Here is a 57,671-nt window from a genome sequence, read left to right as displayed (position 1 = left end):
CCAGACAGGGCAGGGAAAAGTGGTAGACCCGAAAATCTTCATGGGCCTCTATTTCCTGTCCCGCTCTGTAAATGGCGTGGGACTGGAGGAATAAGGACGCCCTGCGCCGTAAACGTCCGGACGCATGGAGCGGCTTTGGCCGCAGGCCGTATGAAACGATTGGGGAGAAAGAACGATTCATCATCAATGATTTTTCTGGATGGAAAAGCGGGCTGCCGTCATAAAATGCTCCGGACCCATAAAAAAATCTGGACATTCTTTCCGATCCGGGCTAAATATCTCCCCGCTTTCCAGCACCAACCACTTAACGGCAGGGTAGCTCAGTGGTAGAGCAGAGGACTCATAAGCCTTTGGTCGGGTGTTCAAATCACCTCCCTGCTACCATTTTCATAAACCCCTTAAATCATTAGATTTAAGGGGTTTATTAATTTGGAAAATATACTTGCATATGTTTAGACAAACACCAAGATTAGTGGGAAAGGTGATTTTGAAGAGATATTTCATCGATTAAACCCTCCACATTCCACCAGAACTCTAAAGCTTTGGAGGGGAGCCAGTACTGGCTGCAAGGACTTCTAAAAAGGGGTTGTTATGAGGATGGCGAAATTGTAAGAAAAGGCGGGATGAGACATAGAAAATGATAATACTGTATTAGATGGATATTTTGCTTTTTTGAATAAAACTTGCCGGAGAATTATATGCGATTATGTATCTGTCTTTATGGCACGAGAACTGCTTTCCCATCCTCTGGTTGATGATATTCTCCATTTAATTCTTTCCGACGTACTCAAGTCATTACCGCAGTCAATGTTGCGATGATTTCCACTTACTCGGTGATCGGGCGAAGAACTGGGAATGAAAAGTTCTAGAGTCAGGAAGGAGACTATCCTACAGTAGGATGAATGCTATGTTCCGACAACGACAAGACTGTAATGAAAGGGAGTATGCTAAAAGAGAATAAACAAATTTCGGCTTCTAAGTATTACATTTATCTACTAGCACAGGAAGATAAGGCCCTGCTATTGGGTACTTAAGAGCTATAAATAGTAACATCGGTTCATTATTCAATAATAGATAAAATTTTTAACTAATGAAAATATAATTCAATTGTTATATGGAAATCATTTATCATTACCCACCAGAGTTGAATGCACTCGTCATTGAAGTTATACCGAAACTTTGCAAAAGCAAAAAAGATTTATTGACTTTTTTTCGAGGAGCAGGTGTGCCTTCTCGATTTTTAGAAATTTATCAAAGTCAGTTGATTATAGATAAAGATAGTTTTAATAAATATCATGTTGCACGTGAGGTTGTTGAGATGCTGAACAAAGCCGGAGAGGCATGTTTGAGGGAACGCCGTGAAATTTTAAAAAGAATTACGGAATTTGATGATTTTTCAGTTTGTTGGGAAAGTGATCAGCAGGCGGCTTATGGGCTGGTCGCACGTATACGGGACTTGATTAATCGCAAGGACTCTTTTACTCGCATAAATATTGAAAGGGAGCGAGAACGTGAAGCAAGATTACGTGAAGAACAGCGAAAAATAGAAGAAAAGAAGAAGAAATCAAAAGAGTTGCAAAAGATTCAACAAAAATTTAAGGCTCTTTTTCTTGAAAAAAATCCATGGAAAAGAGGAAAAGAATTAGAAAGTGTTCTGAATAGTTTTTTTGAATATAATGATATTCTTCTTTCTGAGGCAATTACTATCAAAGGAGACGAACAACAAGGAATCATTGAACAAATAGATGGTGTTATTGAATATAAAGGAAAAGTATATCTTGTAGAAGCGAAGTGGGAGAGTGAAACCTTAGGTAGAGAAAAAATAGCTTCTCATTTAGTTCGTGGTTACAATAGAGGGGGATGTGAAGGTGGAATATTTATTTCGTATTCTTCTTATTCTCCTGCTGCTATTGCTGATTGTAAGAATGCATTAGGAACAAAAGTTTTTGTTCTTTTTTCTTTAGAAGAAATATTTAAATGCATACAAAGAGATGGGAATTTTATTCCGATTCTTGATGAAAAAATAAATAGAGCTATTATATATAAACAACCTATTTAATTTAACTTATGTTATTCGCACAAAGTTTGTCCATAGCCCCGGCCTTCATGGCGGTACTGAATGTATAGGCATTCCACATCAACGTTGTACTGCCATCTGAATCCTTTGCATTAACATCGGCTTCTTTCTCTATGATAACCTTGACCGCGGAGCAGGGGTGTTTCTTTACTGCTTCGAAAAGATTGCGAATGCGTGTGCATACTGGGGTATACGGCGATTTTCCTTATTGAGGGCATGTCTGACCTGTGGGTGGAGGAGCGGTGCCCAAGCCATGCTCTTCTGAACCATCGCCATGATGTCCGGACAGACGTGCGCTTTGTTCATGCAAATTCGGAATAGCCTGGGTACAGGGTAACATTTCTTGCGGTGCGTTCTCAGGGAATCCCAATCTTGTGAGGGCGAGAGCTGTGAGGATAAGGTAGGGGCTGTTCATGATGAGGTGTTTGATGAAGATTAAGAGTCATGGTTTCCCGTTCAGCCCGATGAAGTAGGGCGGAGCGGGCGTATTAAGGTCTCCAATCAGCCAGATAAAGGGTCGGTCGAAGTGAATTTCCTTGATTTCTTCCAGGGGTATACAGCGCTCCTCTACAATAGCACTGGTTACTGCTGCTGCGATGGTTTCCTTTTCGTTCGTGATGACGCGGCAGCGTTGTACAACAGCGCTCACCATAAGCGGCTTGTCTGAAAATCGTCTGAAATCGGCCCGGTCAGAAAACATCGTTGACAGCCCCAGTTTTTTGAGTGGAGCCTTCAGGGACACAATGCCGCTGTCGAGATCCATCTTGGGCAGGAAGACGAGCACTTTTTGGTGTTTGGCTTGGGCGAGGGCCTGTCGAATGGCATTGTACTTCTGCACCGTGAGCGTTTGGGTAAAATCATGGGCGGAGGCCTTGGGCAGGATGCCGATGAAGAACCCCGCTTCCCCCTTGCGTCCCTGCGCATCGTAGCCGAAAGCGACCGCTTGCCAATCTTCACCCTCGGCATAGCGAAATTCGGTTTGCTGGAGCATCATCGGTACGGTGCAGGTCGTACCATCAGCACAGTGGAAGGGTGCTTTTTGTGTTACGTTGGGTTCAAAGGGACAGAGCCACTTTTCGCGCAGATAGATGGCGTTGAGTGCTACGAGGCGTGTATTGGTCGTGATGCTCTTATCTGTAACAATGCCCGGAATCATTCCATGCGTTTTCTTGCTTGCCCAGTCGTTAATGGCCTTTACCGCTTGGCCCGGCGATTGAGCAAAGGAAACGTGGTGGACGGGAACAGAGACTGGCTTGAGGGAGAACCCTTGATCAACAAAGAGCGCATCGGCAGACTGCACCTGAATGGCACTGGGAACTCCTTGTTTTCCTAAAAGAAGCTTATCCAGGGAGGAGTGCGTGTCTCCTGCGGCACCTTCGCGCAGCAGGAGCAAGAGGCGTTCCAGCGAAGCGGGGGACAAGGTGACGTTGCCCTGCTGCGTGCTTGCCATTTCGCGGAAGAGGTCAAAGGCAAAGACATCTCCGTGCTTTGAGGAGAGGGATACTTGCAGGAGGGGTGCAGGTGTGGAGGGCTCTTCAATGGCAGATGACGATGGATAACTGGCGAGGGCAATGGAAGCGAGGATGAGGGATAGGACTTTCATCATGATAGTATTGCTGTGACAGGCTCAAGGTCAGCGTTATGGAGGAAAACATGCCTCATGGCTCACTGCAAGACATGCGTTCCACCATCCTGTTTTTATCTAACAAAACGCGTCTTCCTGTAAAACCATTTCTACAATAAGGAATTAAACGATGATGCTTGCAGCCTCAAAGAGAGTTTTCAGCATTAACCCCGTGGAGGAGGTTTGAGCATGGGCATTCCCGGGCACAAGAATACCTGCGTGCTTTCAACGAGGAACGCCTGAAAAGCTCGGGGGAGAATAAAGGGAATTTTCTTTCCTCAAAATGCTTTTACGGAGACGAAATCGCCTCAGAACATACCCCAATCTTCCTCACGCAAGACAAGCCTCTCCATTCCTCCTTGAGTGCGTCAGAAGGGGAAGTTGATCTTCCATCATACTCGTATTCCGGAGAAAGGTGGCTCAAAACCTGAGTATGGGAGATAACAAGAGAGCCCGGTTGGACTATCTATTTTATTATTTCAGCCTGAGGCCGAAGACTCCGGATTTGCGTCCGCTGAGTTCCAGGGCGCGCAGGCGTTCCGGAGGGAGGCAGTCACGGGAGAATTCCGCGTAGTGCATGCGGTCCCGGAAGTAGTGAACGGCGCTCTGGGAAAGGGCGAAGATGAATTCCATGCCCATTTCCTCCGCTTTTCTTCTGGCGAATTCGCATAGCGTCCGGCCATAGCCGCGGCCTTCATGGCGGTGCTTGATGTACAGGCAGCCCAGTTCCGCGCTGCGGTGTTTCGGGTAGGGATAGACGGCAACGCAGCCCACGATGCTGTCGTCCAGGGTCAGCACGTAGTAGTCATCCATTCTGGCGGCGATGTCTTCATAGTTCCGGTTGACCAGCTTGGAATCCACCACGGAGCGGGCGATCATGGAGAGGAGCTCCGGAATGTCCTCCTCCTTTAAGGGGCGTATTTCCCGGTAGGAGTCCGTGTGGACCATGGTGCCTACGCCTTCTTCCGAGAAGAGTTCCTCCACCAGTACGCCTCGCATTTTTCCGTCCAGCAGGTGTACCCGGGGGATTCCCGTCCGGCAGGCCTCAGCCGCCTGGTCCAGTAGTTCCCGGTGGGTTATTTCTCCTTCCAATCCCGCCACTTCCGATTCCAGAATGGCGGCAATGGGGCGTCCGTCACGGGAGGGAACCTTATGGTCGTTGAGCAGGGCGATGTACTTGGAGGCCCCCAGGCTGAATGCCATACGGACGGATTCCGGGTCAAAGGAGCCGGAACGGCCGGAGGCCACCACAGGGATCTGATGCCTCCCCAGGATTTCCCGGACTCTTTCCCGGACAAGCTGACCGCCTTTCAACGGCACTTCCACCAGGGCGGAGCGCATTTCACAAACGCGCGTGTGTTCGTACAGCGCGGAGGCGTCCGTTCCTTCCACTATCAGCACTGGCCTGACGCCTATTTCCTGAAGAGCGTCCAGGTCCAGCAATGCGTCCACCAGCTCTTCGGAATCCACCAGGGGGCGTTCCACATGCACGGCAAAGATTTTGTCCCTGAAGTACGGGACGTACTCCAGCACGGAACGGACGTTGGTGGATTTGTTGGGAGGGAGCGTGGTCAAGGGCGGCCCGGAAGCTTGAAGACGGAGGGAACGGCTGTACCCGTTTCCTCCGTCCTGTAAGTGATGCGTAGTGTTTTAGAACGTGCGGGTATCGGCGGAATCCCGGTTGTCCATGGTTTCCGCGAAGTCCTGGGAGTCAAGAGTGACGGCGATTTCTTCTTCCTCACCGGCGGCAGGCGTTTCCGCCGGCGCCTGGGCGGCTCCCTCCTTGCGGAGCACGACGCTGACCTTGCGCCTGGGCATGACCAGCTTGGGTTCCGCCACAGCGGGCTGGTAGCCTTCCCCAATGGTGGTGGCGTCGGAAATGACGGCTGGAGCTTCTTCCTGTTCCGGCTGTTGTGCGGACTGGTGTTCCCGTGCACGGGAGACTTGTTCCCGCAGGGCGGAGAGCAGGTCGCTGGGCATGCCGTCAAAACCTATTTCCGGCAGGTTGGCGCCGTCTTCCTGATTTTCATCGGAAGAATCAAACTGGGGCAGGCTGGCCAGGAAGTCTTCAAACGCATCCAGGTTGGTGGTGCTCTTGAAGAGGTTGCCAATGGCTTCCCCCTTGATGCTTTCCATCAGGGTAACGAACAGGTCGTAGGCTTCAGACTTGTATTCCACCAGGGGATCCTTCTGGCCCTGGGCGCGGAGGCGAACGCCTTCCCGCAGAGAGTCCATGTTGTACAGGTGCTCCTGCCACATTTTGTCAATAGCCCCCAGGATGATCTGGCGTTCCATGTGGTCCAGGTATTCCGGACGTTCGCGGGAAGCCTTGTCTTCATAAGTGGCCTTGACCTTGTCAATGAGGAAGGCGATGGTGTCATCCATCTGGCGTTCTTCCAGCTTGGCGGCGTCCGCTGTCAGTCCCAGTGGGAAGGAGGAGTTCATCCAGGCGAGCAGTTCGTCCGGATGAGTCAGGCCTTCCGAGTCCGGATCCAGGAATTCATGGGCGCGGGTGGCGATTACTTCTTCCAGGATGTCGTAAATCATTTCCCGCGGGTTTTCCGTGGAAAGCACTTCATTCCGGTAGCCGTAAACGATTTCACGCTGCTTGTTCATGACGTCGTCATAGTCCAGCACGTGCTTGCGCCACATGTAGTTGCGCTGTTCCACGCGTTTTTGGGCGGATTCCACGGATTTGTTCAGGAAGCTGTGTTCCAGGGCTTCGCCGTCGGCTACGCCCAGGCGTTCCATCATCTTCGTCATGCGTTCCGCCGCGCCGAAGTTGCGCATCAGGTCGTCTTCAAAGGAGATGAAGAACTGGGAGGCGCCGGGGTCTCCCTGGCGGGAGCAGCGGCCGCGCAGCTGGCGGTCAATGCGGCGGGATTCATGGCGTTCCGTACCCAGGACGAAGAGGCCGCCGAGGTCGGCCACGCCTTCGCCAAGCTTGATGTCCGTACCGCGGCCCGCCATGTTGGTGGAGACGGTGACGGCTCCGCGCTTGCCGGCCAGCGCCACGATTTCCGCTTCGCGCTGGTGGTTTTTAGCATTCAGCACTTCATGGGGGATTTTGGCCCTCTTGAGCATGCGGGAGAGCGTTTCAGAGGCGTCCACGCTGGCCGTGCCAATCAGGATGGGCTGGCCTTTATCATGGAGTTCCTGAATTTTGTTGATCACCGCGTTGAATTTTTCACGGCGGGATTTGAAGATGAGGTCGTTCTGGTCCTTGCGGATGCAGGGGCGGTTGGTCGGGATGGGGAGGACGTCCAGCTTGTAAATGTCATGGAATTCCGCAGCTTCCGTTTCCGCCGTGCCGGTCATGCCCGCCAGTTTTTTGTACAGGCGGAAGTAGTTCTGGATAGTGATGGTCGCGTAGGTCTGGTTTTCACGCTCCACTTCCACGCCTTCCTTGGCTTCCACGGCCTGGTGCAGTCCGTCGCTCCAGCGGCGCCCCGGCATTTCGCGGCCCGTGTTCTGGTCAATGATGATAACCTTGCCTTCCTTGACGACGTATTCCACGTCTTTTTCGTAAATGCAGTAGGCTTTCAGCAACTGGGAGGTGGTGTGCAGGCGTGCTCCCGTTTCATCAAGCTGCTTGGTCAGTTCATTCTTGCGGCGTAGCTTGTCCTTTTCCGTCATGCGGGGGTCTTCATCCATTTCCGCAAAGGCGGTTCCCAGGTCCGGCAGCACGAAGTCCTCCGGGTGGCCGGGGGAGATGACTTCACGGCCTTTTTCCATCAGGTCGGCGTCGTGGGTCTTTTCATCCACGGTGAAGAACATTTCCTCCTTCAGCTTGTAGAGTTCCTTTTTGCGCGTATCCTGGTAAAGGGTCAGTTCATATTTTTCCACGATGCGGCGCAGCTCGGGATCCTGCATGGCGCGCAGGAAGGCGCGGTGGCGGGGCTGGCCTGTCTTCACCTTGAACAGGCAGCGGCCCACTTCTTCCGTGCGGCCTTCTTCCTGGGCTTTCAGGGCCTGCGACATGAGCTCGTTGCAAAGGTCCGTCTGCGCTTTCACCACGCGTTCAATGGCGGGGCGCAGGGTATCGTACTGCTGTTCCCGGGTGACGACCGCGGGACCGGAAATGATGAGAGGCGTACGGGCTTCGTCGATAAGGATGGAGTCCACTTCGTCCACAATGGAGAAGTAGTGCCCGCGCTGCACCTGCTCGGATTTGGAGGTCGCCATGCCGTTGTCGCGCAGGTAGTCGAAGCCGAATTCGGCGTTGGTGCCGTAAGTGATGTCGCAGGCGTATTGCTCCCGGCGAAGCTGGGAGGGCATCATGCTCTGGATGCAGCCGACCGTCAGCCCCAGGAACTGGAAGAGCATCCCCATCCATTCGGAGTCGCGGCGCGCCAGGTAGTCGTTCACGGTCACCACGTGCACGCCCATGCCGGTCAGCGCGTTCAGGTATACGGGAAGGGTGGCGACAAGCGTTTTGCCTTCCCCCGTGGCCATTTCCGCAATGTAGCCGCGGTGCAGGGCGATGCCGCCCAGCAGCTGCACGTCAAAGTGGACCATGTCCCACAGTTGTCTTTGTCCGCAGATATCGCGTTCTTCCCCGCAGAGCAGCCGGGCGCCGTGTTTGACGGCGGCAAAGGCTTCCGGCAGGATCTGGTTCAGGTAGCGTTCGCGCAGCTTGTCAAACTGGGGGGTGATGTTATTCCAGGCGGCCTTCCCCTCTTCAATGGAGGCGGGAGTGGCTTCCACCGTGGGGAGGGCGGCAAATTCGTCTTTCAGGGATTCAAAGCGTGCGTTCAGCTTGGCGGCTATTTCCTCCAGCTCTTCCCTGGGAGCGGCTTCCACAATGCGCACGGGGGGAAGCTCCATGGGGAGGAAGCGGTGAAGATAGCCCTGCCATTCCTTCGTTTTTTCAAGCAGGAAATCCTGACCCTTGCCGTTCCATGATTCTTCAATGGAGACGATTTGTTCCACAATGGGGCGCAGACGGCGCACTTCACGCTGGTTTTTGGTACCGACAATCTTGGTTAGAATCCACTTAATCATCTTTGTCTTGTTGAAAATTGACGAGGTAGAGTCGCTTTCAGCGGTCTAAGAATCGAAAAATACTAGCGGCTGCCGGAAGAATTGCAAGCACGGCCCTCCATTTGCTTTGATGATGACGTAATAGGTTGGATTTGGGCGGCATCATTCTGTCTTCCTTCCGTTTTTCCTTGCCTCTCCCTTTTCCCTGTAGGAGTGTATAGGGGAAAGGAGAGAATGAGCATGTACGGAGTATTCCATTCCGCCGGGCTGGCCCTTTTTCTGCCGGCTGTTTGCATGATGGCCGGTTGCCAGGAAAATGGCGCCGTAAAACAGCAGGAAGTGAATTTGCTGTCCGAGGGGATTGATGAGGACGGCAACCTTTTCATGCATTTTGAACTTGATTCCCATTACCACGGGGATTTGTATGCGGAAGTTTCCATGAAGGGGAATGAAATGCGCATTGCTCTGTATACTCATTCCACTCCCGGAGCTTCCCGGAAGGTGCCTTATGCGGACGGTTACAGGCTTGTTGTCCCATGGCCCGAGGGAACGGATTCCGTGGATATTACCCTGTGCGGAATAAATTTGGGAGGGTGGGAGAAACATAAATAGTAATGGAGGGAGGTTCCGTTCAGAGACGTTTTTGTTATCTGAATGTTAACGGAAATTCCTGTGTGGAGGCGCTTGTTTGTGGTATGAAGGCGGAATGAAGCCTCTTTTGGGGATGGGATGTGCGGTGCTGGCCGTTTGCGCCGTCGGCTTTTCAGCGTACCGCATCCTGATGGAGAAGATGCCCGATGAAATTCGGGGAACGCGCCTGGTGATGGAACATGACGCTTCTTACCTGCCGAAGGCGGGCATGGTGCGGCTGGAAAATGCCGGATTTTCCAGCATGGTTCACGGGTTGGAGAACGGGGGGAAGTTTTTCTCACTGGCGGAGTGCATCGTGGAGGCGCGGCAAAAGGATATTCTGGATGATATGCTGGATAGGGTAGATCCGCAGCGTTCTTTGCGTTTCCATGTGATTTGCAACGCTTCCGGCGCGATGAAGGAAACATGGCTGGACGATGGAGGGAACGGGGAAAACGCCGTCCTCATCAACCGATGCATGGCCGTTCTGGGAGCCTATTGGCTCTTGCGCCGTTATTGTGATGATGAACAGCTGTTTTTCAAATGGATGAGGCTTTCGTTGAGGAACAGGAAAACGGCGTTTCTGGATGATTCCGTGGAATACCTGTTTCCCTGGCTCAGGCCGGACCGGGAACAATATGTTCATGGAAAGTGGATTTCGGATATCGAATCCGTCACCTATTATTGTTATCCTTTGGAAGAAAGGGGAAAGAGTTCTCTTCCTTCCCCATTCATGTACGCGGTTACGAGCCGGAAAAGGTTTTCTTCCGTCTCCTTGGAGATTCGATGCTCCGCGTTGAAAGGAGCATTGATAGACGTGGAGATCAAACAGGACAGCCAGATGATTCGTGCCGGAAGGGCCGTGCTCATCCGGATTGATGGGAACGATCATGGCCGGTCTTATTCATGGAACAGGCGCCCCGGAAAAATGTTGCCCGTGCGGCTGCCTTCCATGGAGATTCCGGAAGGCGGTCCTCCGGCCATGATACTTCCGGTTCCGGAAGACTTCCGTTCCTGTCCGGAGGAGGAAATTTTGCCTGCATTAATTGAAGAATGCCCGTGCATGAGCATGTAAGCCGGCGCTTGAGCACTAGGCATGAAACGGGAGGCGCATGCCATTGCATTCCGGCTGCGTCATACATGGAAAGAGGCAGACGATCAGTTGGGAAAGAGGATAAACGTAAACTTTTTTTTGGCCGGTTTTGTTGTGGAACCGTGTGATGGCCCATGGTTCATGACAGGTACTTCTCTTGGAATGATTCCAAATTGATGATATAATTACCCTATGAGTCATTGTGAGGATGGGCGCATCCGCATCCGCGGCGCCCGTGAGCATAATTTGCAGAATGTGGATGTGGACATTCCCCTGGGGCGGCTGACAGTGGTGACGGGACCTTCCGGATCGGGGAAAACGAGTCTGGCCATGCACACGCTGTATGCGGAAGGGCAGAGGCGTTATATGGAAACCTTTTCCCCGTACGTGCGCCAGTTCATGGACCGTATGGACAAGCCGGACGTGGATGCCGTGGAGAACATTCTTCCGGCCATCGCCCTGCATCAGCGCAACTCCGTCAGGACGTCCCGCTCCACGGTGGGAACCATGACAGGGCTGAACGATTACTGGAAATTCGTTTTCGCCCGTCTGGCCGTGGGGATAGATCCGGAAACCGGACGGGAAATCAAGCCGGAAACACCCGGCTCCATTGATGAAAAGCTGCATGAGGAATTTCCTTCCGGAACGGAGGTGATGGTTTGCCTGGAAGTGGCGCGGCCCGAATCCGTGGACCTGCCCACGCTGAAAAGGAACCTGGTGGCGCAGGGGTATTTGCGCGCCTTTGCGCATGGAGAGGCCCTCCGGCTGGAGGACGAGGAATGGACCCTGGAAGACGGGGCTCCTTTGCTGGTGATTCAAGACCGCGTGAGGCTGGCGGAAGACCAGCGGGAGCGCAGGCTGGAAGCGCTGGAAACGGCCATGCGCCTGGGTGGCGGCGTGGCCCATGTGATTCCCCGCGTGGACGGCATCTGGCTGCCCGCCATGAAATTCCGCGGGGACTGGCATCCGCTGATGGAGCCGCGGCCCGGATTGTTTTCCTTCAATTCCCCCCTGGGGGCATGCCCGGAGTGCCGCGGCTATGGCCGCGTGATCACCATTGACTACAACCGGTGCATCAAGCCGGAGCTCAGCGTCAATGACGGGGCCATCCATATTTTTGAAGGGGAAAGCAAGGTGTTTTCCGAATGCAAGAAGGACCTGATGCGCGGCTGGCGCAAAAATGCCCGCAAAGTTCGTCTGGATGTACCGTGGAAGGATTTGAAACAGTGGGAACGGGACTGGCTGCTGTACGGGGACGGAGAGGATCCGGATGAAATGTATGAACAAGGCCTGTGGTACGGCATTGCGGGCTTTTTCAGGTACCTGGAAAGCCGCACGCATAAAATGCATGTGCGGGTGTACCTGAGCCGTTTCCGCACCTATCAGGAATGCCCCTCCTGCCATGGCTTGCGCCTGAGGCCGGAAGCCCTGCAATTCAAGGTGGGCGGCAGAAGCATGCCGGAACTCTCCGGGATGCCCATGGACGAACTCCTGGCCTGGGTGGATCAATACGTCACGCCGCGCGCGGATGAAGACCCCGGCTTGAAGCATGCCGTGGCGGAACTCAGAAGCCGCCTGGAATATCTGAATGAAGTGGGTCTCGGCTACTTGACGTCCGACCGTCCCACGCGCTCCCTTTCCGGCGGGGAGATTGAACGCGTGAGCTTGACGACCTGCCTGGGCGCTTCCCTGACGGATACTCTGTTTGTGCTGGATGAACCCACCGTAGGGCTCCACCCCCGCGACACTTCCCGTTTGATTTCCGCCATGAACCGGCTTAAAAAGCGCGGGAATACGCTGGTGGTAGTGGAGCATGAGGAAACGGTGATGCGTGCCGCGGACAGCCTGGTGGACATGGGGCCCGGCTCTGGCCGGGAGGGGGGAAAACTGGTTTATTCCGGAGAACCTGCCCGGATTGGGGAAGTTGCGGACTCCCTGACGGGGGCGTTCCTTTCCGGCAGGCGGCGCATCGCGGTGCCTAAAAAGAGGCGCAAGCCGCGTCAATTTCTGACCGTATCCGGCGCCACGCGCCACAACCTGCACAAGCTGGACGTGAAAGTGCCTCTGGGCGTCTTCACCTGCCTGACCGGCGTCAGCGGGTCTGGAAAAAGCACCCTGGCGCACGACGTGCTGTACCTGAACGCTCTGGTGGAAAAAGGGGCCGTATGCGAGGATGAACCCGCCCATGTCAAATCCATCAAGGGCTGGGAACAACTGGATGAAGTGGTGATGGTGGACCAGAGCCCCATCGTCCGGACCCCGCGCTCCACTCCTGCCGTTTATGCCGGGGTCTTTGAAGAAATACGTTCCCTCTTCTCGGAGACGGAAACGGCCCGTGCGCGCGGCATGAAGCCCGGTTTCTTCTCCTTCAACAGCGGCGACGGCCGCTGTCCGCGCTGCATGGGCATGGGGAGTGAAAAGGTGGAAATGCAATTTCTTTCAGATATCTTCGTGCAGTGCCCGCTGTGCCACGGCTCCCGGTACGGAAGTGAAGTGCTGAGCGTGTACCGCGACGGCAGGAACATTGCGGACGTGCTCGGCATGACGGTGGCGGCCGCGCTGGAATACTTCAGAGCGGAAAAAGGGGCCAAGGCCTCCCGCATTGCTTCCAAGCTGGGCGTGCTTCAGCGCGTAGGGCTGGGGCACCTGACCCTGGGGCAGCCGCTGAACACTCTCTCCGGCGGGGAAAACCAGCGGTTGAAGCTGGCTAAAATCCTGCTGGACCAGATTGGATCCGGCGCGAACAGCCCCAAGATGCTGATTCTGGACGAGCCGGGAACGGGACTTCACTTTGCCGATATTGAAATTCTGCTGGCCGTGTTCCGGGAACTGGTGGAGCAGGGGCACACCCTGCTGGTCATCGAGCACAACCCGGAATTCATCAAATCCGCGGACTACGTGATCGACCTGGGGCCGGAAGGCGGCGCAGGCGGCGGCCATGTGGTAGCCACGGGAACGCCGGAGGAAATTGTAGCCTCCGGGAAGGGATATACGGGCAAATACCTCCGGGATGTGCTGGAAGGGCGCCCTTCCGTTTACGATCCGGCGGACGCCGCTATGCCGGAATCCGCTGACGTGGACATACCGGAAGGCGTGATGGCCCTGCGGGGAGCGCGCCACCATAACCTGAAAAACGTGGACCTGGACGTGCCGCGCGGAGAAATGACCGTGCTGACCGGGCTCTCCGGCTCCGGGAAAAGCTCCCTGGCCTTCGACATCTTTTTTGCGGAAGGGCAGCGGCGTTTCATGGACGTCATGTCCCCGTACGCCCGGCAATTCACGGAACAACTGGAAAGCCCTGACATTGACCGCTTGACCGGATTGCCCCCCACGGTGGCCATTGAACAGAACATGTCCCGCGGCGGCACCAAATCCACTGTGGGCACCGTGACGGAAATCTGGCAATTCATGCGTCTGCTATATGCCAAGCTGGGGCAGGCCTACTGCCCGCAGTGCGGCGTGCCGGTGGGCAAAAGATCGGAATCCGAAGTGGTGGAGCTGGTGGTGCGGCAGCTGAAAAAACACGGCAGTCTGGCCTTGCTGGCTCCCCTCGTCAGGGGACGCAAGGGGCATTACGCGGACCTGGCCCGCTGGGCGGAAGGAAAGGGATATGAGGAAATGTGGGTGGATGGCAAATTGGTTCCGTTGAGCGGATTCCAGCCGCTGGACCGTTATTCCAGCCATGACCTGGACCTGGTCGTTTCACGTCCGGAGGCCTCCTGGACCCCGGAAAAACTTGCCGGAGCGGTGCATGCCGCGCTGGAAATGGGGGAAGGTTTCCTGCAAGTGCTTCCGCCCGGTTCCAGCCGGCCGGAGTTGATGGGGACCAAGCTTGCGTGCGCCTCCTGCGGGCAATCTTTCCCGGAACTGGAACCGTACACGTTCTCCTTCAACTCTCCACGCGGGTGGTGCCCTGTGTGCCGCGGGCATGGCATCGTGGGCAAGGGAAAGATGAAGGAAGACCAGGCGCAATCTCTGCTGGAAGCCGAACTGAAATATGACAAGGAACTGGCGCGGCAGGCGGACGATGACAAAGGGGTGAAAATCTGCCCCGCCTGCCAGGGAGTGCGTTTGAATGAATTTGCGCGCGCCGTGCGGCTTCAGGGAGTGACTCCCGGTGAAATCGCCTCCCTGCCTGCCGTAGCCGCCGCGGAACTGGTCAAAGGATGGAAATTTGAACGGGAGGAAGCTCTCATTGCCCGTGACGTGGTGGCGGAAATCACGCAGCGCCTCAACTTCCTCCAGCGGGTGGGGCTGGGCTACCTCTCCCTGGACCGCAGCGCCACGACGCTTTCCGGCGGGGAAACCCAGCGCATCCGCCTGGCATCCCAGCTGGGCTCCCACCTGCGCGGCGTGCTTTACGTGCTGGATGAACCCACCATCGGCCTGCATCCGCGGGACAACGAACTGCTGCTGGGTACACTGGATGAACTCAAGCGCCGGGGCAACACCCTGCTGGTCGTGGAACATGATGAAGACACCATGAAGCGTGCGGACCACATTGTGGACATGGGGCCGGGAGCCGGCATCCATGGCGGCAGGATTATGGCTCAGGGCACCTTTGAGGAACTGGCAGCCATGCCGGACTCCGTCACGGGCGCGGCCCTGCATCATAAGCCGCGCCATCCCTACCGAGGGAAAAGGCGCAGGGTTCCGGCCAGAAAAGATGAAACCGCGTGGCTGCGGGTGGAGGGCTGCCGCCTGCACAACCTGAAGGACGTGAATGCGGCCATTCCCAAGGGGCGGCTGACGGTGCTCACCGGCGTATCCGGCGCGGGGAAAACCTCCCTGATGACGGGAACCATCCGGCTGGCGGCGCGCCAGGCCATCGGCGACAAGCTCACTCGGGACCAGAAAAAGCTGTGGAAAACCTCCTCCGGGTTTGACACGCTGCGCATGGTGTACGGCGTGGACCAAAGCCCCATCGGCAAGACGCCCCGTTCTACGCCCGCCACCTATGTGGGCTTTTTGGACGACATCCGGACCCTGTTCGCGCAAACGGCGGACGCCCGCAGGCTGGGCTTTGACCGTGGGCGCTTCTCCTTCAACACAGGGCAAGGCAACTGTGAATCCTGCAAGGGCACGGGCATGCAAAAGCTGGAAATGGACTTCCTGCCCCCCTGCTATGTGCCGTGCGAAACCTGCCGTGGCAAGCGTTACAACGCCGCCACCCTGACCGTGAGGTACAAGGGGAAAACCATTGCGGACGTGCTCCAGATGGACTTTGCGGAAGCGGCGGAATTCTTTGAAAGCCAGCCCCGCATCTCGGACCCCCTCAAACTGCTGGCGGAAACCGGCCTGGGCTATCTGACCTTGGGGCAGGCTTCCAACACGCTTTCCGGCGGTGAAGCCCAGCGGCTCAAGCTGGTGACGGAGCTCATCAAGGGGCGGCGCGTCAGCCGGAACGCCCTGATGAAGGGCAAGGAACTGCCCGGTGACCTGTACCTCATTGAGGAACCTTCCATCGGCCTGCATCCGCGGGACGTGAGATTGCTCATCGACGTGCTGCACCGCCTGGCGGACCAGGGAAACACGGTCATCGTCATCGAACACAACACGGAAATCATGGCGGAGGCGGACTACATCATCGACATGGGCCCCGGCCCCGGTGAAGCCGGAGGAACCATCGTGGCGGAAGGAACCCCGGAGCAGATAGCCAAAAAGAACTCCCCCACGGCGGAATACATCCGCCGGGAGCTGGAACCGGACAGCGTGTAACCCGTTAAAACAAAAACCTTGTCTTTCAGGACCGTTCCGGAATTACTGGAACGGTCCTTTTTATATGGAGAGAAGGACCAGATGGAGGCTGACGGCGGACGTTGGCCTGGTCACAGGGCGCCGAAATGCTTTTAAAGGAAAAATCAGCTATTCTGAAAATGGCGGAACGGAATTACTGCTGGAAATGTCTTAAAGGAAGTGCAAGGCTGTGTTCCGCATAAGCCCTTTTATTCCTGCGGCAGTGGTTGGCAAATACCGGAGAGGCAGGCGGGAACGGATGTAAAGGCATGAAAGCCATTCTTTAGAAAATCTTTGCACTGCGGTGAAACAACAAGCAATGAATATGGTGGAAAAAATAGTATTTGAACCGTTGGTGGACTCCCACCGGGAGGCCGTCATCCGTATCTTCAACCATTACGTGATGAACGGAACGGCTGCTTTCTCGGATGCGGAACTGCCGGAATCCTTTTATCCCCATATTCTGGAACGCGTGAAAGGTTATCCGGCGTATGCCGTGGTGGACTGCCGGACCGGGGAAGTAGTGGGCTTCTGCTTCCTGAGTGCGTATAAGCCTGTACCCACATTCCGGGAAACGGCCACCGTCACTTACTTCATTGCTCCCTCCCATCTTGGCCGGGGCATTGGCCGGATGTGCCTGGGCCGTCTGGAAGAGGATGCCGTGAAGCAGGGCATCCGCCACATCATTGCGGAAATATCCTCTGAAAACGAACAAAGCATGTCCTTTCACGCTAGCCAGGGCTTTATCCATGCCGGGCGCCTGAAAAACATCGGCTTTAAACTGGGCCGCACCTTTGACATCATTTACATGCAGAAGGAAATCAAGTGATCAGCGCCGGTAATGCAGCGTGCAATAAGATGATGGGAATTTCCGAAAATCCTCTTCCTCACGCTATTCTGATGAGTCCTCTCTGAAAAGACAGGATGGCAGCGCCCTTCTCGTAGGCATCGTAAAGATTTCTCTAGTTTTGTAGGCGTCTTACCGCCCCAGATGACCGCAGGCTAACTTCCTTCCAGAGTGCTGCTGCTGTGAAAGACTGCGAGAAATTCGTTAACCAGTGCATTCACAGAGCGCAAGGGAAACAGATTTGCCGGAAATAGAAGCCGGCTCGTTCGCTGCTGTCAAACCGAACACTATCCGTGTTACAATGTACTGGCATTTCCTGCGTCTGAAAACGACAATCGCCAAGCTTGGCTGTTAAACTGGTACGGCATTTGGGAAATAGTCCAAAACAAAAACAGGAATATTTTTCAAATGATCATAAATTCGTTAAAGTCTTCCAATATGTTTTCATATACATGTAGATTAGTTCAAATGAGTACCTAATGTCCATCAACCAATCCGGAACAGGGTGTAAGTGTTTTAACCTTTTTTTCAGTAATTGATGTTGCTGAACCGGGACTAACGCTACTCTCAATCCGGTACTGGCTCTTCTTGAATCAGCATGATATCTTTCACGAGGTATCTCTTTCTCATTATCAGGTATGAAAGAAAACACTCTTCCCCCGAGGGAGGTGACTGATAAACCAGTATCGGTTGATAAATTGCCGGTATCCGTTTTCCAGTTGACGGGATTGCGGCCATGCAAACGATGAGAATGATAAAAATCCGCACATAACTCCCATACATTGCCCAACATGTCATGAAACCCCCATGCATTGGGTTCTTTTTGTCCCACAGGATAGGCCCCTGTATTGGCATCGTGAAAATCCATCCATGCTACTTTCTCAAGATTATCGGGAAGAACGATTTCCTTGCCGCAGGAATAGGCTAATTCCCACTGTGCCTCCGTAGGCAGGGAAAAGCAATATCCTTCCGGAAGAATCCCCTGTTGTCGTGCAATCTCGGTTAATCGATCACAAAAATCCAGGCATTCATCATAGGATACCTGGCACATGGGGTACCGTGCGCCCGTTGTGATGGTCCATCTGTCTTCCAATTCCGGAATCGGGATCCATCCCATCATCTTTTCCCATTCCTCCTGTGTGATTTCGTACTTCCCCAGCCAGTAGGGATAAGTAATTTCCGTACGATGTCCAGATTTTGTAATTGGGTAACTTCCTTTTGGAATGAAAATCAAGGTGAGCTTGTGTTCCGAATGGGGAATATCCATTTTTAACACATCTCCGGCCTGGGCAGATTGAACATTGGCTGTCGCAGGGGGTACTATGTCCAGGCATGTAATATCATTGCCAGGATAAAGGACAAAGATGAGCAAAGCCAATAATGCTATAATAGAGAAACTGATTTTCTTATTATTTTTTATCCATTTTATTATAAATTTCATTCCGAAGAGACAGGATAATTTTAATTATTTTTTAATTTAGCCTCCAGTAATTGCTTGGCTGTTTTTCTGTCAGTATTTTTCAAATTCTGGTTAGCTCCTTGTTTAATCAGAAAATTGTAGGCACTTATTTGTCCTGTACGAGCAGCATAATGTAAGGCAGTTTCTTTGTAGGGAAAGGTCATAGAGGGTAGCTTCATTTCATTTGAAGCAACATTAATATCAGCCCCTAATTCGAGTAATTTCTTCATGGTATCAATATCCCCGATAGCTGCCGCTAACATAAGGGCTGCTTCGCTTCCATTCCATTTTTTATCATACGGATTAAGATTTGGTTGTGGAGTCATGTTTGACGACAAATCCCAGTATGATTGTAATGAATTTCTAATCATATCTTTTCCTACAATGTAGGCAGGAGTATTGTAATGTAGATAATAAGGTGGAATATAGGGATTTCTTGTTTCTTCTTTTTTGGGGGTTATGGATGTACAAGATCCTAATAAGTTTAATGCTAAAAAAATCGAAAGGAATATAATATTAGTTTTCATGTTAAATAATTTATGATATACTTGTAGTTTTTAAAGTTCATGTGGATGATTTTTATGAAAAAAACAAGAATCATGCATAGATTTTTTGTTATATTTAAAATAGGTAAATAATATTTTATGATTTGTAAACAGCTTTTACAGAATGATATTTCTTTAATTTTCATTTAACACAACAAGCAAATTTGGATAACTCTTCTGCCTTCAATAAAGAATCATTGGGATTAAAAATATGTATCGGAATTACATAACTTGGATGCACTTTATAAATATCAGGCGTGGCTCTTCCCTCAAGATATTGGGAACCTAATATCATACATCCTATACTCCATCCTAGAATTTTCAATTCATCATCAAGAAAAAAGTAACCAACTGCATCATAATTACCCATTCCCTCTGCTTGAGACCATGTTGAGAAGAGGGGGATGTCGTATATATATTTTACTTTTTCTTTATCTTTTTCACTAAAAAACCAATTAATTTTATCAAATTTAACCTTATTCATTAGGTATGGCGTTCCTTTCTTTAAGTCATCGCGGATTTCATCAATATTTTTCATTTTAGAAAGATATTGATTCATGGATGTGCTTTTCTTACGAAAAATGCTTAATAAGCTATGTAAATCTTTTGGTTTCTTATCAACTGTTTTTTCAAAAACTTCTGGGGTTATGTCGGATGGATTTACGCTATATTTGATATAAAGACAGGTATAAACCAACGGAAGAGGAAAAAATATGAATAATGTAATTATAAATATACTAACTCCAACCAGAAATTTTACTATTCCCAATTTATTGTTCATTTTTTTTATTTTCATAGAAAACTAGCATAATTAAATTATGAGAAATGCGTAATTTATTCATCATTTAAATAATCCGCTGGCTATATTCCAAAAATTCGAATTATTAGAAGGGATATAAACAGCGCCATGGTTGTCGCCAAAGTCATTCGTAAAATCATGAGTTATTACATTTGCTGGCACATTTTCGGGATGATCTGGGCCATTCTCTCCCAGAGCCACATTGAATTCAGAAAGTGGATAAACGAATTCTAAAATATCATCTTCTTTGCTGATTGCTAAATGAATAGAATCAGCATTAGCAGGAGCTTTTTCAAATTCTTCTCCTGGTTCCAGAGACTCATTGTCAACTGCAGGATTGGCCAAGAAAACATTGCCTATATTGCCGATATCTTCCCCATGAGCCAATGCTTCAAGAGCTACTCCAGCTCCTAAGCTATGAGTTCCGATATGTACTTTTATGTTAGGACATTTGGCTTTTAAATCTCTAAGAAAATGAGAAAATGCACCTGATCCTGTAAATCTAGAACCTTTTACCGCGTCTTTAAAGTTTGAAGCACCAGGATTCCCGTTCCACGCAAACCCATAAACATCGCATTTTCCTTCCGAACTCTTATAAGCTTTTTCAACCACTTCAAATCTTGTCATCGCTTCTGCTAGAGTAGTATTATAACCATGGATCCATACTAACACACATCCGCATTTTGGACAATGACCTATTGTTCCTTCATAGGCATCTGACAAATTTGAAGGAAAAACCAGTCCATCATGATATATGTATTTTACAGATTCAGTAGCATTAATTAATATATATAGACCAAGATAATCAAGTTGTTTAAAAATTCTATTTTTGATAAATCCATATAAGTTTCGTCCTCCGTATTCCCGAATAAGATCCCTGTTAATCCACCTGCCATCTGTAGGATTCAGGTAGCGGTAATTGTAGTAGATCAGGCCAAGCTCGTCGTCCATGAACTCGCAGGAAAACCTGAACTTGTTTTCCTGAGCCCTGTCGCCCTGCGCCGTGATTAGGGCTCCAAGGGAGGCATATTCATAGCGCGCCCTTCGCGTCTGCTTACAGTCGAAGATGGAAGTGACGTTTTTGAGCATATCATGCATGAAGTAAAGATGCTCGTTGACACTTGTTCCATCCTCCTTCCAGTTGGTCATCATCAGGATGCGCGTAGCAGTCGATTCTGTAGGATCCCACAGATAGGTCTTCACAAGTCTGTAAGAAGGACGCATCAAATCCAGTTCAGCTATTTGCAAATAGCCCTGGTATAGATACCATGCATGGCTGACAGTTGAACCATTAACTGCTACTTTTTTCTCAAAGCGGCGTCCCTGGTAATCGTAGGAGCAAGTAATCACGGTTCTTCCGTCTTCTTGAGTAAAATAACACAGGGCGGTCATTGGCATCATAGCTCACTTTCCAAATGCCTGTCGAGGTCTTGATCCTGGTCTGATTACCGTCTGCATCGTAAGTGGGAATGAATGGTTCCGTATTTCTGGTAATGTCCGTGTACTGGTTGAGCCGGTTGGCATTGTAGGATACTTCTTCCTCCAGTTCCCGTGCAGTCTTGCGGTTGCCGATGTTGTCGTACCGGTAGCTGTAGCTGCCTCTCTCCCTGAGTTGATCTCCAGTCAATTCACTGCGGCTATTGTAGGTAAAATCTCTTAGCGTGGCAGGAGTGGTTCCATCCCAGGAGTCCCGGCGTTGAACTGGACGCGTCAGGGCATCATACTGGTATTCATGGCCGGCGGCCATGCCTCCATTTCCCTGCTTCTCATAGCCAATGGAAGCCACGAGGTTGAGCTTGGGATGGTAGATAGATGTTGCTGCGAACCATGCCGTTGGGGTAGGTGAGCCGGTTGAGGAAGCCGCTGGTTTCATCGTATTCCCAAGTGAAGGAAGAGGCCAAACCATCCAGATTCATCCCAATCATGCCACCTTTCCGATCGTAGTCAAGATGGGAGTGCTGCACCGTGCGGGTTCCGGTCATGAGGCGGTAGCCGGTGGAACGTCCGAACGTGTCGAAGTCTTCCTGAAGGCTGCTTTCTACCGTTCCAAAGGAAGTGTCCCGAACCATTCTGCCGTAACTGTCATGGGAAAGTTCCCGGAGGCCGGAGGCGTCCCGGATAAAAGTCATCTGCCCGAGATGATTGTAGGAGAACTCCCATCCCGGAGTATCGTCGCTGTGGGAGACGGAGACAAGTTCTCCTGTCAATGGAGCATAGGCGTACGTCGTGACAATGCCTCTGGCCTTGGTGACGGTTTCCGGACGGTTGAACTGGTCGTAGGTTCTGAGAACGCAGGAGCCGTCGGCATAGGTTTTCTTCAGTTCCATTCCCGTGGCCTCGTCGTAGAGCCAGGTGGTAGTGTCCCCGTCGGCGCGGCCGGAAGGATCAGTGATGATGTCCCCTTCGTCCACCCTGAAAGTAGTCAGTGAGACCATACGATCGGCTTCATCGTAGGCGAAACTGGCCGGCTGGAGGGACGTGCCGTATTCGGCTATCTTTCTTCCCTGGATGTCGTAGGAATAGCAAGTAGTACCTCCCATGGAATCGGTGATGGAAGCCACAGCATCGCAGCAGGGCAGGTAGCTGGTGGTGGTTACGTTGCCGGCTGCATCCGTGGATTTGACTGGTCGTCCGTCTAAGTCAGTTTCAATCGTTGTGGCATTGCCCCGGGCATCCGTCTGATGCAGAATCATGCCTGTAGAGGTATAGGAGCGTTCCTGCGAGGAATGAATGCCCGCATGGTTCGTCTGGCTCACTGTAAAACCATCAATGACCAGGGCCACCTTGGATTCCTCCGGCTTTTCCAGGTTAATCACGCCGGATTCTATCATTTCATTGTACAAGTCGTTCCCTTCACGGGTGCGTTCCCCCCTCCCGCGCCGCCGAAGGCGCCGATTTTGCGAAAGGGCAGATGAGGTCGATTACTTTGATGCCCGTTTCCAGCACTTCCGTGCTGGTGGATTGCTCGTCCAGCGGCGGAGCGCTGCGGTGAATGCTTTTCATGCCGGAGCAGGAGAGCGCGCCGCGTTCGTCCACGGCTTCACCCAGCACATTGAAGATGCTATAATCATGAAAATAAGAGAAAGAGTGCAAGCTATAATATTTACTCAAATTTTGATTTTCTTCATCATATAATAAAATACTTATAAAAAATATAATATATTTAAAATAAATAATAAAATTAATATAAGCAATGATGTTCGGTTATACCATGCGTCTGAACCCGGCTCCGTGGAGAGTTCCAGATCCTTGGTGGGGATGGAAAGGGAGATGGAGGAGTGGGCGTGAAGGTGGAGAAAACAGGTGGCGGGAGCCATGACCTTGAGGTATCCGGACTATTCGTGCCGGGTGTTGTTGGAAGCAGTTCGTTTGGGGATAAGGACGGGAGCGGAGAGTCCGTTGACCAGGAAGTTGCCCTGGGGCTGTCCGTTGGGGTACATGGGAATGAAGGGATAGACGGTGTCCATGGCGCCGATATTGAAAGTGTTGTTCATGGTAATGAAATGATGTTTGTTCAATGGTTGCGACTACCATGAATCAAAAACCAGCAACGTAAACACGTCGGGAACGTTATGATATTTGGTGAGTTTTTGAGGCGGATGGCAACGTGGGAAAAGGGAGGGGATTCTTCTCCGGTGGCACGTATTTCTTTGCCATATTTTCAAAATTTACCCATTGCCAGCTTAAAAGGCAGCGTGCTAGCGTCCATCAATGAATTCGTTCAACATCTAACTCCATTATTTCATGAGCACCACATTGAAAAAGATCTATGTCAACGGGTTCCCCAGTCTCTACGGGGGCGCGGGAACCGAACTCCACCACCAGATTCTGGTCTGGCTCCACATGGGTATTGACGTGCATATCATCCCCACCAACGGCGGATTTGAAAATGAAGCCCTTTATTTGGAAATGATCCGTCTGGGCGTCCATATCCACGCTCCCAATGACTGGACAGTCCTGCAGGAAGGGGATGCCATCATCGGATTTTGCAACGGAGAATTTCTGGAAAACATGCCCGCCATTCGCCAGCGCACCAAACGCACCATCTTTGTCAACTGCATGACCTGGCTTTTCAACAAGGAAAAGGAACTCATGAAGCAGGGGCTCATTGCCATGTTCCTTTACCAGAACGAGGAAGTCAGGCAGAAGAACATGCCCCTGCTCAAGCGCTGCAACGACGACCCTACCATTGCTTTCATGACGTTCAAGCCTTACTTCCACAACGAATCCTTCCCTTTCATTGAGGAGAGGACGCAGGAATACTTCGGCTGCGGGCGCATCTCGCGCCAGGACGCGGACAAATTTGCGGCCAATACGCTCCATATTTATGAATATTTCGTGGCGCCTGTCTTCAAGCGTGGCCTTTTTCTGGGGTTTGACCAGAGGAGCCGGGAGAAAATCGGAGAGCCTTACAGTTGGATACGCACGGCCCGCGACCAGAGGGAGGTGAGCCAGCAGGACTTTTACAAGCACTGCCAAATCGTGCTCCAACCGACGGACACGACGGAGAACTGGCCGCGTGTCGGTTTTGAATCCATGGCCAGCGGAAGCGTGCTTGTGGTGGACAACCGTGGAGGCTGGAGGCAGATGGTGGAGCATGGCAAGACCGGATGGCTGTGCGACCATGAAAGGGATTTTATCTACTACGCCAGCAAGATGGCCTACGAACCCAACCTGAGGTCCGACATGGCCCACGCGGCGCGGGAGCGTGGACTGGAGCTTGGAGGGCTGGAAGCGTCTGTAGCCAGCTGGGAGGAAGTCTTTGACGCGGTGGAAAAACTGCCGGCTTAGAAATGGGAGGAAAAACCATGAAAAAGAAAACAAATATTGTCGTAGGCATTTGTTCATGCCATGGAACGGGAGATAAACGGAAAGCGGTAAGGTCTACCTGGCTGGCCCATCCCGCGCAGAACGTTGAATGCATGTTCTTTGTAGGAGGAAACCGGGTTCCGGAGGGGGAAGAAGAAGATACGGTGGGGCTTGATGCGCCCGATGGCTACAACGAGCTCCCCGCAAAAGTGAAATCCTTCTTTCGTTACGCGCTGGAGAATTACGAATTTGAATGGCTCTTTAAATGTGATGACGATACGTATTTGGAATTGAGCCGGTTGACCTCCTTGATAGATGAAGATTATGATCTGATTGGGGATGCGATGGTTGCGCTTCGCAATTCACCGAGCGGAGGGGCGGGCTACCTGCTGAAGCGCAGCATGGTGGAAAAGCTGGTGAATGCGCCGGGTTTTGCGGAATGCGGGGCAGAGGATGTGATCGTAGGTGAACTGGCAGGCAGGCTCGAAGGCCGCTTGAAATCCACGAAACGGCTTTACATGTCCAATGTTTATTACCCGGAACGGGATAATGACATGGTAACGGCCCACTGGTGTTCTCCCGACATCATGCAGGCCCTGTATTCGTTTAATTACAAAATTCCCTCCGCTGTGTGCGATGTTGTTCATCTTCATTGGAAAGGGGAAATGCTGTTTTATTCCAACGGGGCGTTCAGGAGACGGGATACTTCCTGCTATGGCTGGTGGAGCATTGGCTCCAAGGGTGAACTGAAGCTGAGATGGCAGATGTGGCCTATGGAGCAGCTCCTTTTGGAGGGAGAACGGTTTATCGGATCTGAAACGGAGATATTCCAGCGGCCGGACATGCCGTCCCTGGCCCGGTTATGGGCTGAACGCCGCCTTTCTTCCGGCAACGTGGAAATCATGGACCAATCTCCTCTGCTGTATATCCATTTGGGGTGCGGCACCCGGAGGTTGAATGGCTGGTTGAATCTGGACGCTCCCAATTATGATATTACCAGGCCGCTCCCGTGGAAGGACGATTCCGTAGACGCTTTTTATCTGGAGCATGTCATTGGAACAGTAACGCCTGCAGAGGCCTGCCGATTTTTCACGGAAGCCTTCCGTGCTCTAAAACCCGGAGGAATCTTACGATTAAGTTTCCGGGACGTGCGCCTGATGCGCGGGGTGATGACGCCCGCGTTCAGGCAATACATGAAGAAACAGGGGAAAGGAAATCACACTCCGGAGAATGATTTGTGTGCATTTATGGAAGTCTACAAGCAACAATCCCTGTGGTCTGCCGATTTCCTGAGTTATGTTTTGGAAGAGCTGGGGTTCCAGGTTTCCCAGCATGCTCCGGGTAATTCCCGCCATTTGCACCTTCAGTGTCTTGAAAGGCGATCCGACAGGGATGAACATCCTTTTGACCTGCTGGGCACGGTTTGCCTGGATGCCCGGAAACCGCAGAAGACTGTTACCGGTAAATTTTTATCCTTGCGTCCCGCTTCTGTTCCGGCATCTCCCGGTTACGTCACGACGCAGTTTATGCCCGGCTCGCGTACGTGCAATCATCTGTTCCAGATAGCTGCTGCCTATGCGCATGCTCTCCGGCTGGGTGTGGGATGCCGTATTCCCTGGAGATACAGTTCCGAGACCTGGGAGCTGATGACTTATCTGGGTGAGGCCTGTTCGCTGTGCCCGGACGGCGGTTATAACGATCCCGTGACATACAGGGAACCCGGATTTTCCTACCATCCCATTCCTGAAACGGTTCGCTACGGCGCCTTGAGAGGGTATTTCCAGAGTGAGCGGTATTTCAAGGATGTTGCGGAAGAAATCCGTTCCCTGTTTGCTCCTCTTATTGCTCCCGTCCAGGAGGGCGTGGCCGGCGTTCATATAAGGATGGGGGACTATCTTGACCGTACAGACATGTACCATACGCCGGATGTTCCCTTTCTTAATGAAGCTTTACGGAGGCTTTCCGGCAACATCAGTAAGCTGGTCGTCTTTTCCGATTCTCCGGAATTGGCCCGGAAATTGATGGAGGGCGTTCCGGAAGCAACGCGTTTTGAAATAGTCATGGATGAGCATGGGACGCTGGACGCCCTCCGGGAATTGACGTCCATGCAGGAACTCGTCCTTTCCTGTTCCTCCTTTTCCTGGTGGGGGGCATGGCTTGGAGACCAGCAGAGGGTTTTTATTCAAAAACAGTGGTTTACCGGAAAGATTGAGGACGAGCAGGACATTTTCTGCCCGCAATGGATTAAACTTTAACAGGTACATTTTATGAAATGTGTTTTGATTGTGTCTTCTGGGGAAAAGTCGGAGGGAGCTTCGGAATTGCACCGGATGGGTTATGAGCTGGAGCTCTATCCCTCTACCGCGGATCTTTCCCCCCTCAGGGATGCGCGGGAAGAGGAAAGTGCATCCTACCTGGGACGGTCCCCGGCGTCTGCGGAACGTTCGCACGTCCGTTCTCTGAGGGCATCTTTCATACGTCTGCTGGAGGACAGAAATTATGCTGGGAGTGACCTGATTATTTTCGGAGAAAGCGATGCCGTGCCGATGGTGGCTTCTTCCCGCTTGGAAACGGCTCTCAGGAAGGAAATGAAGGAGCATCCGGAGACGGATATTTTCCGGCTGTTCCATCATGCAGTATGGTCTCCGCAAGGGGCTCCGGGGGAATCTGATGAAATCTTGTTTGAAGATTTCAAAACGGGAAAGACGGATGCCAATACCTCCTACGTATGGGGAACGCATGCTCTCGTCATCCCTGCTGCCCGACGCCCCAGGGTGGCCCGGGTTTTTGCCGATTACCGGTTGCCGACTGATATTGCCCTGGAGGCTGCCAACAGCCATGGAGACCTCAAAATCCGTGTGGCCCGCCACAATCTGTTTTACCAGCACGAACGGACTAAGCAGAGACCCGATTGCAAAATTGCTGTTTGTCTCTCATCCTATAAGCGTCTGACGGATTTGCAGAGGCAGATTTGGTGCATGATGGATCAGAGCTATCCGAATCTTCATGTGTTCGCAGCTGTCAAGGGGATACCGGAAGGCACGTACCGCAGAACAGTGCTCCCTCTCTTTGAACATTTTATTCACGAAGGCCGTTTGACGATGCGGCTTTTCCCCAACAAGAACCAGCTATCCAATTTCTTGGACACGATAAGGGATTTGAACGTTTCCGATTACGATCTTTTCGCCAAAATTGACGACGATGATTTGTACGGAAGGGATTATTTCAAGTCAGTCAATAAATTCCATCTGCATCTTCCGCCGGAATTCAGCAGCTTTTATTGCGGGCCGGGCGAATATCTAAGCGTGCGTGGAGGGTATCCCTTCTCCGGAAACGGATTTTTCGGCTGCTTTGGCCCCACCTTGGTATTGAGCCGGGATGTGCTGGAAAAATTAATAATTTGTGAGACCAATCCTCACATGATATCCCAGATCTCGCCCAGGCTCCGTCATGCCGGGTATGGATTTACGGAAGACAACTTCATGCACATGATGATGCTGGATACCGGAAGCAGCAACCGCACCCGGTATGTACAGGAAATGGCCCTGCCAATGCATCTGGCGATTCAGACCGGCAATGCTTCCGTGATGCGCGGAGGGCTGGTTCCGGGAGATTTCCGGGGCAGAAACTGGAACATTTCTACGAATCAGGTTAATGAGGAGCGTCTCATGGAAGTGCATCATCCGCAATGGCATGATATTGTCCGTGTCTTTGGGAACAGGGCGCGCCGTTTTGAACGGGACGACGAAGCGGACGTCCTCTCCGTCACTGATGAGAAAATAACTCTCAAGTGGGATTGCTGGGGCGTGGAGGCGTTTAAAAAGATGGAGGATGGAACCTTCTATTTGTCGAGCGGCGGCAGACAGGAGGAACCTTTTTCTCCCCGGAAAAAAGTGGCTGTCCTGTTTATAGCCACGGGGCGTTATATGACGTTCTGGGAGGAGTTTTATGCGGCCTCCAAACAATATTTCCTGACAGGGCATGATGTGCATTATTTTCTGTTCACGGATCATCCGGAAGTGGAAACCGGCGATGACGTGACTCTTGTCCGCAAGCCGTTTTATCCGTGGCCCATGGAAACCTTGAGAAGGTTTGAGACTTTTTTAACCGTTCGGGAGGAATTGCAGCAATATGACTACATTTATTTCATGAATGGAACTTTGCTTCCCGTAGGGCCTGTCGGTCAGGAAATTTTCCCGATGAACCGGCAGGGTCTCATGGTGACGCTTCATCCGGGGTACTACCAACGCCCCCGTTCCACTTACCCCTACGAAAAAAATGGAATGTCCCGGGCGCGGGTGCTCCATTCCGAAGGAGAATATTATGTCGCCGGAGGCTTTAACGGGGGAAGGGCTGAAGACTATCTCCGCATGTGCCGGGAGTTGGCGGATGCCGTCAGGCGGGATCTTGAGGACGGTGTCATTGCCGTTTGGCACGATGAAAGCCACCTCAATAAATATGTGATTGGCCGGCATCCCCTTGTTTTATCTCCTGAATATTTATTCCCTGAAACATTGGACTTTAATCAAAAAAATCTCATGGCGATCAAACCGAAAGTAAAAATGATCGTAAAGGATAAATCTCTTCAAAAACACGGAGGTCACGCATGGTTGAGGCAACAGATATAAATTCCCGGCAGGTCAAACGTGCCGCTTTTGCGGACTTCTGGCCGGGATTTGATCCACATGATAATATTCTGTCCGCGGTTTTGACGGAAAGACTGGGCATGACCGTTGTGGATGACCAGGATCAGGCGGATTTTTTAATCTACTCCGTTTTTGGAGAAAAACATCAGAACTTTAAGGGGATTCGAGTTTTTTATACGGGGGAATCCGTCAAACCGCGTTGGGATGAGTGCGATTATGCCATTTCATTCATGAAGGGAGATATTCCTTATCCCGAATGTCATTTGAGGATGCCCTGCTGGATGAACAATGGCCCTGTCAGAAGAACGGGAAAAATAGAACAATACTCCAAAGACAGAAAATCCCTTCTGTCCAGGCATACCCGATTTTGCAGCTTTGTGTATTCCAATGGGAATGCTCCGGAAAGAATTCATTTCCTGCGCCTGCTTTCCCGGTACAAGCATGTAGATTGCGGCGGGATGGTCATGAACAACATGGGCTCCTGCGTTCGGGATAAAATAGCTTTCTGCTCCTCCTGCAAATTCACGATTGCCTTTGAAAACTATCCGGCTGCTGGTTACGTGACTGAAAAACTGTTTGATTCTCTTGCCGCTCTTTCCCTTCCCATTTATTGGGGAGCCCCCGATGCAGGGATGGAGGCCAATCCATCCCGGTTCGTCAATGCCGCGGACTTTTCCACCCCGGAGGCCCTGGCTGAATATGTGATTCGTCTTGATCAGGATGAAGACCTTTACCTCAGTTATATGGACGGTCCCGTTTTTGTACCGGGCCAGCCGGACATCGGAGAATATATGAACCGTCTGGCAGAATTCTTTTCCATGATTTCATGCAGCGGGAATATATGCCGGACTGGCAGGCCGCGTACGGAGGCTTGCCGTCTGCATCACGGCTATCCCGTCATGTCCCGTCATGATGACGGAAAACAATGGACGGGAAAGGCGGAACTTCTGCTGCCCCAATCGCTGGCGGCAACTCCGTTTCCCGTGTTCTGTCCGGAAGGGAAGGACACGGCTTCCCAATTCATCCGCAAGCTGGCCATTATTCCGGCTAAAAAACATTCGGAGCGCTGTCCGGATAAAAACAGGCGCTTGTTGAATGGAAGGCCCCTGTTCCTGTATTCCGTTTCCTATGCCCTCCAGGAAGGATTTGTTCCGGTTGTCAGTACGGACAGTGAAGAAGTTCTGGAACGCTGCCGTCGGGAAGGCATCCGGTGCTTCCGGGAGACGGTGGACGACCGCCGAATGGAAAATTGCGTACGCCAGGTATTGACCCGTTTCTCCTGTGACATATTCGCCGTACTTCAGCCGACTTCTCCCTTCCGTCGTCGGGGCCTGTTGCGCCAAATGGCGGAAGACATGGAAAAAGGGAAAATTCAATCCGCCTACACGGCCCGCAAAACCAAAATGATTGGTCACATGGAGGGACATTTCCATCTGGCGCATCGGGAACAGGACGCCAAGAAATTTTTCTATTTTTTTGACGGAAATATTAATGTTGTTACCCGGAAAAAATTTCTGGAATCGGGTACGATGTTTGATGACGGCTCCTGCCCTTACCCGAATGATTTTCCCTGTTGTCTGCAAATTGATACGGAAGAAGAGTGGAAAGCCTTGTCACGGTTAGGTGAATTTAAAGACTGGCAATGTTTTCTGGCTTCAGAAGGGCATAAAAAACGCATTTGCATCGTCTCAAATAAACGTGATTTGAAACGCAACTATTCCTCTTTTGTCGACTCTTGCGACAAAGTAATGAGAATCAGCAAAATGGATAACTTGAATTCCGGTCTGGCGGGAAAAAGGACGGATATTGTTCTTGTTTCCTGCTTCGCCGGATACCTGGCTTTTTCCCCTGAGGAAAGGCATATGGAAATTTTACGCGGAGTCCCGGAAATTTACTTCAACAATGAAGAATTGGGCTATTCCAATGAATTTGCTTGTAGGGAAGGGCTGGAAAACTGGAAATTCATGCCGGGGGAAGTTCACCGCAGCACGGGCAATTTTACCACGTTGAGCAAGGCGCTTTGTCTGGCGGACTATTTATTCCCTGAAGCCCAGCTTTACTATTTGGGAGATACGGATATGAACCTGAGGGCTGCGGGTTCTTCAAAGCATCATGCGCCAACGGAAAATGCCTACATGCAGTCCCTCATTGACAGCGGAAGAGTCATTCCCATTCTGGAAGATGCCGCCGGTGAATTTCATTACTCCGCCCCGGCGCCGCCGGTTTCTTCCCAGGGGAATGTTCCCGCACCGGACTTGCTTCCTGTGGACACCATTCTCATCAGCCATCCTCAGTGGACAGACCAATTTCAGATGAATGAAAAACGGGGACGCCGGCTTCACCGCAATGACCACGCAACCATACTTCAACATGATGAAAACAAACTCGTTCTTAAATGGGATAACTGGGGGACTGAAGAATTTCTGAGGATGGAAGAGGGTAAATATCAGTACCTTGACTATCATTATTCTTCTACCATCAATGAAGTGAACAAATACGCGCGGGAATTGCTCATCAACCCGTATGACGGCTATAACTCCGTGTTCCGGCATTCCAGCCGTCCTTTTATCGGCATGAGGTATCATCAATGGGAGGGGTTGCTGCTGCTGGAACGCATGTATCGTGATGTTGAAAAAGGAATACGAAAGATGCCCCGGCTTCAATCCGTCCTGCTGATGGGGATTTGCAAGGATGCGTTTGCAGCCCTTATTCTGGCGCAGCGATTGAAAAAGGATTTCCCGCATCTTCATATTGGCGTGTGGGGATGCCCATGGCCGGTGGATTTAAGTGGACAGTCTCCTGTATACCGGGGAATAAAAGTTTCCCCATCTCATGAACAGATAAGGAAAAAAAGACCGTTTAAAAATCTTTTGGAGCGTTATGGAGATCCACTCAAACTGCTTCAGCAGCCGGAATCCTCCGGACTTTGTTTGTTTGCTTTTTACAGTACCAGTCAACATTGGACTCTTGATGAAGAAGCGACGAACAGATTGGCTCCTTACCTTCTGAAAACATATGCCTATCAGGCTGGCAGCAAGGAACATCATACTGTTGTTCACGGAAAAATCGTACATCTGGTAAAGGAAAAGCCGGCATTGGTTCAATCCTGGATTGAAGAAATGTTCCGGATGATGGAAACGGAAAGCGGGAACCATGGGGAGGTGAGAAATCTGCGTATATCCGCCTAGGCGTTTCGCAAAATCCCTCAATAATGAAAAATCCCTAATCAAAAAATGGAATGCCAATCACAAAAAACAAAATTGGCCGAAAACATGAAACGGATAGGTTTTCTCCGTATTCTCAATGAAGAAAACGCAGTTATCCCATGTTTGTTGAGCGTAGCTCCCGTTCTGGACCACGTTGTGGTGCTCTGGGCGGATATGGATGACCGCAGCATTGACCTGGTCAAGGAATGGGAACATCACCTTTGCCACGCTTGTCAATGCCGGGTCAGCTTTCTTCATTATCCGCATCATGTCGTTCCTCCTCATTCCGTGGATGACTTGAGGAGCCTTCCCCGGGAAAACAGAATTGACACCTACTTGAATTTCGGCATGGAATTCATTCGCCGTCTTTATGAAGGGCAGCTGTTTTGCGTTTCTAAAATAGACGCTGACCAAATTTATTTTACCCGGGAACTGGAAGCGGCCTTTCAAATGATATCCGGTCCGGAGGATTGCGTCTCCATCCGGGGGCACAATACCCTGGTTCATCAGCAAAGATTGATGATTTATGGTCCTCGGCCTGTAAATGGCGGTGGCGACTCCCTCATCTGCGGCATGAACAACTTGCCCCGCTTTGGAATTGCGGCGCCTTACGAAGTGGATATAACCGCTCATCCGCAGGTGACCCCTTATCCTGATGCCTGCTGGATGCACTTCATGAAAACGGCTAAATACAAAAATGTCATCCGGGAATTTCATGACGATGAAGTCATCCCTCTTTCCCAAAAGCCGGCTCTGCAGGAGTGCTTTCTCTCTCGTATTCTGCCGTTATTGCAGGAGGCAAAAAGCCCGTATGCGCATCTCCGCCTGGACTAGTTCCGTTTGATGCCGGTTGGACAGGAAATCGCATGTTTTCTCGGAAAAACTCTTATCTCACGTCACTCGGATGGACTCTCCCGTTTGCATAGCTTTTACCGACTTTGAATCCGGGTTCAAACCGCAAAACCACATTCTGGGCCTGATCTTGAAAGAACGTTTGGGCGCTGTTTTTGTGGATGACCTGGCCCGTGCCGACTTGCTGATTTATTCAATCTTTGGAAATGCCGCACGTTCCTTTAAAGGTCCTCGTCTGTTTTATACGGAAGAACCTGTTTTGCCGCGCTGGAAGGAAGGATGCTATTCCCTGACAAGCCTGAGAGATGGAACGCTTTCCGGGGACCGTCATTTTCGTTTTCCTGCGTGGTTAAACGCCGACTATATCCGCAGGACGGGTCACATTGAACAATACTCCTCCGTTCCAGGGGATATTCTCAACCGGCATGAAAAATTCTGTAATTTCGTCTATTCCGGGGGAGAATTCCGGGAGGCCATCCGTTTTTTGGAAACTCTTTCCCAATACAAATACGTAGACAGTTCCGGCCAGCTTCTGAACAACACGGGCATGATCGTTAAAGACAAAGTCGAATTCTGCTCCCGGTACAAATTCACCATAGCGTTTGAAAACTATGCTTCCCCCGGTTACATAACGCAAAAACTGACGGATGCTTTTGCTGCCGGAAGCCTGCCCGTCTACTGGGGAGCACCGGATGCCTGCCGCGAATTCAACCCCGGGCGGTTCATCAATGCTCGTGATTTTCGCAATCATGCGGAACTGGTCCGGTATGTGGAGCACCTGGACAGGAATGTTGACGAATACCTCTCCTACTTCAAGGGCCCCTTGTTTGACGAGGGACAGATCGGCGTGGATGGCCTGCTGGATGAAGCAGCCTTGTTTTTCAAGAAAATTTTCAGGGAGGGAAATGCCGGGCGGCAGCCTGCCTCCATGGAGGGAAAGGACGAACCGTTGCTTCACGGGGGAGTTTTTATGCCGCGGTATGACGATGGGAAACCATGGACGGTTTCGGAAACAGTTTCTCCTTCTCAGAAACGGCCACTTGGACGGCCATTCAATATGGCGGCATGCATTGCATCATACAAGCGGGTGGAAGACCTCCTTCGCCAGATTCTCTGCATGATGAACCAGAGCTATCCACATCTGCATGTATTTGCAGCAGTTAAGGGAGTTTCGGCTGAAACGGCCCGCAGGATTCTGCTTCCCCATGTGCAGCCGTTCATCGATGCCGGAAGAGTGACGCTGCGCCTCTGCCCTAACAGAAACCAGCTTACCAACTTTATGGATACCGTCCGTGGCCTGGATATTTCATCCTATGACCTTTTTGCCAAGATTGACGATGATGACTTCTATGACCCGGACTACTTCCGGCATGTTGCCGATTTTCATGCCTTGTTGCCCGATGGTTATTCAAGCTGCCACCGTGGGGAGGGCCTGTGGCTGAAACGGCATGAAGGATACCCTTATCTGGAAAAGTCCTTCCTGCTGGCCCTGGGGCCGGCTCAAATCATGTCACGGCGGGTCATGGAGGATCTGCTGGCTTGGGAAACCGACCGCGCGGCTATGAAGGAAGCCATGTACCGTTGTTTAAGGCAAACGGGATTCTATCAATTTGGCTTTGCGGAAGACCAGCTATTCCAGACCGTCATGCTGGAACACGGGTGTGCTGACATAGCTCCCTATCTGAAAAAGCGGGGAATTCACAGCCATCTGATTATGCAAAAAAGCAATGCTTCCATCATGCGGGGAGGTACTGTTTCCGAGGAATTCCGGAAAATGCAGAACGGTGCTTCTACAGATGCCGGGAATGATGAACACCTCGTGGACATCATCCATTCTGACTGGAAAGGATGCATGAAAATCAGCAATGGACGGGCCATTCGCCTGGACGGCCCTCGGGATGAAGCCGACGTGCTGTCTCTGACCGGAGTGGAAATCACATTGAAATGGGATAAATGGGGCGTGGAAACCTTTACGAAAATGGAAGAAGGCGCCTACCGTTTACGGAAGAAGGAAGAAGCCGCCTTCCTTCAATCTCCTCCCCATGCCTCCTCCCTTATTCATTTGCGCCAGCAGGATTGGACGGATGGCTTGTGCATCACGGGAAACAGGGGAAAGCGTTTAAATTGCAACGATGGAGGCGAAATCCTTGAATACTCGGACAAAAAACTCGTCATAGGCTGGGATTACTGGGGAAAGGAAACCTTTCTTCGCAGAGAAGACGGTAATTACTGGTTCTCTTCCTATTCATTCATGGCGCCGGACTCTTCTATTGCGGATGAATATGTCATTGCTCTCTGCGGCGCCCCGGAAAAACCGTGGCTGCATTCAACGGGGCGTCCCGTCATTCGTATCCGTTATTCTTCCTGGAACCTGGAAGACCATTTGGACAACATGAAACGGGATATCCTTGAATTTCTCGCCGCCACCCCGCATGCGAAGCGCATTCTCCTGGCAGGGAGGGCGGAAGAAGCCGTTGCCTGCCTTCTTCTCGCTTCATGCATTAAAAAACGCTATCCTTCCGTCCGGACCGGAATTCTCGGAATGCCGTGGAATGTCGGCCCGGAAAGCCGGCATACAGAGGAAAACTGTCCTCAAGAAAAACGTCTCCGGGTCAATCCGTCGTTGCTGCTTAAGGAAAACCGGGCGCAAGGAATCGATACTTGCGCGTACGCTTTCCATGTAAGCAACAGTAACCCGGAACAAGTGGAAAACAATCTCCGGAATCTCCTTGATTCTCTCCAGATCATTTACAATTTCTCGCCCCCCTGCGGTTGGGGGGAAAAAGATGAATGCAAGGGTGCAAAAAACTTCATTCAGCAATATCCGGAAATATTCAAGCGCATGGCGGATTGCTGTTTTGACGACTTGAAAGGAAAATCCGCCCCACCGGAATATATCGATCTGAACGCATGGATCATGGAAGATAGATAAAAATTAGAGTTATTTACTTGTTACTAAGTATATAGGTCCCTTTTGAAAAGATGTACAGGAGATTCATGCCACAGCACAGAACACTACAGCCTGGAAACGAAAAACCTTGAGAAACCGAGGGTTTTACTCATCTTAAAATCTGAAAACTGGCGGAGAGAGTGGGATTCGAACCCACGGTGGGTTGCCCCACGGCGGTTTTCAAGACCGCTGCATTAAACCGCTCTGCCATCTCTCCATGCAACAAGCGCGGGCATAAGCTACCGTGAGGAGGGCGGTTCTGTAAAGTCCTATTCACGTCTGCCCGCAGGTTTGTGGAGATGGCATGAGTGCCTGTGCTTCATGAAATTTTGTGCTGCCGGTGGAGATGTTTTATCCCTGACCAGCAGGGGAATGCGGAGACCGGTAGTGCATTTTACGCCGGGAATCAAGGGGAATTTGGGTTGGGTATTACTCTCAGGGGCTGTATAATGCCGGGCATGAAAGGCTCCCGCATTCTTGTCCTGACCGGGCCCGGCAAGGGAAAGACGACTTCCGCCTTCGGCATGGCCCTGCGCGCGTTGGGGCATGGCGGGAAAGTGGCCGTAATTCAGTTTATCAAGCACGACGGTTCCTATGGGGAGGTGGTGGCTCTCCGGCAGTTTCCGAATGCGGAGGTGGTCTGTTCCGGGGCCGGATTTACGGGCCGCGCCAGGGATGAAGAGTCCCGTGAACGCCACGCTTCCGCCGCCCGTGACGGCTGGCGGCTGGCCCGGCAGAGGCTGGAGGACGAATCCTTGAAAACCGTGATTCTGGACGAGATTTTTTACCCCCTGAATTACGGTTTCATTTCCGTTGTGGAAGTCGTGGATGCTTTGAAAAAAATTACCCCCGGAAAGGTCGTTGTCCTGACAGGCCGGGATGCTCCGGAGGAAATGATCGCCGTGGCCGATACCGTGAGCCGGATTGAATGTGTCAGGCATGCCTTTCAGCAGGGAATCAAGGCTCAGAGGAATGTTGAGTTTTAAGATATTCTCTTCTGAAAACTCTCAGGTAAACCTGTTCTCCGCCGTAGGCCATTCCTCTCTTCATTCCTGCGTCGCCCTGAATTCCGGTGGAAGCTGTTCCATGAGTTTCTGGGCGCATTCCCGGGGCGTCGCTTCCGATGTGTCTATGGAGAAGTCATGCGGGAAATTCTGGTGAATGCTTCCGTATTGGCGCTCCGCATGGGCCGGGTCCGGAGTCCGGTCGGTACGGTTCCGCTCGCGTTCCAGCAGGATGTCCTCCCGGCAGTCCACTTTGATGAGGGCGCGGGGAATGCCGCTCAGGCGGTTCAGGAGGTCTTGAACCCAGGCGCGGGATTCGCCGATGACGTGGTCCACGATGACCAGGGCGCCTTTCCGCGCGGCCTCCGCAATGGCGGCGTGGAAGGACTCGATGAAGGGGAGCCCGGTTTCCCGGACGGCGTCCAGGGCGTTTTCATGCCTTCCCCGGCTCATGGCCAGATAATCGTCCATGGAGAAGATCATGGCATTCCCCTTCATCAGGCGCTGCATGGACCGGGCCAGCGTGCTCTTTCCCGCGCTGGAGGCTCCGTTGAGCAGGATGACGCGCCCCAGCCCCGGCTGAGGCTCCTGCGGGTGGTCCGGGGTTTCCGTTCCCCAGTACAGGTGGATGTAGCCGGCCTTCACGTTCCCATCCGCCACTCCTTCCCGGCTCTTGTTTCCATTCTTGTCCGTCACTGTGTAAAGGGGCGGGTAGGGCCGGTTCAGTTCAATTCGGGACCAATGGAATTCATGGCCGCGGATGCGGGTGAAAGGCAGCCCGAACGGGGCTCCCGTTTCCATCATGGCTTCCCGGTATCCCAGGGAACGGAGTTTTTCCCCCATCCGCGCCGTCCCGTCAATGACTCCGCACATGTTCCTGCTTGTCCCGTCCGGAAGCGCCAGTTCCTTGCATAGGTACATGTAACCGCCGCATTCGGCAAAGATTTCCCCTCCGTTCCGGGCAAATTCCAGGATGGCCTTCCGCATGGCCTCATTGCTTTCCAGGCGGCTTGCGAAGGTTTCCGGATAGCCGCCCCCCAGGTAGAGGGCCTGGGTTCCTTCCGGAAGGGCGGTGTCTTCCAGCGGAGAAAAGCAGGTGATGTCCCAGCCCGTTTGCTTCAGCCGTTCCAGGTTGTCCCCGTAGTAAAAACAGAAGGCATTATCCCGGGCTACGGCCAGAATCCCGTGGGGAGGGGCGGGCGGCAGGGGAACTTTCAGCGGTTCCGGACGTCTGCGTTCCGTGATGTTCATCAGCAGTTCCCAGTTGACGCGCTTTTCTGCCTCTGCCGCCAGCCGGAGGAACCAGGATTGCTGCCGGGCTTCCTCTTCCGCGGGAACCAGGCCCAGCTGCCGTTCCGGGAGCGTCCATTCCGCGTTTTTGGGGAACGCCGCCACCAGCGGCGGCATCCTGTGGTGGTCCAGCGCCCGGCGCAGAAGGTCTGCGTGCGCGGCGCTTCCCACGCCGTTGGCAATAACTCCCGCTATGTTCAGGCCGGGATGGTGCTGGGAGAAGCCGCGGACGACGGCGGCAATGGATCCCGCCATGCCCCGCGCCTGAACCACCAGCAGGACGGGCAATCCGAGCGTAAGGGCGCAGTCCGCCGTGCTTCCTTCCAGGCTTTCCGGCGTTCTGGCGTCAAAGAGGCCCATGACCCCTTCGCAAATAGCGATGTCCGCGCAGGAGGCGTGCCGTGCCCATTGGGAACGGACTCCGTTTTTCCCCATCATCCACGTATCCAGATTGAAGGAAGGCAATCCCGTCGCCTGCCGGTGGAAGGAGGGGTCAATGTAGTCCGGGCCGCACTTGAAGGCCTGCACGCGTAATCCCCGGGCGGAGAGCGCCGCCATCAGGGCGAGGGATACCGTGGTCTTGCCTCCCCCGGACTGGGTGGAGGCGATGCAGAAGGCGTGAAAAGGCTTATTCATGGGAAACAGGCAAATTCTGCGGATGCTGTCTTTCCGGATCAGGTCAGGATATTCCGTATTTGTCGGCGTAGCCTCTCCGTTCAAAAAGGACGTCTCCGTCCCTGATGGTCCTGGGGCCTCCCAGAAGCACCAGCGTGGACATGTCCACGTCCTCCAGCGGGAATTCGTCCAGCGTCCCCACCCATTTCCGTTGGGCCGGGCGCCCCGCGTGCTTCACGTAGGCGCAGAGGTTTTTCCCCCCGCGTTGGTTCCGGAAGATGCGCAGGGCCTCCTCCAGCAGATGGCGGCGTTTGCGTCCGGCGGGGTTGTAAAGGACCACGGGCAGCGCCGTTCCGGCGCTTTGCTCCAGGTTGGCACGGATTTCCTCCGCAGGGACCAGCAGGTCGGACAGGCTCAACAGGCAGAAGCCGTTCTGGAGGGGCGCCCCCAGCGCGGAGGCGGAAATGCTGGCCGCCGTAATTCCCGGGAGCACTTCAATGCGGACCGGGGAAAAGCGTTCGTTTTCCTTCCTCATTTCGTAGAGCAGCCCGGCCATGGCCAGGATGCCCGGGTCACCGGAGCAGACCATGCAGACATTTTCCCCGTTCAGAGCCGCTTCCAGCGCGGCCGTGCACCGCGGCACTTCCCCCATCATCCCGGTCTGGATCATCTTTTTCCCGTGGATGCGTTCCCGGATGAAATCCAGGTATTTGGTGTAGCCGGCTATGCAGGTGCATTGCTCCATGGCTGCCGCCGCTTCCGGCGTAAGCTGGCCCGGAGACCCGGACCCCAGCCCGATGACGATGACATTTCCGGCTCCTTGACGGGCCTTGTTCCGGCTGCCGTGCGGGCACGTTGCCAGGGCCAGCGTGACGTTCCCGCCGCAAACGGTTTTAGGAGTGCTGATTTTACCCCCGGAGGCCAGAATGGCGGAAGCCTCGGAAACGGAATGAGTCCCCGTTTTTTCAAAAACGGCGTCTGACGGCGTGGGGATTTCCACGCTGTCCAGCTGCGCGGGCGTAAAAACCTGGAACGGCACTCCCCATTGTTCAGCCAGGGCCAGGATGGCCGACTCCTGCTCCTTGAGCGTGCAGGAGGCAAGGGCTTTCAACTGGGTACGGGAGATTCCCTCCCGGTGCAGAAATTCCTCCGCGCTTTGTTTCAACAGGTCGGGGTCCGTCCCTTTTTTACAGCCTATTCCAAGCACGAAGGAGGCGGACCGGATGGACAGTACAGGCGTTTCCCCCCCGGTTTCTGGCGGAACCGCATCCCAGTACACGGCGGGAGTATCCGGCGTTTCCGTGGTATCCTTACCGCCCGTTTCCGCCGGAATGACCTTGGGGCAGTCCTTCCAGTAACGTTCGTAAATCTCCTGCGGACCGTGGAAGAGGATGGTGTCTCCGGCCAGCAGGGCGGCGTTCAGGGTTTTAATGGCGTCCGGATTGAGAACACAGGCCTTTTCCCTGGCCGCCGCTTCGTCAAAGGCGGTCATTCCCCGCGTATCCGTGGCGGTGGTGATGACGGCTTCCCCTCCGCTGATGCGGGCCAGCCTGCGCGCCAGGCGGTTGCCGCCGCCCAGGTGCCCGGAGAGCAGGGGAATAAGGTGGGAACCGGATTCGGAGCAGGAAAGCACCGCCGGGTCCGTGGCCTTGTCCCGGAGCAGGGGAGCGGTTTTCCTGATGGCGATGCCCGTGGCCCCCACAAAGACGTGGGCGTCAAACTGGTTCCACTGCCGGGCCAGAAGCTGGTCAAAATCTTCCGGCTTCACCCGGTTCACTCCTTCTTCCTCCTCATTCCTGCATACGGAGTAAATAACGGTTTTTCCCAGGGACTGGGATATTTCAGCCGCCTTCCGGGCGCCCTTGGCCGTGAAGGCGTAAAAGGCGCAGCTTCCGTTGAACCGTTCGTCTTCCTTCTCATTCCGGTAGCCGTGGCTGAATTGGCCGTGATAGAGCAGGGACTGCCCGCAGTCGTGCGCGCCGATGGCGTCACCCACCAGGATGAGGGCCTGCCTGCCGATGCCCGCCCGCGCCGTTTCCGCCGCGATGGTGGACAGCGTGCCGCGGATGATCTTTTCATCCGGCCAGGTGGCGCGGTACACTACCGCCGCCGCCGTATCGGGGGATTTCCCGGCGGAGATAAGCCGTGCGGCCAGTTCATCCAGCTTCCCCGCGCTGAGGAAGAATGCCAGCGTGGCGCCCGTTTTGGCAAAGGCCTCGCAGGCTTCCCCGGAGGGCATGGGCGTTCTTCCCGGGGTGCGCGTCAGCACCAGGCTCTGGGCAATTCCGGGATAGGTCAGCTCCGTGCGCAAGGCCGCGGCGGCGGCAAAAACGCTGCTGACTCCCGGCACCACAATGGATTCAATGCCCTTTTTGTCAAGCAGGTCGAATTGCTCCGCGATGGCTCCGTACATGGACGGGTCCCCCGTGTGGAGGCGCACCACCTTCTTTCCTTCCAGCACCCCCCGTGCCATGACTTCCACCTGTTCCTCCAGGTTCATTCTGGCGCTGTCATGAAGTTCCGCCTCCGGGCGGCAGCGCTTGAGGTGCCCCGGGTTGACCAGGGACCCGGCATACACGACTACGTCGGCCTCCTTCAGGAGGGCGGCGCCTCGTTCGGTAATCAGGTCTTCGGCCCCGGGGCCGGCTCCTATGAAATGGATGGGAAAACGGGCGGTATTCATGCGCGGGAATAGGTGAAAAGGGTGATGCGGTTGCCGTGCCGCAGATGGTGGTAGGTTCCGGCAATGGGAGATTCGGAGGCGATGTCCAGGGAGAACATCCCCGTGCGTGCGGCGGCGTTCCAGCCGTAAAGCAGGTGCTCGCTTTCCGTGGTTACGGCGGAGGCTACCAGAAGGCCGCCGGGGTTCAGGGCGTCAAAACAGGCCTGCATGATGGATTCCAGCCCGGCGCCCCCTCCTCCCGTGAAAATGCGGTCGGGCTTGGGCAACGCGTCCAGGGCCTCCGGCGCTTCTCCCTGCATGCAGGCGTAATTCACGCACCCCAGCTTCCGGCAGTTCCGGCGGATCAGTTCCAGGCGGCCAGCCTGCCGTTCCAGCCCGTACACGGAAAGTCCGGGGCGCAGGGCGGCGGCTTCCAGGCCGATGGAGCCGCTTCCGGCTCCCACGTCCCACAGCACGCCCCAGGCAGGTAGGCGCAGCTTGGACAGGATGACCGCCCTCACTTCCTCCGCCGTAATCAGGTTGTTCTCCTTTTCATAAAAGTCCGCCGGCAGTCCCAGCGGCAGGACGGGCGCGGCTCCGGGGCGGTTGTCCGGCAGCAGCAGGAGCATGGAAGTAGGGGAGCATTCCTCCCGGGCCAGCTCCGCCAGGGTTCCTTGCAGAATGCGCTCGTCAGCCATTCCCAGGCATTGGGCCGCCACGGCGGAACGCCCCGCCGCTGACGGATGGAACTCCATGGCCGCCGCGGCCAGGCGGCAGGCGGTGAAGGGATGGCCACCGTAGATGACGGCGAGCGGCTGGGCCAGAATTTCCCCCCACGGAATATATTCCGTGCTGTGCGCGCTGAAGCACCGGGCGCGGTCCCACGGCATGCCCAGGCGGTGGAACAGGGCCTGGAACGCGGTGGGGGCCGGGATGAATTCCAGCCTGTCCCCGTCACAGGCCAGGGACCGGAGCGTGCCTCCCATCCCGTGAAACAGGGCGTCTCCGGAAGCCAGCACCACCACGTTTCCGCCCTGCCGGGCTTCTTCCAGCGCCTCCCGCGCCTGTTCCCGCGCGTTCCTGCCGATGGGGACGCGCCGTGCGTTGCAGGGCGGGCACTCCTTCAGCAGGGCGGCGGAAGCGTACAGGCTCTGCGCCTCTGCCAGTTTGTCCAGCAGGGCCGGGGAGGGGTGAAGCGGGCCTATGCCGCAGGAAAAAACGGTCAGGGGAGGCATGGAGGTATGTCGAGAAGAAGGTTGCCGGAAAAACCGGAGATCAGGAAACGGACGGGCAGGCCGGGCACGTGGCGCTGAAACTGGCGCCGGGCTTCCGCGGCCAGGTCCCGGTACAGGGAAAGGTGGGCCTCTTCCGGAACCAGCGCCAGCGCCTGGCGTACGGAGGAACAGGCCAGAATGCTCCGCCGCGCTTCATCCGCCAGCGCGGCATGGCGTTCCGCCGTGCGGAGAAAAAGCTGCATATCCTGCGCCACCTTGTGGGCGTGGGTATTGGCAAATCCGGCGGCGTACTTGCAGAGCTTGCCCGGCATGCAGGCCACTACGGCTTCCGCCATGCCCTGTTCTCCTGCGCTCTGAAGGCTTTCCGCAATGAAATCCCCAATGCAGATGAAGGAGATGGAGGGGTATCCCGGCAGAAGGGACTTGGCCAGCGCGGCCGTCCTCCCCCCCGTGCAGAAGACCGCCTTGTCAAAGCCGGAGAGCCGGGTGGAGCGCACGCAGATGCGGATGGTGGCAATATAGGCTTCATGGCTGTACGGGCGCACGATGCCGCTGGTGCCTAAAATGGAGATTCCCCCCACCACGCCAAGCAGGGGATTGAGCGTTTTCCCGGCAAGCCGTTCCCCGTCCCGGACGCGGATTTCTGCCAGCCAGCAGCCTTCCCGCATCCCGGAGCGGGCCAGGTTGTCCGCAATCATGCGCCGCGGTCCCTGGTTGATGGCCCATTTGTGCTGTTCGCAGTCCAGTCCCGGAAGCGTGCACAGGCCTATGCCCCCGGCAGAGCGCAGGATAAGGGTGGCCCCATGGATGGATAGAAGGTAATCCTCCGGGGCGGCTTCTTCCGGAACAGCCGCCCGGACGCGCGCCTCCATCACGGCTCCGTGGGTGCAGTCCGGGTCATCCCCTCCGTCCTTGATGATTCTGGAAAATCCCGGCTCACTGGCCGCCAGCGGGAGCGTTCTCGTTTCTCCGTCCGGAAAAAGCAGGGGAATGGATTCGCTGATGTTCTCGCCGTTCAGCGTCCTCCACGCGGCCGTGATGGCGGCGGCGGCATTGGCCCCGGTGGAAAATCCTTTCCGGAGCGGCTGGGGGAAGGGGGAGGACATGGGACGGAATACGGCGGATGGGGAGGAATGCGGAAAAATCAGGCGGCAGGCAGGTTCTCCAGAATGGCGTGCAGGGTAGTGACGGCCAGGGCGCTTCCGCCGCGCCGCCCGTCCAGAACAATCTGGGGCGCGGGGCAGGTCCCCGTCAGCAATTTGGATTCCACCACGTTGACGAAGCCCACAGGCATGCCGACGATCAGGGCGGGCCTGATGCCCTCTTCCAGCACATACCGGGAGATGCGGGCCAGGGAAAGGGGGGCGTTCCCGATGAGGACGATGGCCCCGTCCAGGATGGGGCGCGCCTTTTCCGCGGCGCAGATGGCGCGCGTCCTCCCGGTGGCTTTGGCCTGCGCGGCGATGTCCGCATCAGCAATGTAGCAATGGATATCCTCCTTGCTGTAACCGGGGTGGGCGCGCCGCAGGCGTTCCACGGAAAGCCCGGCCCGGATCATGTTGGAATCACAGAAAATGGGGCAGTGGTTGCGGAGGGCCGCCAGGGCGGAGGGTATGGGGTCATGGCGGAAAGCCAGCCCCGCGGCAATGGAAAGGTCCGCCGTGGTGTGGATAAGCCTGCGCATGACCTTCCATTCGGCCGGCGGCAGTTCTTCCCAGCCCTGGAACTCCCGTTCAATGGTGGCGAAGCTTTCCACCTCAATGGCGGCGGGGGACATGTCCCAGCGTATTTCAGGTGCGGCGGTCATGAGGCGTCAGTGAGTATAATGAATGAAAAGGCCCGTCAGGGCAATCAGAAGAATGGCCCCGATCATGCGGGAAAGCTGCATGACGAGCACGATGGTCAGGGCGTCCCGCGCGGGGAAAATGCCCATGGCGGAGGGAAGGTTGCGCCGCAGGGCGCGGATGGGGTTGCCGATGGCGCTGGCTACCAGCATGGCCAGCAGAATCTGGGAGGAGGTGACCATGCCGTGGCTGCGTAGGTTGGCGGCCACCCCCGCGGCCTGGACCAGGCCGCCCATCTGCGCGGCCACAATGCTCATGAGCTCCGCGGGGAAAATGCGGTTGACCCAGTCCGGCACGTGCTCCTCCCACCAGGAAAACAGGCCGTTTTTCATCAGCCACTCCACGCCAATCATCAGGGGAACCGTCAGGCAGAGCATGCGGAAAACGAGCGCGAGCACCCGCAGGCACGTCTGCCGCAGGGATTTGCGCCACTCCGGGGAGGGGCGCCCGGCGGCGGGAGCCTCCCCGGAAGCCGCCGCCTGCGGAACGGCAGCGGGGCTTTTCCTGCGGTGGAGGAACAGCACGCCCGCAATGAACAGGAAGCCGAAGCCCATCTGCCAGCCGAAGTAGCAGATGGCGGGCAGCCCCACCGCGCCAATGACGGGGTACGCCACCCGCAGAGAATGGGAGACAAAGGACAGGTAGCTGTTCATCATGCCTCCCGCAATCAGGTTGGAATGGGTGATTTTGCCTTCCGCGTGGCTGCTCACCAGCATGCCGTTGGCCGCGGCGTTGGAATAAAGGGCCGTTGGGATGGACAGGCTGATGATTTCCGGCAGGTGGGCCCAGCGCGCCAGTCCGCCGAACAGCTTGCCCAGGGCAAAATGAAAGCGGAAGATTTCTGCAATTCCGCCGATGAAGGCCGCCAGGGCCACCAGGCCGATCAGGCTGCCTATCTGGGGCAGGCGCGCCAGGATTTTCTCCGCGCCTGTTTCCGGAGCCTGCGCGCTCCGGGAATGATGGCGTTTTCTGGGCGCCGGGGCCGGGCTGGCAGCGGGGGCTTCTTCCTTTCCTTTTGCTTCCCCGCGCGTCTCCGCGGGAGTCTCCCCCGCGGGCTTCATGGACATGCGGGGCCTTCCGGATGCGGAGGCGTCCATGCCCGCGGGCATCTTCACCACCATGACTCCGGAGGCCGCCAGGGCCAGCACCAGCCAGAGCCAGCGGAAAGGCTGGCGCCAGGGATAGGTGCGGGAGTGCCTGGTGCCGTTCATGCCTTCTTGACGAACATCAGGGAAAGGTATTCTTCCGGCCTGGCGGCGATGACGTCAATATCGTCCGTAATAAACTCGTCGGGCATGCCCAGTCTTTCCCCGTAAATAACGCGGATATCCTTCTCCCGCCGGATGCGCTCCATCAGGCGCGCGCGGCTGCGGTAGGTCTTCATGAGAACGGTGGTGGTTCCGAGCGGGAACTCCAGGGAATCCGCCATCTCCGGCCTGAAGGCGGGAACAACCCGCAGCCTTTCCCCGTTTTCCACCAGGATCTGGCGGCTGTGGGCCGCCAGGGTGCAGTAGGAGGTGATCCCCGGCACCACTTCCGTGTGCAGGTCCGGATTCCGGCTGAGCAGGAGGCTCAGGATATAGCCCAGGGTGCTGTAAGTCATGGCGTCTCCCAGCGTGGCAAAGGCGCAGTCCTGGCCGCGGGAAAGGGCCTCCTCAATAACGGCCGTATTCCTCTCAATCTGTTCCTGCCGGGTTCTGGCGTCGCGGGACATGCTGAAAACCAGCTTGTGGAACTCCGCCTTCACGCCGCCCACGGACCGCACCACTGCTTCGGAAATGCTGAAATCACTGTTGGGGCCCGTCACGGTAAACACCACGTCCACGGACCGGAACACGTTGACGGCCCTGAGCGTGAGGTATTCCGGATTGCCGGGGCCTATGCCCACTCCGTAAAATTTTCCGGGGGAGGACATGTCAATGCGCTTGTTTGGGAGTCATGAGGTCGTCCGCCGTGGTCCGGGCATGGCGGGAGAAAACGGCGCGGATGCCCGGGTTTTCCCCCAGGCCCTTCAGGTGTGTTTTAACGGTGAACCCCTCCTTCCTGAGCATGGAGGCCCAGGAATCCTCCTCGTCCCCGCCCAGGTCATTCTTGGCGTGGTCTCCGGCCACCAGCATGAAAGGGGCCAGCCAGACGGTTTTTGCGCCGGATTTCTTGAGCTGTTCCAGAATGGGGGCCACGCCGCGCGTGCCTTCCACGGTGGCGAAAAACGCCAGGTTGTCGCGGTTGTTCAGCTCTCGGGCAAAATCGGAAAGCACCATGTCGCAGCGGCCTTCCTGCTGGCCGTGGCCCATGAGCAGGATGGCTTCATCCTTCTTCCGTTCCGCGGGGAAATGCTGTAAAAAGGCCGTAACCGCCTCGTCCCTGTCCCGTTCGCTTTCCAGCAGGGGACGGCCGATGAACACGTGGTCGAAGCTGTCCGGATGGCGTGCCAGGAAGCTGACGATCTGCCTCTCCATCCGGGAGAATTCCTCTCCGGGGGCGATGTGGAGGGACTGGACGCGCAGCGTGCGGATGCCTTCGCGGGCCATGCGGTCCAGATTCTCCTCCACGGAGGGAACCGGGGTTCCGCGTCCGGCAAGCTTCCTGCGGATGATGCTTGAGGTGTAGCTCCACTTCAGGCGGTCCGGGGCATAATGGGCCAGAAGGTCCTTTTCCAGCTCCTTGTAGGAGACGGTGGCGTCCTGGTGGCTGGTCCCGAAGGCGACGAGAAGAAGCCCTTCCTGCTGTGACGGAGCCGCCTGTTCCGCCGGGGCGGGGGAGGCCTCCGCCCCGCATGGGGCGGCGGAAAGCACGGGCAGGGAAAACAGGGTGAGCCCGGCAAGAAAAACGGAGGAAAAGGGCAGGAACGCCCCCGGCAGGTAAGAGGATGTTTCAATCATGCGTTGATAAGGTATGGTGAACCAAAGCAAGGATATTCGGACTCCGGGTCTCCAACCTCCCCCTCGCCTTCACCCTCCGGAATGGGAGGACTGGCTGATAGAACGCCTGGTGAAAAACGTTCCCTGAGGGTTTGTAACCCGATACCGCAGCGCGACTGTTTCCGGTTCTCACGGAATTCCCCGTTGCTTCGGCGTGTTTAATGGCGTTTTTAGCCGTCAGTGTCAATGTTTATTAGAACCGCCGCCGGATTTCCGGCGAGCGGTGGAAAAGGTGCGTGAACGGGTAAAAGCCGCCTCTCCGCCCGCCCCGGAAAAAGGCGCAGGGTTCCGGCTCCGGGAGACGCGGATTTCCAGCCCGGCAGTCCGCAGGCAGGCGTTTGCTGCTTGCCGTGGGCGGGACCGGTGTGAGAGCATGGGGTATGGCCTCTTCTCCGGATGTAGTAGAATATATATGTTTCCAGCTCCGGCATGCCGGGGATATTTCCTTCAAAAAAATGTTCGGGGAATACGGCCTGTACTGTGACCGGAAGTTTTTCGGCCTGGTATGTGACAACCAATTATTTGTCAAAATCACGGAGCCGGGCCTGAAGCTGCTCCCGCAGCAGGAGCAGGGCAGCCCCTATCCCGGCGCCAGGCCGCATTTCCTGATGACGGAGCTGGATGATGACCGGGCTCTTTCCTCCTTTGTCCGTGAAACGTGTTCCGTCCTCTCCGCTCCGGATGTCTTATCCGGGAAGAAGAAAAAAGCTTCCGGAGAAAAAAGAAACAGGCGTCCGTAAACGCCTGTTAGTGCCGGATGAAATGCCGTTCGGCTGAAAGGCTTATTTATCTTCCGGAGACTCCTGCACGGCCAGGGAAGACAGGCTTCTTTTCAGGTTGTCCGCCACGGTCTGCGTGGCTTCATTGTCAGACTCCGCGAATTTGTCCACGGCCTGCGCCAGGGACTTAAGGTCGGATTCCGAAACCTTGCGGCCTTTCGCCTTCCGCTGTTCCAGGGCGGAAATCTTCTTGTTGAGGTCGGCCAGTTTCGGCAGGTCCTTGTTGGCTTTCAGAGCCGCCAGCGGTTCGTCAAACTCCTTGACGGAGGGCACCGCCGTCTTCAGGCGCGTGATGGCCGTCACCGCTTCCAGCGGGTTGGACTGGATCTGGGCCTGCACCATGTCCTTGGCGTCTCCCAGCCATTCGTCAAAAGCGCCGCACACGGCCTGCGCCTCCTCGTCGTCCGTTTTCTTCCGCAGGGGAGTGATCTTGGACTCGATGTTGCTGCCGTTGGAAACGACCGTCTTGGCCAGGGACTTGTACTTGTCCAGCTCCACGCCTTCCAGGATGGGAAGGCCGCGTTCCGCCTTCATCACCTCCTTCTTCACCAGGTCGTAAAGCTGGGTGGGGTGCCCCTTGGCCACTACTTTGCCGTTGGCGCCGATCAGTACGGCATGCGGCAGGCCGCCCGGGCAGGAGGCCGCCGGAATATCCAGCCCCTGGTAAACGGGGAAGGTAATCTTCTTTTCCTCCAGGAACTGCTTGATCCTGGGGCTCGGCCCCTGGCGGTGGCTGCCTACCACGGTAAAGCCCTTGGACTGGAACTTATCCTGCAATTCCTGCAAATGCGGCATGCTGGCGATGCAGGGCGGGCAGTTGATGCCCCAGTACTCAAAAAACACCACCTTCCCCTTCAGGTCGGAAGCCTTGATTTTTGGTCCGTGGAGGTGGCTGCTGTCGTCAAAGGAAGGGTAGGTGACTTTGGCTCCGGCGCCATTATCCGCCGCATGGATGAAAGCCGGGGCCGTCATGGCGGCGATGCTCCCGGACAGAAGAAGGGCAGTAAAGGTTTTCATAGGATGGATGATGCAGAATCCCTCATTGAGTGTCAAGAAGGAAGCCCGCTCCCCGCGCCGGGCTCCCCGGCTGCCCGTTCCTGTGGGGAAAGCGTCTCAGGCAATATCCAGCCCCATGATGTAATCCGTCATGTAATAGCCGTGGCCTATGTGGAAATCCCCGCGTTCCAGTTCCCGCATGCCCATGCGCTGGTAAAACTCCACCGCGCGGGTGTTGTAGCGGTTGACGTTCAGGCGCATCAGGCACGGTTCCGGATGAATGCTCCTGATGTAGCTGACGGCCTGGCGGAACAGGTAGCTGCCGATGTGCAGGCCCTGGAAACCGGGCAGAACATAAATCTTCTGCAAGTGGAAAACGCCGGGGCCCTCCGGCTGGACGGACAGGTAGCCGCAGTGCTCCCCGTCATGGGAGGCGATGAAATACACGTGCCCCTCCTCCATCTGCTGCTTCAGGTTGGCGGGGGAATACATCCAGTCCATCATGAACTCCATCTGCTCCGGGGAAAGGAGGTCCCGGTAGGTGGCGGGGAAAGCCTGCCCGGCCAGTTCATGAATAAGCATGATGTCGTCTTTGGTGGCTTGGCGGAGTGTAGGCATGGCGGAAATACTACACGGAAAAAGGCCGGATGAAAAGGGCCTCTTCCCGGTTTCCGGTGGAATTTGCGGGCATGGCCTACTTTCCCCTCCCTATTCCGGCGGGGGCGTTTTATGCTGGATGGCACAGGCTTTTTTAACGGAAACCGGGGTAAAACCTGTCTGTATGGTGTACCCCGCATGCGCGCCAGACCATGAAAGAACCCATTCCCATACAACAATGGCTCCCTGCCGGGCCGCTCAGGGACATGGGGGAAAAATACGTAAGCCAGCTTCCGGATGTGGCGCAGAACCCCATCAGTCCGGAATCCTTCATTCATCACTCCGACCATTCCTGGACGGAATACCTGGTGGCCTACTGCCTGCTGTACCCGTGGGTGGTGATCGCCCTGGGGCTGCTGGGCGGCCTGGCCCTGGGAGCCTACTACCTTTTTTGCCGCCGCCGGGAATACGACCACCGCATTTTCTGCTCCAAATGCGGCACCATGATGTACCCGTGCGGCCTGCACTGCCCCAAGTGCGGCACGCCCAATCCCAAACCCCGCGCCCTGAACTGGATCGGTTATTCCAGGCTGCGCACCGTCATTCCGTCCACCGGATGGAAAAGGCATGAGGAAGTGCTTCGCAGCTACCGGCGGTGTTTTTACTGCGGGCAGCCGCTCCATGAACCTACGCTGGAACAGAACTGCCCTGCCTGCGGAAAAGCGGTGCTCCAGGGGGAGCAATCCGTGGACCGTTATGATGATTACATTGCCCGGCGCAGGGGGTGGACCTTTGCGGCCGTGGTGGTGCTGGGCATCATCCCCATTCTCGGCCCTCTGCTGGCCTCCTCCCTGTACAAGAGAACGCTCGTCAACCCGTACTCCCTGTACATGACCGTATTCAGGGAAAGCTTCCTGATGGTGGTGCTCTACCTGTGCCGCCACCTCTTCCGCCTTCTGCCCTTCATCGGAACCATCGGCATGCCCATCCTCTGCGTGACGGAATACCACCTCTACCGCCGCATGTTCCTCTGGAAAACGGAGAAATATGACTTTGGCGGAAAAGGGAAGGCCTGAAGAGCGCTTACCCCCGGTCCGGATATTTCCGGCGCGTGCGGGGAATGGTGGGCTGCGGGATTGACTTGAAGCCCCGGCAACGTACCTTTTCGCCATGCAGATGCGTTACGTCCTGTTTGCCTCCATGGCCGCCCTTTGTCTGGCGCTGGCCGCCTGTTCCGTCACATACGGCAACAAATCCGTGGCGTCCCCGGAAGTATACGGCAGGCTGGCGCCGGGAAAATCCTCCAAGGCGGACGTTTACGACGCGCTGGGCCAGCCCTCCGACGTGGTGACCATGAAAAACGGCGTCTTGTGGACCTACCGCTACCGCAAGGCTAAAAACGACTTCCTGGGCAATATTCCCCTCTTTGGCGTCGGCCTGATTGCCGGAGGGAAAAACGGGGACGTTTATACGGTGCTGGCCCTGTTTGATCGGCGTGGCGTGCTGGCCTCCCGCACGGCGGCGCGGCAGAAGCTGTACACCTCCAATCTGGCCTCCCTGAAACGCTCCCTGGACGTCATGATGGAGGGCGAATCGTCACACCGGCGGGTGGAAACGGAGATGAAAAAAATAGGCAGGCCCTTTGATCCGTCTGCGGCCAAGGATGCGGACCTGCTGGAAAAGTCTCTTGATTAACGGCCTGCGGGCTTTCTCTTCCTTATTGTATCAAGTATGACAAGGAATCGTTTTTTTTCTAATGGACTAAACTTACTGCATACAGTAAGTAGGCGGCGTTCCCCGAAGGGATACGGCAGGGATTCTTCCTGAATTCCTCCGCTCCCGGTGGAGCAAACCCTATAGAAAAATAGAATGAAAATGAAAAGAAAACTGGCATTGGTTCTGGCGAAGGCTTTCTCCGGAAAGTCCGTGCCGGAAAAGAAACGGGAAAAAGAGGTAAAGGCCTCCAGGAAACTGGAAGCATGGCTGAAGGCTTCCAGAATGCGGTCCTTCTAGAAAAGGCCTGCTGACGGAAAAGGCGGATTCGGGCGCTGGCCGCCCGGTTCGCGGGGAGGGACGGGGAGAAAAAATTGAGTCTCCCTTTTTTTCATCGTACCATAAAACGATGAAGTGCGTGAATGGGACGATGGGGACGGCTGGGTCCTTTGGGACGGAGAGGGAAGGGAGGACAGATGGATGACGGGCGTTTACTGCCTAAGGGAGGCGGCTACAGACGGCTTCTTTCATTCCGCAAGGCCCAAATCATTTACGATTTGACGGTAGCTTTCTGCGACGCTACTTGAGTCGTGATGCGCGTACTACTGACCAGATGGTGCAGGCGGCGCGTTCCGGCAAGCAGAATATTGCGGAGGGGAGCATGGCTTCCGTTACTTCCCGTGAAACGGAAATCAAGCTGACCAATGTAGCCCGGGCCAGCTTGGAAGAGCTTCTGCTGGACTATGAAGATTATTTGCGTACGCGCGGGTTGAGGCTATGGGATAAGGATTCTCCCGAATCTCTGTTTATGCGGAAGGCCTCCCTGCGGCATGACCATTCGGAATGGTTTTTAAATCTGGCTCATTCCAGAAACGATGAAGTGTTCGCGAATATGGCGGTTTGTCTGATTCATCAGGCCGCTTTTCTCTTGAAAAAACAAATGAATGTACTGGAAGAACGGTTTTTGCAGAAGGGAGGCTTAAGGGAGAGAATGACCCGGCTGCGGAAGCAGAGGAGAAAGTCGGGAAGCTCGTAAAAGCAATTGTCTCACCGGTCTCATTCGTCCCAATGGTCCTCCCGGGCAATTTCCGGGCTGGGTTGCGGGTCAAAAGATATGTCTTCATGACAGTTGCGCCTTGACTACGGCGTTGGAATGTCCGTTCATCTGGGCAGACATGACCATACCCGGAATTCTTGAAGAAAAGTTGTCCGCCGCATTGAAAGCGGTGTTGGGGGAGGAGCTTCCCGCTGATTTTTGCGCCAGTGTGACGCCGTCCGCGGATTTGCGGTTCGGGGACTATCAGAGCAACGCCGCCATGGTGCTTGCCAAGCGGTGCCGCACGAATCCCCGCGCTCTGGCCCAGCAGGTGGTGGACCGGATGGGGCAGGACGGCGTCTGCTCCCTGGAAATCGCCGGGCCCGGCTTCATCAACTTCCGCATCAAGCCGGAATTTTACGCCGCGCGCCTGCTGGCCATGCTGGCGGACGACCGTCTGGGGGTGGAGAAGGTGCAGGACCCCAAAACCATCGTCATTGACTTCTCCGCGCCCAACGTCGCCAAGCCCATGCATGTGGGCCATATCCGCTCCACCATCATCGGTGACGCCCTCTCCCGCGTGGCCCGCTTTGTGGGGCACAACGTGATTACGGACAACCACATCGGGGACTGGGGCACCCAGTTCGGCATGATCCTGTGGGGCTGGAAGAACATTCTGGACGAGCAGGCCCTGGCCGCCAACCCCATTGACGAACTGCTGCGGGTGTACAAGGACGTGAACCTGATGTGCAAGGAAAAGCCGGAACTGCTGGACACCTGCAAGGCGGAGCTGGTGAAGCTCCAGGCCGGGGACGGGGAAAACCTGGCGATCTGGAAGCGCTGCGTGGAAGTCTCCAAATCCGGCCTTTCCAAAATCTACGGCCAGCTTGACATCCACTTTGACTACTGGCTGGGGGAAAGCTTTTACAATGACGCCCTGGCCCCGCTGGTGGACGGCATGATCGCCGCCGGAATGGCCCGTGAGAGCGACGGCGCCATCTGCGTGTTTTCCGACGGCTCCGTGCCGCCCAATGAAGACCCCTTCCTGGTGCAGGACAAGGGGGAATGGCGCGCCAACCCCTGCATCATCCGCAAGGCGGACGGCGGCTTCCTGTACGCCACCACGGACCTCGCGACGCTGGACCACCGCATCAGGACGTGGGGGGCGGATTCCATCTGGTACGTGGTGGGCGCCCCCCAGGCCCTGCATTTCCGGCAGATTTTCTCCACGCAGCGCCGCCGCGGCATGGACGGGGACTACCGCCACATCGCCTTCGGCTCCATCCTGGGGGACGACCGCAAGCCTTTTAAAACCCGCTCCGGGGATACCGTCTCCCTCCAGGACGTGCTGGATGAAGCCATTGAACGCGCCGCCCGCGTGGTGGAGGAAAAGAGCCCGGACATGCCGGAGGAGGAAAAAAAGCGCGTGGCGGAAGTCGTGGGCATAGGAGCCGTAAAATTTGCGGAGCTCTCCCAGAACCGAATGACGGATTACGTCTTCAACTGGGACAAAATGCTGGCCCTCCAGGGGGACACGGCCCCGTACCTCCAGAACTCCTATGTGCGCGTCCGTTCCATCTTCCGCAAGCTGGACGGCAGCCCGCTGGACTGGTCCGCCCCCATTCAGCTTTCAGAAGATGCGGAAATGCATCTGGCGCGGCTCCTGGCCCGGTACGGGGAAGTGGTGCCGCAGGTTCTGGACGACTGCCGCCCGAACGTGCTGGCCGCCTACCTCTTTGACCTGGCCCGGGCCTTCCACTCCTTCTATGAGGCGTGCCCGGTCCTGAAATCGGAAGGGGCTGTGCGGCACTCCCGCCTGGCCCTGTGCGAGCTGACGGCCCGCACCCTCAAGCACGGGCTGGGCCTGCTGGGCATCCAGCTTCCGGACAGAATGTAACCGTTTCTTCCTTATGAACGCCTCTTTCCGCCATGTCCTGCTGGCCGCCGCCATGGCGGGATTCTGTTCCGCTGCTGGGGGCGGGGAACACGGGTACTGGATGAGCAGCCCGTCCCTGAACGGCTGGCGGGAGGCCGTCTTCCGCGCCGGCGTTCCGGCACAGCCTGCCGTGCTGCCGCCCGGCGTGGAGCCGATGATGGTGGGCTCCTCCTCTCCTGCCGCGCAAATGCTGGTGCTGGAAGGAATGACGCATCTGCTCACCTTCGGGGACATGCGTGCTTTCCGGAAATTTGACGCCGCGCTCCGGCTGGACCCGGACTGCCTCATGGCCCACTGGGGCAGGTGCATGAGCCTGATGGGCGCCGGACCCGCTTTTCAGGACCAGCGCGTCCATTCCATGAAGCGCATGAAGGAGCTGGCGCTGCGTCCGGACTGTCCGGAACAGGAACGCGCTTATGCGGACGCCCTGGCCGTGCTGCTGATGAACGGCCCCGTAAAGGCGCAGGAAGCGTGGAAAACCATCTGCTCCACCTGGAAGCGCGACCCTTACGCACCCCTCTTTTACGCCATGCTCCTGCGGGACGGCTTTGACGGGCACGGCAACCCCGGAGAGGGGCAGAAAGAGGCCGTCCGCGTGGTGGACGCCGTCCTGAAAGAACGCCCCGGCTCCCAGGCCGCCCTGTTCATGCGCGCTCTGCTGGAGGAAGTGGCTCCCGTCATTTCCCCGGAAACGGTGGAAACCGCCCGCAAGGCCGTGGCCGCCAACCCCTTCTCCGCGTCCGCCCATCATCTGCTGGGCCATTGCCTGTTCCGCACGGGGGACTATGAAGGGGCATGCGCCGCCTTCAAGGACTCTGAAAACCTGTGCCTGGCCTGGGAAAAGGCGGAAAACGTTCCCCCCGCGCTGGATGACGCCTGGTTCCGCTCCATCCTTTACCGGGCCGTTTCCGAATTCTGCGCCGGACATTACAGGCAGGCGAATGCCGTCGCCGCCCGCGCCGCTTCCGTTCCCCTGGACAAAAAGCATCCGCTGGCCCCCGGCACCCTCCTGCAAATATGGGAGGCCAGGACACTGCCCGCGCGCCTGATGCTGGCCCGGCCTGACCTGCCCGCGCAGGCTCTTGTGCTCAAGGCTTCTCCGGGACCGCTGCCCAAGGGATTTCCGGACTTGAGCAACGGCATGGCGGCAGTGGTCACCCAATACATGGGCGCCTGTTACTCTGCCAGGCAGGGCAGGCCGGGCGCCGTGGCGTCCGCCTTTGACAAACTGTCCGGCGTTCTGCGCCTGCTCATGGACGGCGCGGACGCCGCCCGGCGGCAGATGAGCGTCTCCTACTGGGCTCGCTGCCTCCAGATGGGAAGCCTGTATTCCTCTGAAATCCGCTCCCTCATGTTCCCGGACTCCGCCAGCGTCTGGATGTCCGAGGCCATCGGGAGCCAGCGCTTCTCCTCCCTGCTGCTGCCCCCCGTGGTGCCGTACCCCGCGGAATGGAAGCTGGCCCGCGCCTATCTGAAGGCCGGGAAATACCGGGAATGCGCGGACATGTGCGAACAGGCGCTCAAACGCTTCCCGAACCATGCCGGAGTGCTGGACACGCTGAAACAAGCCCGCGCCGCCGGAAAATAATCCATCCTGCCATCCTGCCGTTTCTCATGGAACGGACTGGAGACTCCGTCCCCGGCAGACGGGAAAGGGACTGGGATGAATAAAAACTTTGGAAAGGCGAACAACATGGATATTTACGAAAGACTGAAAAACGGAGAACCGATCAACACCCGGGAATCCAGGGAATTCAAGGAAATACTGTGGCCGGAAACGGTGAGAAGCCGCACGCTTTGCCAGAAAATCAATTCGCTCCCACCGTTTGACGGGGAAGTGCGGGCGCTCGTGAATGAACTCTTTGAGGGCAGGTTCCCGGAATCCTCCAACATCTCTCCCCCCTTCCAGATTGACCGCGGACACTGCGTCTCGGTGGGCGAGCGCGTATTCATCAATGAAGGCCTGGACGTGATGGCCGCGGGAAGCGTCACGATAGAAGATGACGTGCTGATCGGGCCGCAGGTCTCCATACTGACGTCCAATCATGATGCCGGCAACTTGTTCATCTTGAAAAATAAGCCTGTAGTGATAAAAAAAGGGGCGTGGATCTGTTCCAGGGCGGTTCTCTGTCCCGGCGTCACGGTGGGTGAAGGGGCTGTCGTAGGCGCCGGCTCCGTCGTAACGAAGGATGTCGGTCCGCATACCCTGGTAGGCGGGAACCCCGCAGCATTCATTAAAAATATTTAACAGGCAAACGCCGCTCCTCCGGATTCTCCTAAAACATGGTAAACTTCATCTTTTCATGGCCGCCGCAGGGAAGGCCGGAGCTCCCATGAACTCCTGTATTCCCGGAATAAGGCCATCTTCATTTTCAATAACAAATACATCAAGCAACATGAACCATCCCTATCTGGACCCCTCCTTCCTCGTTTCCTGGTCACGGCTCACGCCGGACGCCATCAAGCCGGACGTTACGGAAGCCATCGCCCGCGCCAGGGCGAACATCCAGGCCATCTGCGACCAGCCGCTGGACTCCCTGACCTATGAAAGCACCTTCGGCGCTCTGGAAAAAGCCTCTGAGGAACTGCACCTCGGCTGGGGCCGCATCATGCATCTGGACTCCGTCAATGACGAACCCGCCCAGCGGGAAGCCATCGGGGAAATGCTGCCGGAAGTGGTCGCCTTCTCCTCCTCCGTTCCGCTGAACCCGTGCCTGTGGACGGTCCTGAAAGCAGCCGCGGCCTGTGACTGGGTGAAAAACCTCTCCCCCGTCAGGCAGCGCTTCA

Annotated in this window: 43 protein-coding genes, 2 tRNA genes, 1 pseudogene and 1 riboswitch (2 of these 47 only partly in view); of the genes and pseudogenes, 24 read left to right on the top strand and 22 right to left on the bottom strand. The window is 55.1% G+C overall.

Annotated elements, in window-relative coordinates:
* The 3 genes from J5W70_RS12705 to J5W70_RS12695 all read left to right on the top strand — a co-directional run.
* A protein-coding gene (locus J5W70_RS12705) for an NUDIX hydrolase (RefSeq protein WP_022397092.1) crosses the window boundary here: on the top strand, positions 1–94 show its 3' portion. 464 nt of this gene lie to the left of the window's left edge; only the last 94 of its 558 coding nucleotides appear in the window; its start codon lies off the left edge, out of view; its stop codon occupies positions 92–94.
* A gap of 215 nt (positions 95–309) precedes the next feature.
* Positions 310–384, top strand: a tRNA-Met gene (locus J5W70_RS12700).
* A gap of 730 nt (positions 385–1,114) precedes the next feature.
* Positions 1,115–2,059 carry a restriction endonuclease gene (locus tag J5W70_RS12695; RefSeq protein WP_022397093.1) on the top strand — a complete coding sequence of 315 codons (945 nt, stop codon included), beginning with the start codon at positions 1,115–1,117 and terminating at the stop codon, positions 2,057–2,059.
* A gap of 460 nt (positions 2,060–2,519) precedes the next feature.
* Here the strand turns inward: J5W70_RS12695 and J5W70_RS12690 are convergent, their stop codons facing one another.
* The 3 genes from J5W70_RS12690 to secA form a co-directional block, all read right to left on the bottom strand.
* On the bottom strand, positions 2,520–3,683 hold the full coding sequence (locus J5W70_RS12690) for a serpin family protein (RefSeq protein ID WP_022397094.1): 1,164 nt from the start codon (positions 3,681–3,683) through the stop codon (positions 2,520–2,522).
* 492 nt (positions 3,684–4,175) lie between these two features.
* Positions 4,176–5,276 carry a GNAT family N-acetyltransferase gene (locus tag J5W70_RS12685; RefSeq protein WP_215832856.1) on the bottom strand — a complete coding sequence of 367 codons (1,101 nt, stop codon included), beginning with the start codon at positions 5,274–5,276 and terminating at the stop codon, positions 4,176–4,178.
* A 75-nt stretch (positions 5,277–5,351) separates the two neighbouring features.
* On the bottom strand, positions 5,352–8,705 hold the full coding sequence (gene secA, locus J5W70_RS12680) for a preprotein translocase subunit SecA (RefSeq protein WP_022397096.1): 3,354 nt from the start codon (positions 8,703–8,705) through the stop codon (positions 5,352–5,354).
* Positions 8,706–8,924: 219 nt separating this feature from the next.
* Between secA and J5W70_RS12675 the strand changes: the two genes are divergently transcribed.
* From J5W70_RS12675 to J5W70_RS12660, 4 genes are all read left to right on the top strand, one after another.
* Complete coding sequence (locus J5W70_RS12675) at positions 8,925–9,296, top strand: hypothetical protein (RefSeq protein ID WP_146019206.1); 372 nt, start codon at positions 8,925–8,927, stop codon at positions 9,294–9,296.
* Between the two features lie 94 nt (positions 9,297–9,390).
* The gene (locus J5W70_RS12670) at positions 9,391–10,389 is read left to right on the top strand and encodes a hypothetical protein (RefSeq protein ID WP_022397098.1); all 999 of its coding nucleotides are present in this window, start codon (positions 9,391–9,393) and stop codon (positions 10,387–10,389) included.
* A gap of 210 nt (positions 10,390–10,599) precedes the next feature.
* A complete protein-coding gene (gene uvrA, locus J5W70_RS12665; RefSeq protein WP_022397099.1) occupies positions 10,600–16,125 on the top strand; it encodes an excinuclease ABC subunit UvrA in 5,526 nt (1,841 codons plus the stop codon).
* Positions 16,126–16,462: 337 nt separating this feature from the next.
* Positions 16,463–16,972 carry a GNAT family N-acetyltransferase gene (locus tag J5W70_RS12660; RefSeq protein WP_022397100.1) on the top strand — a complete coding sequence of 170 codons (510 nt, stop codon included), beginning with the start codon at positions 16,463–16,465 and terminating at the stop codon, positions 16,970–16,972.
* A gap of 430 nt (positions 16,973–17,402) precedes the next feature.
* Here J5W70_RS12660 and J5W70_RS12655 read toward each other — a convergent pair whose 3' ends face one another.
* The 8 genes from J5W70_RS12655 to J5W70_RS12625 all read right to left on the bottom strand — a co-directional run bounded on the left by J5W70_RS12655 (position 17,403) and on the right by J5W70_RS12625 (position 23,287).
* Positions 17,403–18,431 carry a formylglycine-generating enzyme family protein gene (locus J5W70_RS12655; protein ID WP_022397101.1) on the bottom strand — a complete coding sequence of 343 codons (1,029 nt, stop codon included), beginning with the start codon at positions 18,429–18,431 and terminating at the stop codon, positions 17,403–17,405.
* 20 nt (positions 18,432–18,451) lie between these two features.
* Entirely contained in the window at positions 18,452–18,976 is a 525-nt protein-coding gene (locus J5W70_RS12650) for an ankyrin repeat domain-containing protein (RefSeq protein WP_022397102.1), read from the bottom strand.
* Between the two features lie 160 nt (positions 18,977–19,136).
* On the bottom strand, positions 19,137–19,775 hold the full coding sequence (locus J5W70_RS12645; protein WP_146020074.1) for a hypothetical protein: 639 nt from the start codon (positions 19,773–19,775) through the stop codon (positions 19,137–19,139).
* 60 nt (positions 19,776–19,835) lie between these two features.
* The gene (locus J5W70_RS12640) at positions 19,836–21,143 is read right to left on the bottom strand and encodes an RHS repeat-associated core domain-containing protein (protein ID WP_180973714.1); all 1,308 of its coding nucleotides are present in this window, start codon (positions 21,141–21,143) and stop codon (positions 19,836–19,838) included.
* Positions 21,103–21,579, bottom strand: coding sequence for a hypothetical protein (locus J5W70_RS12635; RefSeq protein WP_146020073.1), 477 nt, complete (start codon positions 21,577–21,579; stop codon positions 21,103–21,105). Before J5W70_RS12635 ends, J5W70_RS12640 begins: the two co-directional genes overlap by 41 nt.
* Complete coding sequence (locus tag J5W70_RS12875; RefSeq protein WP_257228524.1) at positions 21,560–22,609, bottom strand: hypothetical protein; 1,050 nt, start codon at positions 22,607–22,609, stop codon at positions 21,560–21,562. The genes J5W70_RS12635 and J5W70_RS12875 overlap by 20 nt, the downstream gene beginning before the upstream one ends.
* Positions 22,610–22,646: 37 nt before the next feature.
* A complete protein-coding gene (locus tag J5W70_RS12630) occupies positions 22,647–22,886 on the bottom strand; it encodes a hypothetical protein (protein ID WP_257228296.1) in 240 nt (79 codons plus the stop codon).
* 242 nt (positions 22,887–23,128) lie between these two features.
* Positions 23,129–23,287, bottom strand: a complete 159-nt coding sequence (locus J5W70_RS12625) for a hypothetical protein (RefSeq protein ID WP_022397449.1) — start codon at positions 23,285–23,287, stop codon at positions 23,129–23,131.
* Between the two features lie 250 nt (positions 23,288–23,537).
* Between J5W70_RS12625 and J5W70_RS12620 the strand changes: the two genes are divergently transcribed.
* The 7 genes and pseudogenes from J5W70_RS12620 to J5W70_RS12595 all read left to right on the top strand — a co-directional run bounded on the left by J5W70_RS12620 (position 23,538) and on the right by J5W70_RS12595 (position 36,238).
* A complete protein-coding gene (locus tag J5W70_RS12620; RefSeq protein ID WP_022397448.1) occupies positions 23,538–24,584 on the top strand; it encodes a glycosyltransferase in 1,047 nt (348 codons plus the stop codon).
* Between the two features lie 2 nt (positions 24,585–24,586).
* Positions 24,587–26,857: an alpha-1,2-fucosyltransferase gene (locus J5W70_RS12615; protein ID WP_102731378.1), complete on the top strand. Its 2,271-nt coding sequence runs from the start codon at positions 24,587–24,589 to the stop codon at positions 26,855–26,857.
* Between the two features lie 333 nt (positions 26,858–27,190).
* Positions 27,191–29,230 (top strand): glycosyltransferase family protein, encoded by a 2,040-nt coding sequence (locus J5W70_RS12610; protein ID WP_180973626.1) that lies wholly within the window; start codon positions 27,191–27,193, stop codon positions 29,228–29,230.
* A complete protein-coding gene (locus J5W70_RS12605) occupies positions 29,209–32,436 on the top strand; it encodes a glycosyltransferase family 10 domain-containing protein (RefSeq protein ID WP_102728057.1) in 3,228 nt (1,075 codons plus the stop codon). The genes J5W70_RS12610 and J5W70_RS12605 overlap by 22 nt, the downstream gene beginning before the upstream one ends.
* Before the next feature lie 84 nt (positions 32,437–32,520).
* On the top strand, positions 32,521–33,288 hold the full coding sequence (locus J5W70_RS12600; protein ID WP_022397417.1) for a beta-1 4-N-acetylgalactosaminyltransferase CgtA: 768 nt from the start codon (positions 32,521–32,523) through the stop codon (positions 33,286–33,288).
* A gap of 70 nt (positions 33,289–33,358) precedes the next feature.
* Positions 33,359–34,063: pseudogene (locus J5W70_RS13030) on the top strand (glycosyltransferase family 10 domain-containing protein); the annotation flags it as partial.
* A gap of 300 nt (positions 34,064–34,363) precedes the next feature.
* Positions 34,364–36,238 carry a hypothetical protein gene (locus tag J5W70_RS12595; protein ID WP_257228295.1) on the top strand — a complete coding sequence of 625 codons (1,875 nt, stop codon included), beginning with the start codon at positions 34,364–34,366 and terminating at the stop codon, positions 36,236–36,238.
* Between the two features lie 147 nt (positions 36,239–36,385).
* Here the strand turns inward: J5W70_RS12595 and J5W70_RS12590 are convergent.
* Positions 36,386–36,473, bottom strand: a tRNA-Ser gene (locus tag J5W70_RS12590).
* 241 nt (positions 36,474–36,714) lie between these two features.
* On the opposite strand from J5W70_RS12590, the gene cobO reads away from it, so the two are divergent.
* Complete coding sequence (cobO, locus tag J5W70_RS12585) at positions 36,715–37,242, top strand: cob(I)yrinic acid a,c-diamide adenosyltransferase (RefSeq protein ID WP_215832853.1); 528 nt, start codon at positions 36,715–36,717, stop codon at positions 37,240–37,242.
* Positions 37,243–37,302: 60 nt separating this feature from the next.
* On the opposite strand, the gene J5W70_RS12580 is transcribed toward cobO, so the two are convergent.
* The 8 genes from J5W70_RS12580 to J5W70_RS12545 are packed head-to-tail and all read right to left on the bottom strand — an operon-like array spanning position 37,303 to position 47,788.
* Entirely contained in the window at positions 37,303–39,186 is a 1,884-nt protein-coding gene (locus tag J5W70_RS12580; protein ID WP_022397414.1) for a cobyrinic acid a,c-diamide synthase CobB, read from the bottom strand.
* A 43-nt stretch (positions 39,187–39,229) separates the two neighbouring features.
* Positions 39,230–41,848 (bottom strand): precorrin-4 C(11)-methyltransferase, encoded by a 2,619-nt coding sequence (cobM, locus tag J5W70_RS12575; protein ID WP_022397413.1) that lies wholly within the window; start codon positions 41,846–41,848, stop codon positions 39,230–39,232.
* Positions 41,845–43,062, bottom strand: a complete 1,218-nt coding sequence (gene cbiT, locus J5W70_RS12570) for a precorrin-6Y C5,15-methyltransferase (decarboxylating) subunit CbiT (protein ID WP_022397412.1) — start codon at positions 43,060–43,062, stop codon at positions 41,845–41,847. Before cbiT ends, cobM begins: the two co-directional genes overlap by 4 nt.
* Positions 43,050–44,168, bottom strand: coding sequence for a cobalt-precorrin-5B (C(1))-methyltransferase CbiD (cbiD, locus tag J5W70_RS12565; protein ID WP_022397411.1), 1,119 nt, complete (start codon positions 44,166–44,168; stop codon positions 43,050–43,052). Before cbiD ends, cbiT begins: the two co-directional genes overlap by 13 nt.
* A 38-nt stretch (positions 44,169–44,206) precedes the next feature.
* Entirely contained in the window at positions 44,207–44,869 is a 663-nt protein-coding gene (locus J5W70_RS12560) for a precorrin-8X methylmutase (protein WP_022397410.1), read from the bottom strand.
* A gap of 6 nt (positions 44,870–44,875) precedes the next feature.
* On the bottom strand, positions 44,876–46,117 hold the full coding sequence (locus J5W70_RS12555; RefSeq protein WP_022397409.1) for a hypothetical protein: 1,242 nt from the start codon (positions 46,115–46,117) through the stop codon (positions 44,876–44,878).
* A complete protein-coding gene (locus J5W70_RS12550; protein ID WP_022397408.1) occupies positions 46,114–46,821 on the bottom strand; it encodes a precorrin-2 C(20)-methyltransferase in 708 nt (235 codons plus the stop codon). Before J5W70_RS12550 ends, J5W70_RS12555 begins: the two co-directional genes overlap by 4 nt.
* A 1-nt stretch (position 46,822) precedes the next feature.
* Positions 46,823–47,788 (bottom strand): sirohydrochlorin cobaltochelatase, encoded by a 966-nt coding sequence (locus J5W70_RS12545; protein WP_022397407.1) that lies wholly within the window; start codon positions 47,786–47,788, stop codon positions 46,823–46,825.
* A 9-nt stretch (positions 47,789–47,797) separates the two neighbouring features.
* A riboswitch (cobalamin riboswitch) is annotated at positions 47,798–48,014 on the bottom strand.
* Between the two features lie 193 nt (positions 48,015–48,207).
* On the opposite strand from J5W70_RS12545, the gene J5W70_RS12540 reads away from it, so the two are divergent.
* Complete coding sequence (locus J5W70_RS12540; RefSeq protein ID WP_180973624.1) at positions 48,208–48,567, top strand: TfoX/Sxy family protein; 360 nt, start codon at positions 48,208–48,210, stop codon at positions 48,565–48,567.
* 42 nt (positions 48,568–48,609) lie between these two features.
* Here the strand turns inward: J5W70_RS12540 and J5W70_RS12535 are convergent, their stop codons facing one another.
* Together J5W70_RS12535 and J5W70_RS12530 are read right to left on the bottom strand one after the other, a co-directional pair.
* Entirely contained in the window at positions 48,610–49,623 is a 1,014-nt protein-coding gene (locus J5W70_RS12535) for a TlpA disulfide reductase family protein (protein ID WP_022397405.1), read from the bottom strand.
* 96 nt (positions 49,624–49,719) lie between these two features.
* Positions 49,720–50,220, bottom strand: a complete 501-nt coding sequence (locus J5W70_RS12530) for a GNAT family N-acetyltransferase (protein ID WP_022397404.1) — start codon at positions 50,218–50,220, stop codon at positions 49,720–49,722.
* A 191-nt stretch (positions 50,221–50,411) separates the two neighbouring features.
* Here J5W70_RS12530 and J5W70_RS12525 point away from each other — a divergent pair, with 191 nt between their 5' ends.
* The 8 genes from J5W70_RS12525 to J5W70_RS12490 form a co-directional block, all read left to right on the top strand.
* Positions 50,412–51,275 (top strand): hypothetical protein, encoded by an 864-nt coding sequence (locus J5W70_RS12525; RefSeq protein ID WP_022397403.1) that lies wholly within the window; start codon positions 50,412–50,414, stop codon positions 51,273–51,275.
* A 94-nt stretch (positions 51,276–51,369) separates the two neighbouring features.
* Complete coding sequence (locus J5W70_RS12520) at positions 51,370–51,894, top strand: hypothetical protein (protein WP_022397402.1); 525 nt, start codon at positions 51,370–51,372, stop codon at positions 51,892–51,894.
* A 174-nt stretch (positions 51,895–52,068) separates the two neighbouring features.
* A complete protein-coding gene (locus J5W70_RS12515) occupies positions 52,069–52,212 on the top strand; it encodes a hypothetical protein (protein ID WP_022397401.1) in 144 nt (47 codons plus the stop codon).
* A 283-nt stretch (positions 52,213–52,495) separates the two neighbouring features.
* The gene (locus tag J5W70_RS12510) at positions 52,496–52,948 is read left to right on the top strand and encodes a four helix bundle suffix domain-containing protein (protein ID WP_215832852.1); all 453 of its coding nucleotides are present in this window, start codon (positions 52,496–52,498) and stop codon (positions 52,946–52,948) included.
* 139 nt (positions 52,949–53,087) lie between these two features.
* Entirely contained in the window at positions 53,088–54,845 is a 1,758-nt protein-coding gene (gene argS, locus J5W70_RS12505) for an arginine--tRNA ligase (protein ID WP_022397399.1), read from the top strand.
* 13 nt (positions 54,846–54,858) lie between these two features.
* The gene (locus tag J5W70_RS12500; protein WP_022397398.1) at positions 54,859–56,472 is read left to right on the top strand and encodes a tetratricopeptide repeat protein; all 1,614 of its coding nucleotides are present in this window, start codon (positions 54,859–54,861) and stop codon (positions 56,470–56,472) included.
* Positions 56,473–56,547: 75 nt separating this feature from the next.
* Positions 56,548–57,132: a DapH/DapD/GlmU-related protein gene (locus tag J5W70_RS12495; RefSeq protein WP_022397397.1), complete on the top strand. Its 585-nt coding sequence runs from the start codon at positions 56,548–56,550 to the stop codon at positions 57,130–57,132.
* Between the two features lie 148 nt (positions 57,133–57,280).
* Positions 57,281–57,671 carry the 5' portion of a M3 family metallopeptidase gene (locus J5W70_RS12490; RefSeq protein ID WP_022397396.1) on the top strand. Its footprint extends 1,712 nt past the window's final position, so only the first 391 of its 2,103 coding nucleotides appear in the window; the start codon lies at positions 57,281–57,283; its stop codon lies off the right edge, out of view.

Source organism: Akkermansia massiliensis (assembly GCF_018847375.1).
GTDB lineage: Bacteria > Verrucomicrobiota > Verrucomicrobiia > Verrucomicrobiales > Akkermansiaceae > Akkermansia > Akkermansia massiliensis.
The sequence above is the reverse complement of the archived record's forward strand: the minus strand, read 5'-3'. Positions and strand labels throughout refer to the sequence as shown.

What these genes read in the sequence shown, in the direction of transcription:
- J5W70_RS12695 (WP_022397093.1), top strand. Translation starts at nt 1,115, where the DNA reads ATGGAAATCATTTATCATTACCCACCAGAGTTGAATGCACTCGTCATT.
- J5W70_RS12690 (WP_022397094.1), bottom strand. Translation starts at nt 3,683, where the DNA reads ATGATGAAAGTCCTATCCCTCATCCTCGCTTCCATTGCCCTCGCCAGT.
- secA (WP_022397096.1), bottom strand. Translation starts at nt 8,705, where the DNA reads ATGATTAAGTGGATTCTAACCAAGATTGTCGGTACCAAAAACCAGCGT.
- J5W70_RS12675 (WP_146019206.1), top strand. Translation starts at nt 8,925, where the DNA reads ATGTACGGAGTATTCCATTCCGCCGGGCTGGCCCTTTTTCTGCCGGCT.
- J5W70_RS12670 (WP_022397098.1), top strand. Translation starts at nt 9,391, where the DNA reads ATGAAGCCTCTTTTGGGGATGGGATGTGCGGTGCTGGCCGTTTGCGCC.
- uvrA (WP_022397099.1), top strand. Translation starts at nt 10,600, where the DNA reads ATGAGTCATTGTGAGGATGGGCGCATCCGCATCCGCGGCGCCCGTGAG.
- J5W70_RS12660 (WP_022397100.1), top strand. Translation starts at nt 16,463, where the DNA reads ATGAATATGGTGGAAAAAATAGTATTTGAACCGTTGGTGGACTCCCAC.
- J5W70_RS12655 (WP_022397101.1), bottom strand. Translation starts at nt 18,431, where the DNA reads ATGAAATTTATAATAAAATGGATAAAAAATAATAAGAAAATCAGTTTC.
- J5W70_RS12650 (WP_022397102.1), bottom strand. Translation starts at nt 18,976, where the DNA reads ATGAAAACTAATATTATATTCCTTTCGATTTTTTTAGCATTAAACTTA.
- J5W70_RS12645 (WP_146020074.1), bottom strand. Translation starts at nt 19,775, where the DNA reads ATGAACAATAAATTGGGAATAGTAAAATTTCTGGTTGGAGTTAGTATA.
- J5W70_RS12625 (WP_022397449.1), bottom strand. Translation starts at nt 23,287, where the DNA reads ATGAACAACACTTTCAATATCGGCGCCATGGACACCGTCTATCCCTTC.
- J5W70_RS12620 (WP_022397448.1), top strand. Translation starts at nt 23,538, where the DNA reads ATGAGCACCACATTGAAAAAGATCTATGTCAACGGGTTCCCCAGTCTC.
- J5W70_RS12615 (WP_102731378.1), top strand. Translation starts at nt 24,587, where the DNA reads ATGGGAGGAAAAACCATGAAAAAGAAAACAAATATTGTCGTAGGCATT.
- J5W70_RS12610 (WP_180973626.1), top strand. Translation starts at nt 27,191, where the DNA reads ATGAAGGAGCATCCGGAGACGGATATTTTCCGGCTGTTCCATCATGCA.
- J5W70_RS12605 (WP_102728057.1), top strand. Translation starts at nt 29,209, where the DNA reads ATGGTTGAGGCAACAGATATAAATTCCCGGCAGGTCAAACGTGCCGCT.
- J5W70_RS12600 (WP_022397417.1), top strand. Translation starts at nt 32,521, where the DNA reads ATGAAACGGATAGGTTTTCTCCGTATTCTCAATGAAGAAAACGCAGTT.
- J5W70_RS12595 (WP_257228295.1), top strand. Translation starts at nt 34,364, where the DNA reads ATGGCGGCATGCATTGCATCATACAAGCGGGTGGAAGACCTCCTTCGC.
- cobO (WP_215832853.1), top strand. Translation starts at nt 36,715, where the DNA reads ATGAAAGGCTCCCGCATTCTTGTCCTGACCGGGCCCGGCAAGGGAAAG.
- J5W70_RS12580 (WP_022397414.1), bottom strand. Translation starts at nt 39,186, where the DNA reads ATGAATAAGCCTTTTCACGCCTTCTGCATCGCCTCCACCCAGTCCGGG.
- cobM (WP_022397413.1), bottom strand. Translation starts at nt 41,848, where the DNA reads ATGAATACCGCCCGTTTTCCCATCCATTTCATAGGAGCCGGCCCCGGG.
- cbiT (WP_022397412.1), bottom strand. Translation starts at nt 43,062, where the DNA reads ATGCCTCCCCTGACCGTTTTTTCCTGCGGCATAGGCCCGCTTCACCCC.
- cbiD (WP_022397411.1), bottom strand. Translation starts at nt 44,168, where the DNA reads ATGTCCTCCCCCTTCCCCCAGCCGCTCCGGAAAGGATTTTCCACCGGG.
- J5W70_RS12560 (WP_022397410.1), bottom strand. Translation starts at nt 44,869, where the DNA reads ATGACCGCCGCACCTGAAATACGCTGGGACATGTCCCCCGCCGCCATT.
- J5W70_RS12555 (WP_022397409.1), bottom strand. Translation starts at nt 46,117, where the DNA reads ATGAACGGCACCAGGCACTCCCGCACCTATCCCTGGCGCCAGCCTTTC.
- J5W70_RS12550 (WP_022397408.1), bottom strand. Translation starts at nt 46,821, where the DNA reads ATGTCCTCCCCCGGAAAATTTTACGGAGTGGGCATAGGCCCCGGCAAT.
- J5W70_RS12545 (WP_022397407.1), bottom strand. Translation starts at nt 47,788, where the DNA reads ATGATTGAAACATCCTCTTACCTGCCGGGGGCGTTCCTGCCCTTTTCC.
- J5W70_RS12540 (WP_180973624.1), top strand. Translation starts at nt 48,208, where the DNA reads ATGGCCTCTTCTCCGGATGTAGTAGAATATATATGTTTCCAGCTCCGG.
- J5W70_RS12535 (WP_022397405.1), bottom strand. Translation starts at nt 49,623, where the DNA reads ATGAAAACCTTTACTGCCCTTCTTCTGTCCGGGAGCATCGCCGCCATG.
- J5W70_RS12530 (WP_022397404.1), bottom strand. Translation starts at nt 50,220, where the DNA reads ATGCCTACACTCCGCCAAGCCACCAAAGACGACATCATGCTTATTCAT.
- J5W70_RS12525 (WP_022397403.1), top strand. Translation starts at nt 50,412, where the DNA reads ATGAAAGAACCCATTCCCATACAACAATGGCTCCCTGCCGGGCCGCTC.
- J5W70_RS12520 (WP_022397402.1), top strand. Translation starts at nt 51,370, where the DNA reads ATGCAGATGCGTTACGTCCTGTTTGCCTCCATGGCCGCCCTTTGTCTG.
- J5W70_RS12515 (WP_022397401.1), top strand. Translation starts at nt 52,069, where the DNA reads ATGAAAATGAAAAGAAAACTGGCATTGGTTCTGGCGAAGGCTTTCTCC.
- argS (WP_022397399.1), top strand. Translation starts at nt 53,088, where the DNA reads ATGACCATACCCGGAATTCTTGAAGAAAAGTTGTCCGCCGCATTGAAA.
- J5W70_RS12500 (WP_022397398.1), top strand. Translation starts at nt 54,859, where the DNA reads ATGAACGCCTCTTTCCGCCATGTCCTGCTGGCCGCCGCCATGGCGGGA.
- J5W70_RS12495 (WP_022397397.1), top strand. Translation starts at nt 56,548, where the DNA reads ATGAATAAAAACTTTGGAAAGGCGAACAACATGGATATTTACGAAAGA.